A 55,687-nucleotide genomic window follows, 5' to 3' on the forward strand; every position below is an offset into this window, starting at 1 on the left:
GTGGATGGTAAAGCAGCGGCAAGCGGCAAGCCACAGGCTGCAAGTTAAAGCAGGCGGTCAGGTAAGGATGGAATAGTGATGCTACTTGCAGCTCTAACGCAGCTGCGCTTCAGCCAAGGTGCGGCAGTGCGGGATGTGCCCGGCGTTCCAGCGCGGAATCGCCCAAGTCAATACTTCGTCGGGCAGTGCGTCGTTCAGTTCGCTCGCGGTGGGTTGGCCGAGGGCACGCAGTGCTCGAAGCAAGAGCGGAGTGGCCTCGTGCGGTTGCAACGGTGGGGAGCGGTAACGCTTGCCCAGTTTATGACCGTCAGGCTGGATGATCAGCGGGACGTGCAGATAACGCGGTTGTGGTAGGCCGAGCAATTGCTGCACATACAGTTGGCGCGGTGTCGAATCGAGCAGGTCGGCACCGCGCACGATGTCGGTCACTCCCTGCCAGGCGTCATCGAGTACCACCGCCAACTGATAGGCGATAAGCCCGTCGCGACGACGGATGACGAAGTCACCAACGTCTTGGTCCAGGAGCTGACGGAACTCGCCTTGTACCCGGTCAATGAAGCTGTATTCCCGGTCCGGCACGCGCAAGCGAATGGCGGAGCCCTCTACGTCTCGCCCGGCGTCACGGCAAAACCCGGGATACGGTCCGGCGAAGGGTTGCAGTTGCTTGCGCGAGCAATCGCAGGCATAGGCGTCGCCAGCTTGCCAGAGACGTTCGATTATGGCGTTGTAGAGGTCCAGCCGCTCGCTCTGGCGCACCATCTTTCCATCCCATTCGAAGCCGTAGGCTTCCAGCGCTTGCAAGATGGCGTCTTGCGCACCGGGCATTTCGCGTGGCGGGTCGAGGTCTTCCATACGCAACAGCCAGCGGCCACCGACAGAGCGGGCATCGAGATAAGAGGCGAGCGCCGCGATCAGCGAGCCGAAATGCAGGTATCCGCTTGGGGTGGGCGCAAAGCGACCAACATAAGGCGGCGTATCGGAATTGGATGAGGGCATGGCGGGCCGGCTCGGGTGAACATCAGCGAGGCGGGATGCTGCGGGCGTGCGAGAGCTGAAATGAAGCGGGGCGCCGAAGCGCCCCGTTCGGGATCAGGAACCGATCTGCTTTTCCTTGATCTCCGCCAGCGTCTTGCAGTCGATGCACAGCGTGGCGGTGGGGCGGGCTTCAAGACGGCGGATGCCGATCTCGACGCCACAAGAGTCGCACCAGCCGTATTCGTTATCTTCGATCAGCTGCAGCGTCTCGTCGATCTTCTTGATCAGCTTGCGCTCACGATCACGGGCGCGCAGTTCCAGGCTGAATTCTTCTTCCTGGCTGGCGCGGTCGGCCGGATCGGGAAAGTTGGCCGCTTCGTCCTGCATGTGATGCACGGTACGATCGACTTCTTCCATCAGCTCCTGCTTCCACTTATTTAGGATGCCGGTGAAATGAGCGCGCATGTCGTCGCTCATGTATTCCTCACCCTTGGATTCCTTATAGGGCACGAAGGCGCGAATCAGTTGGTTGCTAGGTGTCGTTTTGGTAATGGGCATGGATGAACGCCTCTCGCTATGTCCATTGCGCAGGATAGTGAATCCCTCTGCCGGCCCGTGCCGGCCCTGCGGCTGCAAGCGGGCGAACTTACCAGATCGTATCGGGGTGCGCTACTCCCGAATATCACGGTGGCTGCGGTGTCAGAGAGACCTTCGGTAGAATTCACGTTTTGTACTCGTCAGGAAGGTCAGATGACCTCGTCATATAGCGCGCGTAGCCGTGCAATCGAACCCTTTCACGTCATGGCATTGTTGGCCCGTGCCAACGAGTTGCAGGCTTCAGGACGTGATGTCATCCACCTGGAAATCGGCGAGCCGGACTTCACCACCGCCGAGCCCATCGTCGCGGCTGGTCAGGCTGCTCTCGCTGCAGGCCATACCCGCTACACCGCCGCCCGAGGGCTGCCGCAGCTGCGCGAGGCGATTGCCGATTTCTACAAGCAGCGCTATCGACTGTCTATTGACCCCGAATGCGTGCTGATTACTCCCGGTGGATCTGGTGCGCTGCTGCTTGCCAGCAGTTTACTGGTCGATCCCGGTAAGCACTGGCTACTGGCTGATCCTGGCTATCCCTGTAACCGGCATTTCTTGCGTCTGATCGAAGGTGCCGCCCAGCTGGTGCCGGTTGGCCCCGATGTGCGCTATCAATTAACGGCCGATCTGGTCGAGCGTTATTGGGACAAAGACAGTGTGGGCGCCCTGGTTGCCTCGCCGGCCAATCCCACCGGCACCTTGCTGAACCGGGATGAGCTGGCGAGCCTATCCGCGGCGCTGAAGGGACGTGGCGGACATCTGGTGGTGGACGAGATCTATCACGGCCTGACCTACGGCACCGATGCCGCCAGCGTACTTGAGGTGGATGACGACGCCTTCGTGCTCAACAGTTTTTCCAAGTACTTCGGCATGACCGGCTGGCGCCTCGGCTGGTTGGTGGCTCCAGAAGAGGCGGTGCCGGAATTGGAAAAGCTGGCGCAGAACCTTTACATCAGCGCTCCGACCATGGCGCAGCACGCCGCATTGGCCTGCTTCGAGCCGGCCACGCTAGACATTCTCGAGGCGCGCCGTACCGAGTTCGCCCGGCGCCGCGATTTTCTGTTGCCGGCCTTGCGTGAGCTCGGTTTCGGCATCGCCGTGGAGCCCGAAGGTGCGTTCTATTTGTACGCCGATATCAGCGCTTTTGGCGGCGATGCTTATGCGTTCTGCCAGCACATGTTGGAAACCCAATTCGTGGCGATTACGCCGGGCCTGGATTTCGGTCGCTACCAAGCCGGGCATCATGTGCGCTTCGCCTATACGCAGGATCTACCCCGGCTGGAGCAGGCGGTCGAGCGCATCGCGCGTGGCCTGCAGAGCTGGAAAGGCTGATGCGCTTTACGATGCCCTTGGAGCGGGGCCGACTGGTCCGGCGTTACAAACGCTTTCTGGCCGATATCGTTACCGAGGCTGGTGAGCACCTGTGCATCCACTGCCCGAATACCGGCTCGATGCTCAACTGCATGGGCGAAGGCGCGCGGGTCTGGTTCCAGCGCAGCAGTGATCCGAAGCGCAAGCTGCCCGGTACCTGGGAGCTGGTCGAAACACCTCAGGGCCGCCTGGCCTGCGTCAACACGGCGAGGGCCAATCGACTCGTCGAAGAAGCGCTGCTGGCGGGTGTGATTGAAGAATTGGCGGGTTTCACCGCGCTCAAGCGGGAGGTGGCCTACGGCGTCGAGAACAGCCGGGTGGACTTCCGCCTGGATTATCCGCACGGCCCGGCATTCGTCGAGGTCAAGAGCGTGACGCTTGGCTTTGGTGATACCGCTGTGGCGGCGTTTCCCGACGCGGTGACCACTCGCGGAGCACGCCACCTGCGCGAACTGGCGGCCTTGGCGCGCGACGGTGTGCGAGCGGTGCAGCTGTATTGCGTGAATCTATCCGGGGTCGAGGCCGTGCGCCCGGCGAGCGAGATCGATCCGCTGTATGCCGCCGCATTGCGTGATGCAGTAGAGGCGGGCGTCGAGGTCCTGGCCTATGGTGTCGAGATTTCACCCGAAGAAATCCGCCTTACGCGACCGCTGCCGGTGATTGTTTGAGCGAGCAGGGGCTCATCAAGCCGCACGGAAACAGGTAGGAGCGAGCTTGCTCGCGATCAGGTGTGGCGGATGAATGGATGCCCTTCGGATCGCCAGCAGCTTGCTCCTACGAGGCCGTTCAGCCGCCGCTTGGCGTCACGCGCCAGATCACGTCACCAACGTCATCGGCAACCAGCAGCGCGCCGGTCTTGTCGACGGCGACGCCGACCGGGCGGCCCATGGCTTGCTCTTCCTCATTGAGGAAACCGGTCAGAACGTCTTGCGCATGGCCGTCCGGCTCGCCGTTTTTGAACGGTACGAAAATCACCTTATAGCCGCTTCGGGGTTTGCGGTTCCAAGAACCATGCTGGCCGATGAACGCACCGTTGCGGTAACGCTCCGGCAGCAGCGAGCCTTCGTAAAATGCCAATCCCAGCGAGGCGGTGTGGGCGCCGAGGGCGTAATCGGGGACCAGTGCTTTGGCAACCAGATCCGGTCGCTGCGGTTTGACGCGCTCGTCGACATGCTGGCCGTAATAGCTATAGGGCCAGCCGTAGAAGCCGCCGTCCTCGACCGAGGTCATGTAGTCCGGGACCAGATCGCTGCCGATCTCGTCGCGTTCGTTCACTGTTGTCCAGAGCGCGCCACTGTCGGGCTGCCAGGCCAGCCCGTTGGGGTTGCGCAAGCCCGAAGCGAACAGGCGCAACGTCTTCTTCTGCGGGTCGACTTCGAGGATCGCCGCGCGATTCTCCTCAGCCGCCATGCCGTTTTCGGCGACGTTGCTGTTCGAGCCGCTGGTGACATACAGGCGCGAGCCGTCCTGGCTGGCGATCACGTTCTTGGTCCAGTGATGATTGATCGGCCCGGCGGGCAGGTCGACGACCTTTTCACCCTGGCCCTCAATGCGAGTGGCGCCTTCCTCGTACGGGAAACGCACCAGCGCGTCGGTATTGGCGACATAGAGTTGGTCTCCGACCAGTGCCATGCCGAACGGCGAATTCAGCCCTTCGAGAAAGGCTGTACGCTTTTCCGGCGTGCCATCACCGTTCTTGTCGCGCAGCAGGGTAATGCGGTTGGCGCTTTCGCCGCCGGAGCCGGCGCGTGCCATTACCTTTTTCATGATCCAGCCGCGAATGCTCTTGCCGTCTTCGGGCTTGGGTGGCGCATCGCTTTCGGCGACCAAGACGTCGCCATTGGGCAGCACATAGAGCCAGCGTGGATGATCGAGATCGCGCGCGAACGCCTCGACATGCAAGCCGGGCGCCGCTTGAGGCGTTACTCCGTCAGGCCAATCGGTGGCTTCGGCGATATTGACGGTTGGAATCAGCGACTTGTCAGGTGCCGGAAGTATAGGGTCCGGCCCGTAACCAGCTTCCACTGGGACTTTGGCGGTAGCGCCGCACCCGGTAAGGCCGAGCACGAGGGACGACGCGGTAATCAGATAGGCGTAGCGGCTTGGCATGGGCGACTCCTGCTTATGTCTGAATAGGGCGCCGCGCTCGGATCAGGGGCCCTGTTCGCGGTCGCGGCCTTGTTTGTCGTCATCCTGCGCAGCCCTGGCGGCATGTTGTTCCAGTCGCGGCATCAGCAGAAATATCACCAGTGCGAAGCACGTCGTGAGCACCGCCGTGGCTTCGTGACCGAGCCCGGCAGCGACGCCGATGGCAGCGGTGAGCCAGATGCCGGCTGCTGTGGTCAGGCCTTTAACGTCCTGAATCGAGTTGCCCTTGAGTATGGTGCCAGCACCGAGGAATCCGATGCCGGTGATAATGCCTTGCATCACTCGCGACAGATCCTCGAGCGGCATGCCTCCTTCAAGCGGCACCAGCACGAACAGCGCGGCGCCCAGCGACACCAGCATGTGCGTTCGCAATCCCGCTGCCTTGCCCTTGTACTCACGCTCGTAGCCAAGCACGCCGCCGAGTGCCGCGGCTAATAGCAGCCGCACCGACACGCGAATCGCATGTTCGAGATCGGGAATGTCGGAAAATTCTGACGCGACGGTGCGGCCCAGTATCTCCCACCATTCCATGATTGCCTCCGGCTAGCGCCGCGATTGCGGCTGTCTGGCGTTCGAGTCATGACGCGCCAGGCGGTTCACTCGACAACCTCGAAGCGCAGCATGCCAATCATCTGTCCGGCCTCGGTCATGACCCTGACGCGCCATTTGCCTTGCGCGTCGTCGGGGAAGTTGCGCTTGTGAGTCCAAGCGCGATAACCCGCTTCGCGGCCGCCATTGATGTCCAGCGGAATGCGGTCGACGCGCCGGCCGTTGTGCATCCATTCATGGTAGATGCGTTCCTTCAGGCCGCGCGGTGCGTTGATCGCGGTGAAGGCATAGAGCCCATTGGTGCGCAGCTCTGCGCTGGTCAGCTGACGAAGGCGATTGCCAGGTTCGCGCGAGGCATCGTCCATGCTCATGGTCACCGCTACGTCGGTCAGCCACAGGGTCGCTGGTGGCACCCAGGTGCGTCCCATCCAGCCCGCCAGCCCGACGACTATTGCAAGCAGCGGAACCGCGATCAGGCTCTTCCAGTTCCATGTCCGGAGCAACCCGCTGAGACTCGGTAACGCTAGCACCACGGCGATACCCAGCGCCCACAGATAACTCTGCGGCGTCGATAGATGAAAGATGATCGGTAGCGCCGTCAGCAGTACGGCGAACAGGGTCAGCGCGTGGAAGGCCAGATAAATCCAGCGTCGCGGCGCCAACCATTTGTAGTACAGCGGGTCGACCAGCGAGATCAGCGCAGCGACGCCCAGCATCACCGTGAACACGGATTGGCCACTGTTCCAGGTGGTGGTGATGAAGAAGAACGGGATGATGAAGAACAGGCTTTCCTGATGCACCATCTGGGTGACGTAGCGCAACAGCGGTCGTGGCACTTTCCAGCCGAACCAGCGCTCCAGGCTGCGGCGCAGGCTATTTTCCAGCATCAGCCAGAGCCAACTGACCAGCATCACCGCGGCGATGACTTTGGCGAGGCCTGCTTGGCGCTCCACCAGTACGAAACTAGCGATACCCGAACAGAAGCCGAACAGGGCGACAGTGCCCGGGTAGCGGCGGATTAGGCGCGAGGTCAGATCGAAAAGGGCGGAAAGCCGGGATTTCAGCGGCATATCGAGGTCACGTTGAAGGTTCTCTCCGAAAAGGCGCCAGGCTGCACGCTGGTTGGCATTCGGTGTTTGCCAATTATGCGCTCGGCAGGCAAAGCGGTAGCGTGGTTACGACACGGCCGCAATGGCGTGATCGATGGCTGTGCGTATCTCGCCATAGGAACGCGCCGTTTCTGGCGTCAGGCGCACCAGCGGTAAGCCGATGGTCTGGCAAAGGTCATCGAGGAAGGCGTTGGCTTCGGTTGCCTGCTCCATCTCGATGGCGCAGAGCAGGTCCAGCGTCTGCCGGTCGCACAGGAGAAAATCGAAACGAGCCGCCGAGATCCGGTTGGATGCCTGGTACCAGGGCGCTCGCCGAGGTATCGCCGTGACCTCGACCACGTCAGCGACACGCACTTTGCTCAGGATCAAGTGGTCGTCACCCGCCGCCTGTTGCAACAATACAAACAGCTCCCGTTCGGCCGGTTGAAAGAACGGCCGCTTCAACTGATAGGGCATGCGCAGGGCGGGATGATTGAATTGCCGCTGCTTGATATAGAAGACCAGGGCGAAGCAGACGAAGGCCACGAACACCAATCCGAGAAAAGCCGTCATTTCACATCGTCCCGCTCGGCCGGTGGCAGAGCTCGGGTTGCGATAGTGTCGGGTCGGACACGCATGGGCAGCTCCAGATTTGAACGTTGACATTTGATTCGGTGGCGGAAGGGGAGTTCGCTTTCATACGAGGCGTAGTTATCCCATTTATCTGTGCGCCGTTCTGTGGATAAGCTTGGGATCAACCGTTGAGGGCCATGCGGTACCAAGGTTTGCATCGTTTGGTTAACGTTTGTTCAACCCTGTATCGCTTCGCTTGTGGGCATAACGACGATCTTGATGCAAGGTGTTATTCATTGATTTAAAAAAGGAATTCCCAGCGCTGGCGGCGCGCATAAACAGTTATCCACGATTGCTGTGGAGAGTCCTGTGGATAACGCTCGGCGAACTTTGGGCGAGTCCCATAGGTGTTGGGCTGCGGTCAGTTGTACGATTTTTGTCCACCTGATTGTTCGATAATGCTTCAGGCCGAAGGGTGGACGCCCCATCGGGTTTCCGTACTGGGTTGCCAATCGTTCAGCATTTGTAGCAGCGCTTGTGGTGACTCGCTGCGCTGAAGCATGCCGCGTTGCTGCGCCCGCACGAAGCCCTCATCCACGAGGTGGTCGAGGAACTGGCTAAGCTTGCTGTAAAACTGGTTTACGTCGAGTAGGCCGAGCGGTTTGCGGTGATAACCGAGTTGCCCCCAGGTCCAGACTTCAAACAGTTCCTCCAATGTGCCGAGGCCGCCCGGCAGCGCAATGAACGCATCGGAGAGTTCGGCCATACGCGCCTTGCGGGCGTGCATTCCATCGACCACTTCCAGCCGGGTCAGCCCTGGATGGCCGATTTCCTTGTCTTTCAGGCTCTGCGGAATAATGCCGATCACCTCGCCTCCAGCGGCCATGGTGGCGTCTGCAACGACCCCCATCAGGCCAACCGCTCCGCCGCCGTAAATCAGCCTGATGTCATTCGCCGCCAGGGTCTGGCCAAGCGCGATAGCTGCCTTTTGATAGGCGGGGTTGAGGCCAGTGCTGGCGCCGCAGAATACGCAGATCGATCGCAGGGACATCATCCACTCCGTCAGTTGAATGGTCGAAAGGTTACCTCCCGGCGCGGATGACGGCCAAGCGGATCGGATCAATATTCGAGGTCTTCGATGCAGGCATCGCCCGCGGCCAGGGCGTAATTGGCAAATGACATCTGGAACAAATCGAAGCTGGGCATTACGGCACTCCTGCGCTGACTCCTAGATATGCGACAGGTTATGCCTCCGCTTCGCCTGCGGCTCTTAGCTTGTAGGTATGGCAACGATAGCTTTCAGCGGAGATATGAAAATCATCCCCTATTATTGTGCATAGGTCTGTGGATAACCTCTTGACGCCTTGTCTGGAGCCGCGTCGACGCTGGCGCTTCGGTTAGTGTGCGTTTTTTGAGCAAAGCGAATTAAGGCCATAACTTATTGAAATTTCAGTTTAAAAATGGGGGGCCTAAAAATGACCAGTTCTGGCGACTGGTTTTAGTTATTCAGTAAAGCTGTGGAACGGTCTGTGTATAACATGGGGAAGCGGGACGTTAAGGCCCGCTGCGACTGCGTGTCAGGGCGCTGAACGAAAAATAATCACTCGAATCGCCATGACATTCTGCGCACTGCCGATCGCGCCGACCCAATCTGGACGGAGCGGGTCATCATCCCGCAGCGTTATGCCGGGGCATTCAGTCGCGGCCGTTTGATTGTGAGCCGGGTTGGCCTCGCCGACACTCGCTGCACCTTATAACAACATCCGCTGGAGGAATTCCAAATGAGTGAAGCCATCCGCTTCGAAGACAAGGTTGTGATCGTGACTGGCGCTGGTGGCGGTCTCGGCCGCGCCCATGCGCTACTGTTCGCCCGTCATGGCGCCAAGGTGGTGGTCAACGATCTCGGTGGTAGCGCTCAGGGCGAAGGCGCCAACAGCTCGGCTGCCGATCGCGTGGTGGAAGAAATCCGCGCAGCTGGCGGCACGGCCGTGGCCAACCACGACTCCGTTACCGATGGCGAGAAGATCGTGCAGCAGGCCTTGGACAGCTTCGGCCGCATCGATGTAGTGGTGAACAACGCCGGTATCCTGCGCGACAAGACCTTCCACAAAATGGACGACGCCGACTGGGATCTGGTCTACCGGGTGCATGTCGAAGGCGCCTACAAGGTCACCCGCGCCGCCTGGCCGCACATGCGTGAGCAGGCGTATGGTCGGGTGATTTTCACGGCTTCCACATCCGGCATTTACGGCAACTTCGGCCAATCGAACTACGGCATGGCCAAGCTTGGTCTCTATGGCCTGACCCGCACCCTGGCGCTGGAAGGCCGCAAGAACAACATCCTGGTCAACGCCATCGCACCTACCGGCGGTACCCGCATGACCGAAGGGCTGATTCCGCCGCAGGTCTTCGAGCAGCTCAAGCCCGAGTTGGTGAGCCCGCTGGTGGTGTTTCTGGCGAGCGAGCAATGTCAGGAAACCTCCGGCCTGTTCGAAGTGGGCGGCGGCTGGATGGGCAAGGTGCGATGGGAGCGCAGTCTGGGCGCTGGTTTCGATCCGAAGGCTGGCTTCGATGCAGAAGATGTTGCAGCCAACTGGCAGCAGATCTGCGATTTCGAGAACGCCGCCCATCCGGCTGACAACATCGAAGCGTTGAAGGAAATGATGGCCAACTTGCAGAAGCACGCGGGCTAAGGCGGCCAGCAGCAGGGCGCGGATAGCGCGCCCTCGGTTTCGCCCGGGGCGGGCGTCTCAGCCAGCCGCGGTGGTCATCGCGTTTGGCGATAGCAGCCAAAAGGCTTTTGCTCGGGCCTGGACAAGATCACGCACGTAATACAGCTGCCCTTCGAGCAGATGGATGCCGACGCGCCGCAGCTTGAGCCGCACCCGGGCGCTGCTGCCGCAGAGAATTAACGCGATGCCCTGCTTTTTGTAGTCCAGCAGAACGTTCTCCAGTGCCGCCAGCGCGGTCATGTCCAGCATTGGCACCGCGCTGATATCGACGATGACGATCTTCACGTCCGGATTGAAGCGTCGCAGCACGCCTAACGCCTTCTCCGCCGCGCCGAAGAACAGCGGGCCGCGAATCGTGTAGGCGGCGACATGCTCGGGTAGATCCGCGAGCAGATGACTCCGGCCATGACGCAGGCTGGTGGTGTCGGTGAGCTCGCTCATGCGCTTGATGAACAGCCCTGCGGCCAGCAGCAGGCCGACCCCGACCGCCAGCACCATGTCGAACAGCACCGTCAGCACCAGGCAGGTGAGCAGCACCAGCACATCGCTGCGCGGTGCGATGCGCAGTGTCTTGAGCACATGGGGCGCTTCGCTCATATTCCAGGCCACCATGAGCAATAGTGCCGCTAGGGCGGCCATCGGCAGGTAGCTAAACAAAGGCGCCAGCCACAGGATCGCTACCAGCACCACACCGGCATGAATGATCGCCGCCAGGGGCGAGAAGGCGCCGGCGCGCACGTTGGTGGCGCTGCGGGCAATGGCCGCGGTGGCGGTGATGCCGCCGAACAGAGGCGCCACCAGATTACCGATGCCTTGGCCCAGAAGCTCGGCGTTCGGATCATGCCTGCTGCCGGTCATGCCATCGGCGACCACGGCGCAGAGCAGCGATTCGATGGCGCCGAGCATGGCGATAGCGCAAGCAGGCGCCAGTAACTGGTGGAGCAGTTCGAAGCTCAACGTCAGCGGCTGTCCGTCGGGGCCGGGCAACAGCCACGGCCAGGCGAAGTCCGGAAGAAGGGGCGGAATGCCGGGATGGATCACGTCGTCGGCCGTATAGCTGAAGCGCTCTCCCAGCGTGGCCACCGCCAGGCCGGAAGATTCCAGCGCCATTCCAGCCAGCGCGCCGACGACGAGGGCTACCAGATGGCCTGGCACCTTAGGTACCAGGCGCGGCCAGACAATCAATACGACCAGGCATAGCGCGGCGACAAGGCCGTCACCTGGCTGCGCGCTGGGCAGCGCTTGAGCTAGCAGGCCCAGCTGCTCAACGTAATGTTGAGGTTGTTCGGTGAGGGTCAGTCCGAGCACATCCTTGAGCTGCAGCGTCGCGATGACAATGCCGATACCCGCGGTGAAGCCCAGGGTGACCGGGTAGGGGACGAAGGTGATCAGCTTGCCTGCGCGCAGCAGGCCCAGTGCAATCAGTATCAGCCCGGCGAGCATGGTACAGAGCAGCAGGCCGCCGAGGCCGAATTGCTGCGTGATCGGCAGCAGGATCACCACGAACGCAGCGGTCGGCCCGGACACGTTGAAGCGAGAGCCGCCGGTCAGAGCGATCAGCGGCGCGGCGATCAGCACGGTATACAGGCCATGCTGTGGCGCGACCCCCACCGCGATCGCCAGCGCCATGGCCAGCGGGATGGCGATAATTCCCACCGTCAGGCCCGCCGCAATGTCACCGCGCAGCTCACGGCCACCGTAGCCCGACTGCAGGGTTTCACGCCAGGCGGCAAACAACGGCGGACGCTTCATGCCAGACACTCCTTATGTGCAGACGGCCAGTATAAGCAAAGGCCCGGCAGTGCGGATGCCTGAGCGCAACATAGCGGGTAAATCGAGGATTTTCGTGTAAGACCTTGGTCGCAAGCGAGCCTGGTGCGTTGAGTGCGTTCGTCCTGCGGAGTAAACTGCCGCCCCCGTAAGGCTCGTCGACTGGAGTGGACATGCGTAAAGACAAGAAAAAGGTGGTCGGTGAAGAGATCTCCGACGAGTCGATCAAATTGTTTCTCGAGCCTGAGCCTATGGACGATACGCCGCCGGCATTACACAAGTTGATCAAGGCTTATCGCGGTTTGCGCGTCGATGATTTCGAGCGCTTTCTAGGTTTCTTTGTCGAAGCCGGGTACGACCTGAATGCGAAGGATGCCAAGGGGCAGGACTTCGTTGCGCTGATCGTCGATCAACGTCAGGCTGAGCCCTATATCGAGCTAATCCGGGCCGCTCGCGGCTAACGACTACATTCGCATCGGTGAATTGCTGCCGATGCAAGCGACACCGTTTGGACCGGCTGAGCGATTGGCAGCCACACTGGTTTTTCTCGCTGCACGTGTCCCGTAGAGCCCAGGCTTATCGCCCTGCTCCGGGAGCTTTGGAGCGAGAGGGAGGAAGGCCAAAAGCCGTTCTTCCGACAGCGGGCAGACACCATGGGGTGCCTGTCTTCGGGCACAAGCCCGAGCAGCGGTTTAGAAACCCTCCTCCGTTTCTAGTCGCCTGGCTGGTGGTTCTACACGATCGCGTACTGCGGTCGTGACAGTTTAATGCTGTGATTCTGGAGAACGCGTTAATGGCGCAACACGATAGCGAAGCCGTGGATATGGTGCTGGTGGGAGCCGGCATCATGAGTGCGACCCTGGCAGTCCTGCTCAAGGAACTCGATCCCAACATCAAGCTGGAGATCGTCGAACTGCAGGAGTCCGGAGCCGTTGAAAGCTCGAATCCCTGGAACAACGCTGGCACCGGCCACGCCGGGCTCTGTGAACTGAACTACACGCCGGACAACAAGAACGGCCCAATCGACATCAAGAAAGCCGTCACCATCAACACCCAGTTCGAAGTGTCCAAGCAGTTCTGGGCCTATCTGACCGGTCGCGAAGGCTTCGGCAGTCCCAAAGACTTCCTCAATGCCGTGCCGCACCTGAGCTTCGTTCGCGGCGAAAAGAACATCGATTTCCTTAAGCGCCGCTTCGAGGCGTTGAAGGCTCATCACGCCTTCGAAGACATGGTCTACAGCGAAGACCGCGCCACGATGGAAGAGTGGATGCCGCTGATGATGCCGGGCCGCCCCGCCGACGAGCCGATTGCCGCGACTCGCGCCATGAACGGCACCGACGTCAATTTCGGTGAGCTGACCCGACAGATGCTGGTGTACCTGGCGGCCAAGCCGGGCGTGAAGATGTCCTATTTCCAGAAGGTCACCGGCCTTGCGCGCAACGGCAAAGGCTGGCGCGTGGAAATCAAGAACACCCGTGATGGCAGTAGTCGTGAAATCGATGCCGGTTTCGTCTTCCTCGGTGCCGGCGGCGCGGCGTTGCCTCTGCTGCAAATGTCCGATATCGAGGAAGGCAAGGGCTACGGCGGCTTCCCGGTCAGTGGCCAGTGGCTGCGCTGTGACAATCCGGAAATCGTCAAGCAGCACCAGGCCAAGGTCTACAGCCTGGCGGCCGTAGGGGCTCCGCCGATGTCCGTGCCGCATCTGGACACGCGTGTAGTGGATGGCAAGAAGTCGCTGCTGTTCGGACCGTACGCAGGTTTCACCACCAAGTTTCTGAAGCACGGCTCGCCGCTCGATTTGCCGATGTCGATTCGTCCGGGCAATCTCAAGCCGATGCTGGCCGTGGCGCGCGACAACATGGATCTCACCCGCTACCTAATCAAGGAAGTGCGGCAATCCATGGCTGATCGTTTGGAAACCCTGCGCGGCTTCTATCCGGAGGCCAAGGCCGGAGATTGGCGCCTGGAAGTAGCAGGCCAGCGCGTGCAAATCATCAAGAAAGATCCGAAGAAAGGCGGCATTTTGCAGTTTGGTACCGAGCTGGTGTCAGCCAAGGACGGGTCGATTGCTGCGCTGTTGGGTGCCTCGCCAGGCGCGTCGGTGACCGTTTCGATCATGCTTGATCTGATCGAGCGCTGCTTCCCCGAGCAGGCGAAGAGTGCGGCTTGGAGCAGCAAGCTCAACGAGATTTTCCCGGCCCGCGAGAAGGTTCTGGAAACCGATGCTGCGGCCTACCGCGAAGTCGTCGCCGTGGTCGATAAGCGTCTGGGGCTGACTGAGTAGGTTCGGCTCGACGCGCGTTACCTGAAGCCGCGCTGCTCGTCATGAGTAGCGCGGCTTTTTTATGCGTCGAGAAGACCGATCAGAGAAATCAGACGGGTTCCTAGGGAAGGCGGCGCTCTATTGCGAGACCTGCGTGACAGGGCGATGAATGGAACGTTGCTGGCGTCGTACGGGTCTTTAGCGCATCACTGTCGAACGGTTGCGGTGCTGGTTATACTGCGCGCCATTCATCCCCTAACTGGAGAAAACAGCATGCTGCAACGCCTGTTGTTCAGTCTTGTCGCCGTGTCTGCACTGACTCTCGCGGGCTGTGCGCACAGCCCGCAACAGCTCGACCCGACCCCGAAGCTTAACGAAACCATCAACCCGGTCGGCCAGGGCCAGCCGGTAGTCGTGCGGGTGGTGGATGGTCGTTCGTCACCGACGCTCGGTACTCGTGGCGGTCTGTATCCGGAAACCAGTGCGGTCATCGTGCCGAAGGAAAAGATCATACCCAAGCTCCAGGCTCAGGCTGAAGCTGCAGTCCGTCTGCTTGGCTTCACGCCGTCTGCCAACGCCTATAACGCTCCACAGCTGACGTTGACGTTGGCCGAGTTGAAATATCAGTCGCCGAAAGAAGGCCTGTACGTGACCGAGGCGAACGTCGGCGCGACCTTCCGTATCGAGGTACAGAACGGCGGCCGTCGCTACACCGGACGCTACGGCGCCTCGCTGAATCAGCGCTTCGGCATGGCGCCGAACGAGCAGACCAACACAAAGCTGGTCAGCGAAGTGTTGAGCGATGCATTGACCCGCGTGTTTCGGGATCAGAGCATCAGTCAGGTGCTGACTCAGTAACGCTTCAGCGCAACGATCTTCCGGCCACGCGCTGGCACTGGGAACCCGCATCTCGATGCGGGTTCTTCGTTTCAGGGGCGGAGGCAGCGATTCGTCAGAGATGACAATAACGGGGCGCCATTAGATGGCCTTTCAAACCACCGATAAGCTCGTACGACGTAGGAAACAAAGCGCCCCGAACCAGTCGGGGCGCTTGTCGTTCATGCGGAACGTACGCAGGGATCAGCGCACGCCGGAGTTGCGCAGGGCGGCCGGGGTGTACTGGTTGGAGTTGGCCTTGTAGTTGTAGGTGTAGGGGTTCTTTTCCTCGTTCTTCATGCCCATCACCAGGTAACGACCGGAGACCAGGTCATATAGGGTTTCCATGGCGTAAAGCGGAACCTGATCATTGTAGATGTACTCGGCATGCGCCTCGGCGACGCGCCAGAGCATGTTGCGACCGTCGTAATGATCGATGACCGCGGCCTGCCAAGTGTCTTCGTCGATGAAAAAATGGCGCTTGGCGTAGATGTGGCGCTCACCGGTCTTCAAAGTCGCCTCGACTTCCCACACGCGGTGCAATTCGTAGCGGGTCAGATCCTGGTTGATGTGGCCGGGCTTGATGATGTCGTCGTACTTGAGCTTCGGCGAGTCCAGGCGGTAGGAGTTGTAGGGGATGTACATTTCCTTCTTGCCCACCAGCTTCCAGTCATAACGATCCGGGGCGCCGTTGAACATGTCCAGGTTGTCGGAGGTACGCAGGCCATCGGCTGCAGTGCCCGGACCATCGTAGGCGACCTGAGGTGCGCGGCGAACACGGCGCTGGCCGGCGTTGTAGATCCACGCCATGCGCGGCTCTTTCACCTGGTCCAGGGTTTCGTGCACCAGCAGGACGTTACCAGCCAGGCGCGACGGGTCTGTGACCTGTTGCTTGAAGTAGAAGAGGATGTTGCCGTGCTTCTCCGGGTCGTAGTCGGTCAGGGTATTGGTGTAAACCACTTCGTCGACGAACTTGACCAGGCTGTAGCTGCCGTTCACCTGCGGCGTGGCCTGTGCCACGACGCGGCGGGCCGAGCCACCGCGATAGCGGGTGATGTGGTTCCAGATCACTTCCAGACCGTCCTGGGGAATCGGGAAGGCTACCGCCGTATCGAAGTTCTCCAGTCCGTTGCCGCCGCGAACCAGCTTGGTCTGGGTCGCGTTCTTCTTCGCCGCGTCATAGATCTGCTGCGGTACGGCAGCGCTGCGGCGGGTTTCGAAGACCGGTAGGCGATAGGTCTCGGGATAACGCTTGAGCATGGCAATCTGGCCAGGGCTCAGGTTGTCCTTGTACTGCTCGAAGTTCTGCGCGGTGATGGTGAACTTGGGCTTGTCGTTCGGGTAAGGATCGCTGACGAAGCCATCAGCGCTGATGGCGGCCGCGTCGGTTGGCAGGCCTCCGGTCCAGGCGGGGATGGTGCCGGCGGCGTTGCCGGCTTTCTCGGCGCCGAGAGGTGTCAGGCTGTCACCTAGCTTGGCTGCTTCCGATTCGGACACCGCAGCCATGGCTCCATTTGCCAGAACGGCGGCCGCCAGCAAAGAGAGAGTGAGTGCCCCCGTTTTCAATATCTTCTTATTCATTGTTCTGTCCTGTTGATCCTGAGTAGCTGATTCCCTACGAGGTGCAACCGTAAGCGCGGCGCTCGAAGGTGGCGACTTCCACGGAAGAAGTAGCGGGCCGGTACAGGCCCGGTAATGGCGTCAAAGAGACGCAGCGATTACAAGTTGCCGTTTGCTCGACTCCGTGGCAGTCCCATCTGGTTGCTCAAGCCAGGCGCACGCTCTATTTCGGTTGTTCGAGGCGAGGTGAGGGTGAAGCTGCGAGGGACTATAAGTCAACGATCTAGGCACGGCCTATCTGCATAAATGGCGCAAATGCCCGGCAAATTGCCATCCCTTGGTTGCGTCTCGCTTGGTCGCATCTCGTTTGGTCGGAAGCCGGCTGAACCGGAGGCTGCGCTTCGGTAGACTTCGCCGTCGCACCCAGGATGCCCTGGGCTTATTTTTCGGCGTGCCGGGGAGGTTCGGTTGTCAATGCAATTCGACGTATCGGGTTTGGCCAGTCTGGCCTTGTTGCTCAATTCAATGGCGCTGCTGATCGCGGTCGGTGGCGCCTGGCTGCTATTGGCGACGCGCTGGCGCCAGCAGCTAGCGGTCAATTCCTCATGCCTGGCCGGGCACAGCGTGCAGGCGGTCGAGCAGACCAGAATGTTGGCGACCCAGCGCATTGACCGCTTCTTCTATTGCTTCGGTTTCAGCAGCCTGGGATTGGCCTGGCTGTTGTCCTCGCTCACCCGGTTGGTATGAGCCGCCAGCCAGGCATCATTTAGAGATTCAGGCCTGCCTTCAGCCGGTGCTGATTACGCACCGGTGTGGCGTATTGCTGGATCAAATAGGGCTGTTGCACGCTTGGACAGGCGGCCAGGCGCTTGCTCCATTCGGCCTCGGCGCGGGCAATTTCCTCAGAGCTGAATAGCTCGGCGAGGCTGGGGATCGACAGCTCCGGATCGCGGCCATCCCAAATTCGGTACGCCAGATAATTCACTGGAAACAGGCGGTAGTCGCACAGGATCTGCTGGTCGATCCTGGCGGCGAGCTGCTTGGCATCCTCTGGAACTTCGGTGATCGGTGTGCCGAAACTCACATGCACGCGACCTTTGTAACCGGTGATTCCAAGCGCGATGCTGGTGTCGTCTTCGCCGGGCGCTTTGGTGTAGGTGCCAGTCGTGGCGCGGATGTAAAGCTCGCGAGCCTTGGCTTGATCGCAGGGATCATACTCGTAGCTGATCGACACCGGCGTTGGGCGCAGCTCCGTCAGTACGCTGGCGAACGGCTCGTCCTTGCGGCTCATGTGTAGCATCTTCAGGATCGCAGAATCGGTGCGATCGTCACCGTCTTTGGCGCGGCCTTCAGCCTGGGCAATCCAGATCGACTCGCCATCGTTGCGGATCGAGTGGTTGATATAGGCGGAGAGCAGTTGGTAGGCGGCGAGTTTTTCGCGCCGGCCGGTGACCGAGCGGCGCACGATGAAGCTCTTGTTTAGCCGCATCAGGTCACTGACGAAGGGCCGTTGCAGCAGGTTGTCACCGATGGCGATGCGCGGCGTGCGCATCTTCGCCTGGAACACCGCGTAATTGACGAATGCAGGATCCATCACGATATCGCGATGGTTGGCCATGAACAGATAGGCGCAGCCGGGCTGAAGTTTTTCCAATCCGGAATAGGTGATGCCATCGGTGGCGCGCTCGATGGTGCGGTCTACGTACATCTCGATCCGCGCTTGAAGCGTGTCGATCGAATGGATGCTGGCGAACTCGCGGCGCAGTCGTTGCGCTATAAGTGGCTTAAGCATCCAGCCCATCGGGCCGGCCAGTCGCGGAAAGCGAAAGTGCACCAGGATGTCGAGGAACTCCCGGTCGGCGAACAGCCGCGCCATCACGGCAGGGACTTCGGCGTCGGCATAGGGTCGGATGGCTTCGAATTCGTCCATCATGCTCTCTGTAAGGGAAACGACTGAATGACCCCAACTGTCTTGAGGTCGAAACTGGACGGCGATTATAGCGGCAAGTCACGCAGGAGACGCTGATGCTCGAAACACAGGATTACCAATGCCCCTATTGCGGCGAAGTGGTGGAGGCGCTGCTTGATCTGAGTGGCGGCGATCAGCGCTACATCGAAGATTGCGCGGTCTGCTGCCGGCCGATCATTTTCGATCTGCGAACCGATGGCAGCGATTGGCAGCTCGATGTACTGCGGGAGGATGAATGATGCGACGTATTTACGAACCCCGCGATCTGCTCGAGGCTGAGATGCTCTGCGGAATGCTGGAAGCAGAGGGTATCGAGGTATTTCTTACCGGCCGGCATCTGATCGGTGCGCTAGGCGAGTTGCCGGTTGCGGGCCTGCTCGGGCTGATAGTGGCGGATGAGCAGACCGAGCGCGCGCGACAGCTGATCGCTGAGTACAATGGCGCCGAACCGATGCCTGGTGATGAACCCGAAAGCTATCCTGGCGAGCTTATCTGCTAGTCGCTGGCGGAAAATCGCCTGCAATCCACGCCGTTGTTTCGGTGCCCACGTTCCTCAGCCCAACGAGTCCTGTTCATGTGTGGCCGCTATGCCCTGTTCCGCTGGAGTCCGGCCTTTGCCGCGCTGCCGGGTTTTCCCGCTGATCAGCAGCCGCACTGGAGTCTGGCGCCGGGAGCATCGGTATTACTGTTACGTCAGCTAGACGACGAGCTGCAGCTCAGCAGTGTGCGCTGGGGTCTGACCCCAGCCTGGTTGACTGACTTTACCCGGACGCCAGCACAGGCGCGTGCGGAAACGCTGGCCGAGCAGCCAATGTTCCGCGACGCCTTCCGTCAGCGCCGTGGCGTGCTACCGGCCAACGGCTTTTATGAATGGCGCGGCACCGCGCGCAAACGGCCCTACTGGATGACAGCTGAGGATTCGCTGATGTATTTCGCGGCGATCTGGGAAGCCTACCCGGTACAGGGCCACACTTATTTCAGCGCGGCCGTGGTAACGCTGCCGGCGGCGAATCAGCGGCGGCCGCTGATGCTGGACCAGGCGGCTATGGCCGCCTGGCTCGATCCCCAAACTCCGCTCGAAGTACTTCAGACATTGCTTGTGGCGCGCCAGCCAGCGCTACGCGAGCGGCCGTTGGCGACTTTCGTCAACGACCCTAAGCTGGATGCACCAGAATGCCTGACGCCGGTTAACTAGCCGCCTGGCCCCAGACCTCGGGCGGGTTGATCAACGCCGCGGCCGTCCAGCCAGACACGTAAGCCCGGCGCTGGCCGGTTGCCCGGTAGGCGGGCTCGCTCTAGCATACGGCGCAGAATCCACGGGAGACGCGACATGCTCAAGCCGCATCCATTTACCCTTTTCCTTGCAGCCTCCGTGCTCGCCGGTTGCCAGGCGGTCAATACCACCAGTGGCGGTGCCGTCGGCGTCGACCGCAAGCAGTACATGTTCAGCATGCTGTCGACCGAGCAGGTCAACCAGATGTATGCGCAGTCTTATCAGCAAACTCTGAGCGAGGCCTCGCAAAAAGGTGTGCTTGAGAAAAGTAGTGCGATCACCAAACGCGTCAATGGCATTGCCCAGCGGCTGATTGCCGAAGTGCCGGCGTTCCGTCCGGACGCGGCGCAGTGGAACTGGGAAGTCAACGTCATCGACAGCCCGGAACTGAACGCCAACTGCGGCCCGGGCGGCAAGATCATTTTCTACACCGGGCTTATTGAAAAACTGAACCTGACCGACGACGAGATCGCTGCGGTGATGGGGCACGAAATCGCCCATGCGCTGCGCGAACATGGCCGCGAGGCGATGTCCAAGGCTTACGGCGTGCAAGTGGCGACGCAGATCGGCTCGGCATTCGGCGTCGGCGATGGCAGTCTGCAGTTGGCGAATATGGGCGTCGAATATCTGATGACACTGCCAAACAGCCGCAGTAATGAGAACGAGGCCGATCTGATCGGCCTGGAACTGGCGGCGCGGGCGGGTTACAACCCGAACGCGGCGGTCAGTCTGTGGAAGAAAATGGCGGCGGCGGGCGGTTCCGCACCGCCGGAATTCCTCAGCACGCATCCTTCGTCGAGCAGCCGCACGCAGGCCCTGCAGGAAAATATTCCGAAGGTGATGCCGCTATACCAGAAGAATCGTTGAAGCCTGCCGCTGCGCCGCCCGGTTCAGGTCGGTGGCAGCGTAATCGGGATAGGGCTGTCCATACCCAGCTGTTGCCGGGCGCTTTCCAGGTCGAACAGCGTATTGATTTCTTCGATGTCGCCGCCCGGGTTGAGTGTCCATATCGACATGGCGGCGACCGTGAGGATCTTGCCGCTCGGAGGATGTCCGAAAACCGTTTTCTCCAGGGTGCCGAACAGCGTGCTGGACGTAACGACGCGGTTGCCCTCGCTGAGACACTCGTCCACTACCACTTCCAGATCCGGCATCGCCTGACGGATTTCCCGCACGATCAGGCCGAAGCCAGCACTGTTGACCGGCTGTGCAATGAATGAACTTTTGTAGCTGAAATAGCGGCTCTGCAATTGTTCGGCCAGCGCCAGTCGGCCCTTGCTCCAGCTCAGGTCGATGTGCTGCTGAACCCGCCGTTTTCGTTCCTCCGGTGACATGCAGCCTGCTCCCCCTGAAATGCCGCCAGAACGCGGTGAATACCCACTCTAACAGCACCGGGAGCGCGGCAATTTGCGCTGCGTATCAGACTGGAAGCATGCCGCTCAAGGTCAGCGCCTGGTAGGCCGCATACAGGGCCAATGCTGCGAAGCAGATGGCTGCGATTCTTCGGATCAGCGTGAGCGGCATGCGATCAGCGGCGAAGTTGCCGGCCAGTACCACCGGTACGTTGGCGAGCAGCATGCCCAGCGTAGTGCCGACGATGACCAGGATGAAATCGGGATATTGCGCGGCCAGCATGACGGTCGCAACCTGAGTCTTATCGCCCATTTCCGCGAGGAAGAATGCGATCAGGGTCGCGACGAACGGGCCGAAACGGCGCCCGCGAGAAGCTTCGTCCTCTTCGAGTTTGTCTGGTACCAATGTCCACAATGCCACTGCGGCGAAGGAGGCAGCCAGAATCCAGCTGAGGATGGCGGGCGAGACCAGCGAAGATACCCAATTGCCGACCGCGCCGGCGGCCGCATGGTTGGCCAGGGTGGCGACGACGATACCCCAGATGATCGGCAGCGGTCGCCGATAGCGGGCCGCCAGCAGCAGAGCGAGAAGCTGGGTTTTGTCACCAATCTCAGCGAGCGCAACGATCAGGGTGGGGATGTAGAACGATTCCAACGGACTTCCTTGCAGGGGCGGGTCGACGAAATCACCATGACACGCATCGCCTGCCCGCCCCGGGTCAGGTGTACGTGTCATGGGTCTTGTCAAACCGGGCGTGGCTGCCGAGGCGGGCCGCGCGGGTCGCATGCGCCATGGTCTGTGGACCAAGTATGTTGACGCATGCCAGGCGAGCAGGGCGCTCACCGGAGACTACTCCCCCAGGACGGGCGCGAGTTTGCCCAAGCATGGCGCGTTGTGCAAGTCGGGCCTGTAGTCAATCAGGCGCGTCGCGCGCGGTAGATGCGAAAGCCGTCCGCATTGACGAGGGTTTCGCAGCGACCCAGGTGCGCCTCGATCAAAGGCGGATATTTGAGGAAGGCGTTGGCGACCAGGCGTAGCTCGCCGCCTGTTCGCAGATGGCTGGCGGCGCGCTGAAGGAGTGTCTCGCTGGCCTCGTAATGGGTATGCACGCCTTGATGGAACGGCGGATTACTGACGATCGCGGCGCAGTCTCCCGGCGCAGCATCGATGCCGTCGCCGGCAATGACCTCGGCATTCAGGCCGTTGGCCGCCAAGGTCATGCGGCTGCTTTCGACGGCAAACGCATCCACATCCAGCAGCACTACGTCGTTATGCGGATAACGCCTTTTCAACGACGCGCCGATGACGCCAGCGCCGCAGCCGAAATCCAGCAGCCTACCCGCCGGCAAATCATCTAGTTGGTCCAACAGCAGTGCGGTACCGCGATCAAGCCGGCCATGACTGAATACGCCCGGTAGGCTGACGATTTGCAACGGGCCGTCCGCCAGTTCCAGACTGAAGCGCTGCGCAAGGAGTTGCAGATCGGGAATAGGCGGGCTGCTCTCCACCTTGACCTGCCAGAGCTGGCAATGCCGGGCGCTGTCGAGCTTGCGTGGCTCGCCGAACGGCGCCAGTTGTTTGGCCGCTCGCTCGACGCCGGCGCGCTTTTCCCCGACCAGATACAGCAAGCGGCCTGGTAGCCTGGCCGCCAGTGCATTGAGCAGATAGTCGGTCAGCTCGCGGGATTTAGGTAGGAACAGCACAGCGGCATCGAAATCGGCCGCTGGCGCCTGTACGCCAAATGCGCAGCGTCCACTGAAGCGGGCTTGCATCGTCTTATATTCGCCGGCGTGCCAACTCCAGCCTGTAGCCCCGCGCAGCTGGCCGAGCAGGTCGTCGGCCGGCAAACCGGCAAGCAGCACGTCGCCGCTGAAGAGTTCGGCCTGGCGCAGCAATACTTCGCTTCGCGGATCCATCGATGCCTCCGGGCAAAGCGGGCGAGCTTAGCAGCCTGTCCCTGGCTGCAGAAGTCGCGTCAACCTACTTGGCGCTTCGGCGCGCCGGCGAAAAACGCCTCGGCGTTCTCGCTTAGCTGACCGACGATGCGCTGGCGAGCTTCGCGGCTGCCCCAAGCGCTATGCGGCGTCACGATCAGGCGCGGTACGTCTGCGGCCAGCAGCGGGTTGTCGGCGCTCGGTGGCTCGCTGATCAGCACATCGGTGGCGGCGCCGCCCAGATGGCCGTGGCGCAGGGTGTCCGCCAGTGCCTGCTCATCGATCAGGCCGCCGCGGGCGGTATTGATGATGAAGGCCGATGGCTTCATCAGCTGCAGTTCGCGCGCGCCGATAAGGTTGCGCGTTTGCTCGGTCAGCGGGCAATGCAGGGTCAGTGCGTCGATCTGCGGCAGCAACTCGTCGAGCTCCAGACGATCCGGACGCGGCGGGCGGCCCGGCAGATTGCCAGTCAGCACGCGCATTCCCAGTGCCTCGGCCAGCCGGGCTACGGCGCTACCCAGCTCGCCATGGCCGAGCACGCCGAGGGTCTTGCCGGCCAACTCGACGATGGGAAAGTCCAACAGGCAGAATTGGCCGCTTTCCTGCCAGCGCCCGCGGGCCACGGCGCCTTGGTAATCGGGTAGTCGCGTGGCAAGTGCCAGCAACAACATCAAGGTGTGTTGGGCGACGGTGGCGGTGCCGTAGGCCTGGCAGTTGCAAACGGCGATGCCGCGCTGCCTGGCGGCCGCGAGCTCAATGTTGTTGACCCCGGTCGCAGCGACCAGAATCAGCTTCAGCTCCGGGCAGGCGGCGAATACCGCATCGTTCAGCGCTATCTTGTTGATGATGGCGACCTGGGCACCTTGCAGCCGTTCGATGATCTGCGCATCGCTGGTCTGCGCGTGACAAATCAGTTTATCGAAGGCTGACTGCAGCGGAGCCAGATCCAGGTCCCCCTGATCGAGGGGAGAGAGGTCGAGGAATACAGCGCGGCGATTGCTCATGGACTTTACTCGTATGATCAGCGGCGGACGTCCCGCCCCGGAAGTATCGGAGTCGATTAGATGTACTGGATGGAGTTTCTCACCGTGGCACTGGTGCACCTGCTTGCCGTGGCCAGCCCCGGACCGGATTTCGCGGTGGTCGTGCGCGAAAGCGTGACCCGCGGTCAGCGGAGCGGCAGTTGGACGGCCATCGGTGTCGGCAGCGGAATTCTGCTGCACGTAGGTTATTCGTTGCTCGGGATTGGTCTGATCGTCTCGCAGTCGATCGTGCTGTTCAACCTCTTCAAATGGCTGGCGGCCGGTTATCTGTTCTATCTCGGCTTTCAGGCGCTGCGCGCAAAGCCTGTCGCGGTCGGTGACCTGGCTCCGCCCTGCCCGGAGGAGGCACGTTCCGCCAGGCGTGCTTTTACCGTCGGTTTCGTCACTAACGGTTTGAACCCCAAGGCTACTCTATTTTTTCTGTCGTTATTCACCGTGGTTATCGACCCCCATACCCCTCTCGCCGTTCAGGCTGGCTATGGGTTATATCTGGCGTTCGCCACTGGTCTGTGGTTCTGCCTGGTGGCTTGGCTGTTCAGCCGCGAGCGCGTGCGGGCCGGTTTCGCCCGCATGGGGCACTGGTTCGACCGGGTGACCGGCGCGGTGCTGATCGGCCTCGGTGTGCGCCTGGCGGCAAGCGAGATCGCTTAGTGAGTAGTTTGCAAAAACGACCTGTTAGCCCGCAGCTGTAGCTGCGCAGGCAGTTGCAACGTTCTGTTGCACAGCCAGGCTGCGGGCTGAACGGTTGCGATGCAGACTGTCGGAGCTGAAGTTGCTCGGTGGGTGCCGCCGCGACGGTCCGGCGCTTGCCCAGGTTTTAGAGCGCATCTCATAACATTAATAACAAGGAAGCCCCTATGCTGCAGACCCGCGTGATCAAACCCGCCACGAACGCCTACCAATACCCCCTGCTGATCAAAAGTCTGCTGCTGTCGGGCCAACGCTACGAGCGCACTCGCGAAATCGTCTACCGCGACCAGCTGCGTTTCGATTACCGCACTCTCAATCAGCGCATCGCGCGGTTGGCCAACGTACTGACGGCTGCTGGGGTCAAGGCCGGCGACACCGTGGCGGTGATGGACTGGGACAGCCACCGCTACCTCGAATGCATGTTCGCGATCCCCATGATCGGCGCGGTTGTGCATACCATCAACGTGCGCCTGTCTCCCGAGCAGATTCTCTACACCATGAATCATGCCGAGGATCGCTTCGTCCTCGTCAACAGCGAGTTCGCTCCCCTGTATCAGGCGATTGCCGGTCAGCTCACTACCGTCGACAAGACGTTGTTGATTACCGATGCGCAAGACAAAAGCTGCGAACTGCCCAACTGCGTCGGGGAATACGAAAGCCTGCTGGCGACCGCGGAGCCGCACTACGATTTCCCCGATTTCGATGAAGATTCGGTTGCCACTACCTTCTACACCACCGGTACGACAGGAGATCCCAAGGGCGTCTACTTCACCCATCGCCAGTTGGTTCTGCATACGCTTGCCGGGGCGATAACCGTCGGCAGCCGTGAAAACCCGCAGCTGATGGCCGCGGGCGATGTCTACATGCCAATCACACCTATGTTCCACGTACACGCTTGGGGCTTGCCGTACGTGGCGACAATGCTGGGACTCAAACAGGTCTATCCGGGACGTTACGACCCAGAGTTGCTGATCGAGCTGTGGCGCCGCGAGAAGGTGACCTTCTCGCATTGCGTACCGACCATCGTGCAAATGCTGCTCAACGCCCAGGCTGCGCGAGGCGTGAATTTCAACGGCTGGAAGATCACCATCGGCGGCAGTGCACTGACCCGCGGCCTCTACGAATCGGCCCGCGCCTGCGGCATGCAGCTAGTGGCCGCGTACGGCATGTCGGAAACCTGCCCGCTGATTTCCGGAGCCCATATCAACGACGAGCTGCGCCAGGCCAGTGAGGACGAGCAGACCAGCTATCGACTCAAGGCCGGTATCCCCGTGGTGCTTGTCGATGCCGCGATCCAGGCGCCGGATGGCAGCTTCCTGCCCGCCGATGGCGCATCCCAGGGCGAACTGGTACTGCGGGCGCCATGGCTGACCCAGGGCTACGCCGGCAATCCGGAAAAGAGCGAAGAACTGTGGGCTGGGGGTTGGCTGCATACCGGTGACGTCGCAACCATCGACGAGATGGGTAATATCGACATTCGTGATCGCATCAAGGATGTGATCAAGACCGGCGGCGAGTGGATTTCCTCCTTGGCACTGGAAGGCCTGATAAGCCGCCACGAGGCCGTGCGCGACGTGGCGGTGGTTGGTGTGCCGGACGAGCGTTGGGGCGAACGCCCGTTCGCCTTGCTGGTGCTGGGCGAGGGCAAACAGCTCGATGCACGGACCCTTCAGGGTTTCCTCGAACCTGCCGTGGAGCAGGGCCATATCAACAAGTGGGCGATCCCGCAGCAAATTGCGGTAGTCGCCGATATTCCCAAGACCAGCGTCGGTAAGCTGGACAAGAAACGCATTCGGGTAGACATCGCTCGCTGGATGGAAGAGGGCAGCAGCGCCATCTCGTCGATCTAGGCCACGCCATTATTCTGACCAGATCCCAGCATGCTGCGGACCTTGTCTTCGAGGGCTGTAATGCTGAAGGGTTTGGTCAGGACCTCGTAATCGTGCAAGACATTGCTGCGGTGCAGTACCGATCCGTCGGCATAGCCAGTGATGAATAGCACGCGCAGCGACGGACGTTTTTCTCGTGCCGCATCGGCGAGCTGGCGTCCGTTCATGCCGCCGGGCAGGCCAATGTCCGAGATCAACAGGTCCAGGTGCATATTACCGTCGAGGATTCGCAGTCCGTTGGGGCCGTCGGCGGCTTCGAGGGTCTTGAGTCCCATTTCCTGCAACACCTCAGACACCAGCGTGCGAACGTTGGGTTCGTCATCGACCACCAGAACGATCTGGCCTTCGACCGGGGCGGACACCAGGCTCGCCGCGGTCGGGGCATCCTCGCTAACAAGCGGGCCGTGGTGGCGCGGCAGGTAAATCCAGACGCTGGTACCTTCGCCCACGACGCTCTCAATACGCACGCCGCCGCCTGATTGTCTGGCGAAGCCATAGACCATGGATAACCCGAGCCCTGTGCCTTCACCCAGCGGTTTGGTGGTGAAGAATGGATCGAAGACGTAGCCTAGCTTTTCCGGTGGGATGCCGACGCCAGTATCGCTGACACCAAGTGCCACGTATTCGCCTGGCTGCAGGCCTAGCTCATGGGCGGCTGGCTCGCTCAGCAAGATATTTTCGCTGATCAGCGTCAGGCGGCCGCCGTCCGGCATGGCGTCGCGGGCGTTGATGGTCAGGTTGAGCAGCGCGTTTTCCAGCTGATTTGTGTCGCAGAGCGTAAGCCAGAGGTCGTCGGATAGCCGGCTCGAGTAATCCACCAGCGGGCCGGTAGTACGCTGCAGTAGCTCCATCATGCCCGCGACCAGGGCATTAATATCGGTGGGACTGGGATCCAATGTCTGTCGGCGCGAGAAGGCCAGCAGGCGATGGGTCAGAGCCGTTGCGCGGGTGGCCGAACTCAGTGCGCTGCCTACGTAGCGCTGCAGATCGTCGACTCGGCCTTGCTGCAGGCGCACCGAGAGCAACTCCAGCGAACCGATCACGCCGGCCAGCAGATTATTGAAATCATGCGCCAGGCCACCGGTGAGCTGACCTACTGCCTCCATCTTCTGCGATTGACGTAATGCCGCCTCGGTCTTGGCACGCGCCGCGACCTCGGCATTGACGCGTTGCTCGAGGGTTTCGTTGAGGCGATGCAACGCATGTTCGGTACGTTTGTGTTGGGTAATGTCGAGACAGGCACCAACCATGTAAGAAGGCTTGCCGCTGGCATCGGCGAAGGTCTGCCCCTTGTCGAAAATCCAGCGCTCGCTGCCGTCTGGCAGGATTACCCGAAACTGCATCTCGAAGTCGTCGCCGTAGTGTGCGCAGAGTTCGCATTGCTGGACGATACCTGCTCTGTCGTCGGGATGAACCTTCTCGAGAAAATCGCTGAGCCATCCCGAGGCCACGCCCTCCATTCCGACTAGTCGCTGCATGGGCAGGTCCATGTCCAAGCGGTTGTTGTGAAGATCCCAATAAAAGGTGCCTGTGCCGGAGGCCAGTAGCGCCGCGTTCAGGCGCTCGTCGCTCTCGCGCAAGCGCAGTGCCGCCGACTCCTGCTCCAGCAGGCTGTCTGTAACATCTTCGGCCTGATGAATGATGTGGCTGACCCGGCCCTGCTCATCGAATACCGGCGAGTTGATGACGTCCCAATAGCGAGTTTCGTAACCGCCGCCAGCTTCGTCCGGGCGACGCAGCGCGTAGCTCACATGCCTGAGTTGTTGCGGCTCGCCAGTGCGCACCACCTCCGCCAGCGATGTGCGTAACAGGCCGACACCCTGCGCGCCAGAACTGGAGGCGTCTCCGCCATCGAAAATTTTGAATAGCGGCTCTCCGATCACGTCTCCGCGATGCGTCATGGTAACTCGCAACCGCTGATCGCTTGCGGCGACCATGGTGTAATCGGCATCGTTCGCGACTACCAGAACGACGCTTGGCAGAGCGTCGAAAATGCGCTGCATATCCTGTATGTCGATGGCTCAGCTCTCCCCGGCCAGATGCAGGCCCGTGTGTTCTCTATAAGCTAGTAGTTGCCGATTTTCGAAAATAATTCCGATTCATTTCGAAGAGCCGATGCGGCCAACACGTCCAATCGCTGATTCCCAGTCCGCTGCCGGGCGGCTGCACCGTCTACGGTGGCCGTATTCAGAGAAAACAGCTGTCAGCTTGAAATCATGGTTATTCAGCAGCTTGTTCCGTTGCGACAGGTTCGTCGGTACGTTCCGGTTCGGTGCCCGGCTGGGTGTTAACCTAGCGGCGCATTTCAGCCTGTGGCGGGTCTCGTTCGGCAGGCTGACGTCTTGGAGATAAAGGAAGTAACCATGAAAAAGCTCAGTAACCTGACTGCACTTGCCGCCACTTTCGCTCTGTTGGCGGGCTGTACCAACAATCCCTATACCGGCGAGCGAGAGGCGGGCAACGCAGGGATCTATGGAGGCATCGGTGCGATCAGCGGCGCTGTAATCGGCGCCGCCACGTCCAGCAAGAAAGACCGTGCCAAAGGTGCCCTGATTGGTGCAGCGGTGGGTGGCGCAGCCGGTGGCGGCTACGGATACTACGTCGATACCCAGGAAGCCAAGCTGCGCCAGACGCTGCAGGGCACTGGCGTTCAGGTTCAGCGCGACGGTGATAACTTGACGCTGATCATGCCGGGCAATATCACGTTCGCGAGCAGCTCGGCAGATATTTCCAGCGGTTTCTATCCGACGCTGAATTCGCTGGTTCAGGTGTTCAAGGAGTTCAACAAGAACGGCATCGACATTATCGGCCATACCGATAGCACCGGCTCGCAACAACTCAATCAGGACCTGTCGAATCGCCGCGCGCGTAGCGTCGCCGCCTATCTGGAAGGCAACGGCGTTGCCGCTTCGCGAATCTCGTCCTATGGCGCCGGCTCAAGTCAGCCAATCGCCAGCAACGATACCGCGTCTGGAAAGGCACAAAACCGCCGTGTAGAAATCAACCTGCGGCCGCTCTAAAAGGCTCTTAAAACAGGCGAGGCCCACAATAGGCTCGCCTGTGCCATTTAAGTGGCGTCATATTTTTTTCTTTTGTTCGTCTACTATTGAACCTCTCAGCGATACGCGACTCTGAAGCTCGTGACAGCGAGCCATGTAGTGGCACTGAGGAGGTCGAATGGACGATCGTACCGCTCTCCATTCTCGCAAGCCTTGGCTGCCATTGGCGGTGACGTTGGCCTTGATGGTAGGGCTCGGAGGATGGGTCGGCTGGCAATGGCATGTTCAGGAAATGCGGATTCGTGCCGAGCAGGCGCAGCGATTCAACCTGGCTGTTAATGATGTCGAAAACACGCTACGTGAGCGCATGCGCGCCTATGAAATGGTTTTGCGTGGTCTCGCTGGCCTTTTCGTTGGCAGCGATACTGTCTCGCTGAACGATTGGAATCGTGCCTCGGACCAGCTTCAACTTCAGGATTTCTACCCGGGCATCCAGGCCCTCTCGCTGGCGCGTTACGCGCGCGACGAAAATCTTCAATCCGTTCTCGCCCGGATCCGCGGGGATGACCGTGCCGATTTCCGCATGTATCCACCCGGCAAGCGCGACGAATATCTGATCGCCGAATATATTCACCCGCTCGACTGGCGTAATCGTAGAGTGGTTGGCTTCGACATGTTCAGTGAGGAAACCCGCCGGGAAGCCATCATCGGCGCGCGTAACATCGGCACGCCAATGCTTACCGGGCCCTTGCGCCTCAAGCAGGAAACCGAGCAGAACGCTCAGGTCGGCATCCTGTTATTCCTGCCGCTGTACCGAACCGGCGCGCCGACCACAACGCTCGAAGAGCGGCAAAGCGCCTTCGTCGGTACCCTGCACGGCGCGTTCCGGCTGACCGATCTGATGGAGGGCGTGCTGGGTTCGCGCAGTAAGTTGTTCCAGCTGCAACTGTTCGATGCTGCCGCGCCGGACGAACCGCTGCTGGTGGGGCGTGCACCGGTTAGCAGCGATGCGGGCTTTCACCGCACCCGCAATATTTACATGTATGGCCGCAGCTGGCAGCTGGAAGTCGCCAGTACGCCAGAATACGAGGCCATTTTGCGTAGCTCTGGGCGGGCCTTCAGTCTGGCTGCGGCAATGACCGCGGCGGTGTTATTTGCGCTGATGATAGGCGGCTATCTGTACCTGCGCGAGCGAGCGCTGCGCAGTAGTCAGATTCTCGGGGCGCAGCTTCAAGAGCGCGAAGCACGGTTTCGCCATCTGATCGAGCAATTGCCAGTGGCGACCCTGCTATGCGACTCCCTGGGGCGTATAGAACTGGCGAACCAGAGTGCCGCGTCTCTACTTGGCAGCAGTGCCGATTTGCTTGCGGGCGAACGTCTGCGTCGCTATGTCCCGGGCGCACTGGATGTACCCTCGCACGAGCAGCGGCTCGAGGCCAACCTTCAGGAAAGCCAGGCGCTGCGCGAGGACGGTACGCCGATACCTGTTTCGTTGAGTCTGACCAGCTTCAGTCGGGACGACGGTATTCACCATCTGCTTAATCTGGTCGATCTGCAGCAGCGCAAGCGCGATGAGGAGCGTTTCCGTAATGTGGTCGAAGCATCGCCGAATGCCTTTTTGCTGTTCGACTACGACGGCACGATCATCATGGTCAATCGGCAGACCGAACTGTTGTTCGGTTATAGCCGGCAGGAGCTGCTGGGCCAGTCGGTCGATCTACTGATCCCCGAGTCGATGCGCAAGATCTACTTGGAAGTACGGCACCGTTTCGTTCAAGCGCCGGAAACACGCCGCCTGGGCGATAATCGCGAACTGTTCGGCCGCCACCGGGAGGGCCATCTGCTACCCGTTGAAGTTGGCCTATCGCCATTGCGCAGCGGCGAAGAGCAGTTGGTACAGGCGGTCGTGACCGATATCGGTCACCGCAAGGCGGCCGAACGACGCTTGCGCGATCAAGCCAACGAGCTGGTCATCGCCAACCGCTACAAATCCGAGTTTCTTGCAAACATGTCCCATGAGCTGCGTACGCCGCTCAATAGCATCCTGATCCTGAGCGATCAGCTCAGGCAGAACGCGGCCAGCAACCTCACCGAGAAGCAGGTCCGGCATGCCGACATCATTCATCGCGCCGGGCACGATCTGCTGCAGTTGATCAACGACGTGCTCGACCTGGCCAAGATCGAGGCTGGCCACATGCAGATCAAGCCGGAGCCGCTGGATCTGGCCGAGCTGTTGGTGGAGGTGACTGCCGGGCTACAGCCCATGGCCGAGCAGAAGGGGCTGACGCTGAGCACGCGGATTGACCCAGATGTACCGGTGTCTGTCATCAGCGACCGTGCACGCTTGCAGCAGATCCTGCGCAACCTGATTACCAACGCACTGAAGTTCACCGAGCAAGGCTCCGTGGACATCCGCGTCGCGTGCAAGCCGGCTGAGACTCCAACCGACGACGATGTGCTGCAAATTTTTGTCAGCGATACCGGCATCGGTATCGCTGAGGATCAGCACGAGCGTATCTTTCAAGCCTTCCAGCAGATCGACGGCTCGATCAGCCGGCAGTACGGCGGCACGGGACTTGGCCTTGCGATTGCGCGGCAACTGGCTGAAGTGCTCGGCGGCGGCATCATACTCAGAAGCGCGCCGGGCCAGGGCTCTTGTTTTACCGTCGAGTTGCCGCTGAAGCCGGCGGCGAATACGGAAATCAGGACGTTGCGACCATCCCAACGCCGTGGCCAGGGACGTGGTCTATTGATCGTCGAAGACGATGCCGATTTTGCCTCGGTGGTAGCTGAAGTCGGACAGTCCCATGGCTTTTCCAGCGTGATCTGCGGCACCGGTCAGGAGGGGCTGGATGCCCTCGAACGAGACCGTTTCGCTGCGGTAATCCTGGATATTCTGCTTCCGGATATCAGCGGCTGGCAGGTGCATCGGATGTTGCGGGCCGATTCACGGCACCAGGGCATGCCGGTATACGTCATTTCCTGCGTGCCACAGCCGCATGGCTGGTCGGACGACAGTTCGCGCTATCTGCTCAAGCCGGTGGCGCAGTCGGAGTTGGAGCGCCTGTTCATCGAGCTGGCGCGCGAGGAAGCCAATCCAACATGGTTGCTGCTAGTCGAGACCGATTCCGAGCGGCGCCGGCAACTGCGCGAGCATTTCGAAAGCCTTGGATATCGAGTCACCGATTGTCAGCGCAGCGAGGATGCGCGACTGGCCTATGCGGAGCATCCGTTTACCGTGCTGATCATCGATTTCGACCTTCCCGATGAAGATGGTCTGGACCTTCTCGAGGCGCTCGATCGCCTGCGTTCGCTAAAAGATGTACGCGTTGTATTGAACAGCCGTGAATCGCTCTCCGAGAAGAATCGGGAGCGGCTTCGGCGCTATTCGTCGGTTGCGTTGTCAAAAACAGAGGGACTGGAGCATATGGATGATGCGTTGAAACCCACCGCAGTCGAATCTGCGGCCCCGTACACAAACGAGGTGGACCACCCCATGCTGGGGCAGCGCGTGCTGCTGGTAGACCCCGATGTACGGGCCATTTATGCCATCAGCGCGATGCTCGACGAGCAGGGACTGCAGGTGGTTCCGGCCACAACCAGCACTGAGGCGCTCGAACGATTCGATGACGATGCCTTCGATCTGGCATTGGTGGACATGTCACTGCCGAATAATGACGGCGCTGCACTGATCCGCCAGCTGAGAAACGACTATGGTTGTCAGGTGCCGATCGTGGCGTTGGCAGCTGATGCCGATCCGGCCGTTCGCGATCAGAGTATCGCGGCTGGTGCCGACGATTTTTTGTTCAAGCCGATCGATGGTCCCAAATTGGTCGAGTTGTTGCGCCGCTGCCTTGGGCGTGCTGATGACCTTGGTCCATAAAGGAGAAAGCGTGTGACGCATCGTTCATGCCGGGCTGGCGTCCTTGCCGACGCCGCCGAAGTCGGAATCTACCGTGTGCTGAGCAGGGGAGCCGGTTAATGCTGCGGGTACAAGCCAAAGCACAGCCACGTACCCGCACGCTGCTGGTGGTCGATGATCGCGAGGCAAATCTGGTCGCGATGGAAGCCTTGCTGGGTGATGGCGACTGGCAGGTCCATACGGTGAATTCCGGTGAGGCAGCCCTGCAGGCGCTGCTCGATCTGGATGTGGAGCTCGTGTTGCTGGATGTACAGATGCCGGGAATGGATGGCTTCGAAGTCGCGCGACTGATGCGTGGCAGCCCGCATACCCGCTATACCCCGATCATCTTCGTCTCGGCCATCGCGCACACCCGCGATTCGGTGTTGCGTGGTTATGCCACGGGTGCGGTGGACTTCATTCTGAAGCCCTTCGATCCGCAGGTGCTCAAGCACAAGATCAATACACTGCTGAGCCACGAGCATAATCGTCGTGATCTGCAACTGCTCACCCAGCAGCTCGACAGTGCTCGGGCGTTCAATGCATCGGTACTGAACAATGCCGCCGAAGGCATTCTTGTGGTGGGCGAAGACGGCTACATCAATTTCGCCAACCCGGCGATCGCGCAGATGCTACATACCAGCGTCGATGCCCTGCAGGGCACCGCGCTGGTCGATCACCTGGCCTCTCCGCAGATGCCCGACGTCTGGCGCGACACCGATTTCTACAAGCATTGGCGCAGCGGCGATACCTATCGCCTGCACGAGGCGCAGCTGAACACCACCCGTGGTACCACGCTGCCAGTGGCCCTGTCGTCATCGCCGTTGCCTCGCCAGCAGCGCTCGATGGTCGTCATCGCGCTGGACATGTCGGTGGTGCGCAATCTCCACGTTCAGTTGGAAACCCAGGCGGTCACCGATTCGCTGACGGGTCTGTTGAATCGTCGAGGCTTCCATCAGGCGCTGGACTCGGCATTGGCTAGGGTCGACCGGAATGGCAAGCGCATGGCCATCCTCTATATCGATCTTGACGGCTTCAAGCGCATCAACGACTCGCTGGGGCATGATGCCGGCGACGAGATTCTCTGCCGCGTGGCTCGGGTGCTGGAAACCTGCATGCGCCCCTACGACATCATCGCGCGCATGGGTGGCGACGAGTTCACTGCGCTGCTGGACTCTCTCGATCATCCAGAGGATGCCGCCAAGGTGGCCGAGAAGCTCATTGAACTGATTTCGGTTCGGCACACCATCGACGGAACCGAGGTCACCCTTGGCGCCAGCATCGGCATTGCGCATTTCCCCGACAGCGGGCAAAGCGTGGAAGAGCTGCTGCGTTCGGCGGACATGGCCATGTACGAAGCCAAGCGCGCCGGGCGGCAGCAATACCGTTTCTTTTCCAAGGAAATGAACGGCCGTGCCCATGCGCGCCTGATGATGGAAGAAAACCTGCGCAGCACCATCGAGCGCAATGGTTTCGCCCTGGCTTATCAGCCGCAGGTGATCCTCGAGACGGGCGAATTGCGCGGCTTCGAGGCCTTGCTGCGTTGGGATTTTGCCGGCCGCGGCATGGTCGAGCCGAACGTCTTTATCCCATTACTGGAAGAAACCCGGCTTATCGATCGTGTCGGCGAATGGGCGCTGCGCGAAGGCTTGGCGCAATGCCGCGATTGGCGTGAGCGGTTCGGCGAAAAGCTGATCCTGAGCTTTAACGTCAGCCCGGTGCAGTTCGGCCGGGCCGGATTACTTGACGAATTGCGCCGCCTGCTCGACGAATATCAGCTCGACCCCCGTCAGTTGGAGCTGGAGGTCACCGAAGGCGCGCTGATGCAGAATCTTGAACAGAGCTGCGACAAGCTCCGGCAGTTGCGCGAATTGGGTGTGCGGGTAGCGGTGGATGACTTCGGCACCGGCTATTCGTCACTGGCCTATCTGCGACATTTCGATCTGGACACGCTGAAGATCGACCGGCTGTTCATCGCCAATATGCTCGATTCGCCGCGCGATGCCGCGGTGGTCAGTACCATCATCGATCTGGGGCGGAACCTCGAGCTCGAAGTCATCGCCGAGGGCGTCGAAACGCTGGCTCAGCGTGATTGGCTGATCACCCATGGTTGCCAGGTGATGCAGGGCTTCCTGGTGGCGCCAGGACTGACGGTCGACGATGCTCTCGCATTTCCCCGCGAAGTCGATTGGCTGCAGCTGGATCACCAAACGGCCGGATGATACCGGCCTGTACGGTCAGCTAGTGGCCTGTTCGGCTAGTTGGTTAACTCAAGTTCGGATGACTGAGGTTCTGAGACAAGGCGCTGCGACAAGTCATAGCTGGCTATGGCGAGGAGCAGCAACGCAGTATCAGAGCCTCAGGCGCCGAAGTTGACTAACTGAACTAGCCACACAGGTCACTAAGGCTGGCGGCTCGGCGGAAATTGGCGGTGCAGCGCCTCGAGCGTGTCGTCCTTGTCGCTCCATAGTTCGTTGACCCACTCCTGGAAACTCAGCCGATAGCGCTCGTCCTGATCGTAACTGCGATGCAGGAACTCGGCGGGAATCGGCAGCGAATCGATGCGCATCACCACTTGGCCGATCCGGCCGCAGAGCAGATCCCAGAAGCTCGGGTTGCCGTCCGGATAGTGAATGGTGACGTTGATCAGCGAGGTCAACTGTTCCCCCATAGCGTCAATTACGAAAGCGATGCCGCCGGCCCTGGGTTTTAGCAGGTAGCGATAGGGCGAGGCTTGCTCATCGTGCTTGTCCTGGGTGAAGCGTGTGCCCTCGAGGAAGTTGAATACCGAAACCGGATTAGTCCGGTAGCGCTCGCACGCCTTGCGGGTGGTGGCCAGATCTTCGCCACGCTTTTCCGGATACTTGGTCAGGTATTCCTTGGTGAAACGCTTCATGAAGGGAAACTCCAGCGCCCACCAGCACAGGCCGATCACCGGCACCCAGATCAGTTCCTGTTTGAGAAAAAATTTCAGAATAGGCATGCGCCGGTTCAACTGATATTGCAGCATCAGGATATCGGCCCAGCTTTGATGATTGCTGGTGACCAGATAGGAATGCTGCATATCGACCTTTTCCAGGCCCTGCACGTCCCATTGCGTGCGTCGCACCTGATCCATCCAGAAGCCGTTCACGGCCATCCATGACTCCGCGATCCAGTGCATGCCGAAGCGCAGCGCGCGCTGAACGCGAGGAATCGGCAGCGCCAGCTTGAGCAGCGAAAGGGCAAAGAGCGGCCAGCACCAGAACAGCGTGTTCAGCGCCAGGGTCAGGCCGGCGAGGGTGCCTCGCAGGGGAGCGGGAAGGAAGCTCAGCATAGGTCGTCTCGTCGATACGGCTGATTCGAGGCGCCAAGGGTAGCGATTGCGCGCCGAACTGCAACTGTCGCGAGTGCCGGCCTAGCGACGTTTTGTATCAAGCAGATAGCAACCGGTAGCAAAACGCAGGGGCGGACGAACGTAGGGTGGGCCGGGCGGCGCTCCGCTTCAGCCCACCGGGACTTTTCATGCACGTAGGGTAGGCCTCAGCCCACCAGAGCTTTTCAGACGAGTTGGTGGGCTGAAGCCCACCCTACGGGACGCCGCACGGCCCACCCTACGGTACGGGTCCCCATCGCTGGTACGCCCGCCAGCTTTTGTTTCAAGCTTCAGGCTTGCTCGCCAGCGCTATCGGCCTGTAGGGCGGTGAGGGCAATGGTGAAGACGATGTCGTCCACCAACGCACCGCGGGACAGGTCGTTCACCGGCTTGCGCAGGCCTTGCAGCATCGGACCGACGCTGATCACGTTGGCGCTGCGCTGAACCGCCTTGTAGGTGGTGTTGCCGGTGTTCAGGTCAGGGAAGATGAAAACAGTGGCCTGACCTGCAACCAGGCTGTTCGGCGCTTTTTGTTTGCCGACGCTGGCGACCGACGCGGCGTCATATTGCAGCGGGCCATCGATCGGCAAGTCGGGCGCGCGCTCTTGTGCGATGCGTGTGGCTTCGGCGACTTTTTCCACCTCGGCGCCGCTACCGGAGGTCCCGGTGGAATAGCTGATCATCGCCACTCTTGGCGTGACGCCAAGGGCGACGGCAGATTCAGCGCTCTGCAACGCGATCTCTGCCAGCTCGGTAGCGCTCGGGTTCGGATTGACCGCGCAATCGCCATAGACGAGTACCTGATCCGGCAGCAGCATGAAGAACACCGAAGAGACCAGGCTGTAGCCAGGCGCGGTCTTGATCAGCTGCAGGGCCGGGCGGATGGTGTTCGCGGTGGTATGCACCGCGCCGGAAACCAGGCCATCCACCTCATCCAGCGCCAGCATCATGGTGCCGAGCACCACGGTGTCCTTGAGCTGTTCACGCGCATCGTCCGGGGTCAGGCCTTTCGCCTTGCGCATTTCGCACATGGGTTCGACGTAGTGGTTGATGATCAGCTCGGGGTCGAGGATTTCCAGGCCAGCCGGCAGGTCGATGCCCTGCTCGCGCGCGACTGATTGGACCTCTTCCGGCTTGGCCAGCAGTACGCAACGGGCAATGCCGCGTTCCTGACAAATCGCCGCGGCGCGGATGGTGCGTGGCTCGTTGCCTTCGGGCAAAACGATGCGCTTGTTCGCTTGCTGGGCGCGCTTGACCAATTGATAGCGGAACGCCGGCGGTGACAGGCGCAACTCGCTGCGGGGCACGCTGAGGCGTGTGTGGAGCAGTTCGGGTTGCAGATGCTTGGCGATGAAGTCGGTCACCTGGCGCGCGCGCTCGATGTCGTCTACCGGGGTTTCCTTGTTCAGACCGAACAGGCTGGTCGCGGTATCGTAGGAACCGGTCTGCACGGTCATCACCGGTAGGCCGCCGTCGAGAGCCGCCTTACACAGCTCAAGGATACGTGGGTCCGGGGCGAAGTCGCTGCAAAGCAGCAAGCCGGCGAGCTCGACGCCATTGAGTGAGGCCAGGCTCGCCGCAAGGATGATGTCGTCGCGATCGCCGGGAGTGACGACCAGCACGCCCGGTTGCAGTAGCTGCACGGTGTTGGGGACGGCTCGGGCGCAAAGCACGATTTTGTTGACGCGGCGCTGCTCGGCGCCGCCGGCGTGAAGCACTTTGGCGTCCAACAGCTGGGCAATGTCGCGGGTACGCAGGGCGTTCAGCTCTTCAGCGAAGGGAATCGCGCCGAGCAGCTGGAAATCCTGGGAGCCAAGGAGTGGCAACTGCTCCTTGAGCCGCTCGACGAATGCTGGCACGCCATCGTCGCTTTTGATCTTATTGAGTACCACCCCAAGCACCTTCGGGTCCTTGGCACCACCGAACAGCTGCGCCTGGATCTCGATACGTTCGGCCATGCGTTTGAGGGTGTCGCCTCCTTGTGCGGAAATCAGTATGACTTCCGCGTCGAGGCTCTTGGCCAGATGGGTATTGATGCGCGAGGTGTGGTTGAACTCACGCGTCGGCACCATGCCTTCGACGATCACTACATCCTTGCCTGCCGCGACTTCCTGATAGCGGCTGATTACATCTTCGAGCAGCAGATCGAGTTCGCCATCGGCCAGTTGTCGCTCCACCTGTTCCAGCGGCAGCGGTTCGGGCGAGGAAATGCCCAGGGTGTTCTCCACCAGCACGCAGGAGCGTTCGCGGCCCTGATCGAGCGCGAACGGCTGGGCGATTGGCTTGAAGAAGCCGACCTTCAGCCCAGCGTGTTCAAGCGCGCTAATCAGGCCGAGGCTGATGGAATTGAGGCCGCCGCCGAAACCGCAGGGGGCAAGGAAGAGCGTATGCATAGGGATCTCCGGTCGAGAAGAGGGCGATGGCGTTGCTGAGCGCGAACCCGGCGCCTGAATGGGATTGCCGGATTCGCGCAACGCGCATGCGTGACTGCCTGTTGTTCAGGCGTCGAGGTCAGGCGTCGAGCAGCGCGAGCGTGTCCAGGGCGATCTGGCGTTCTTCGTTGGTGGGAACCACCAGTACGCGCGTACTGCCCGCGGCCTGAATCTCGCCACCGACGCCGCGGATGCAACGGGAGTTGGCGTCTTCGTCGAGTTTGAAGTTGAACAGCTTGAGGTGCTCCAAGGTACGGCTGCGTACGGCGACCGAGTTCTCGCCGATGCCGCCAGTGAAGATAAGACCGTCGAGCTTCGGCAGGGCGCAAGCCATGCTCGCCAGGGATTTGGCTAAGCGATAGCAGAACACTTCCAGCGCGAGGTTGGCGCCAGCGTGGCCCGCGACACGGGCGTCCTGGAGGGTGCGCAGATCGTTGGACAGCCCAGAAAGCCCCTTAAGACCGCTGTCGTGGTTGAGCATGCGATCAATCTGCTCGAGGCTCCAGCCCAGGGTTCGGTTCAAGTAGCTGTGCAGGTTGGGGTCGACGTCGCCGCTGCGCGTACCCATGACCAAGCCTTCCAGCGGTGTCAGGCCCATGCTGGTGTCGCGGCTTTCGCCATTGACGATGGCGCAGGTGGAGCAACCGTTGCCTAGATGTGCCGTCAGCCAGCAGCTGTCGTTCACCGGTAGGTTGGTCATTTCAGCCGCGCGCTTGCTGACATAGTTATGGCTGGTGCCGTGGAAGCCGTAGCGGCGAACGCTGTGTTCCCTATAGAGAAATTCCGGCACGGCGTAGCGGAACGCGTGCTCGGGCATGGTTTGGTGAAAGGCGGTATCGAATACGCTCACTTGCGGCAGATTGGGGAAAAGAGCGATGGCTGCATCGATGCCGATCAGGTTGGCCGGATTGTGCAAGGGGGCCAACTGAGCGCTATCGCGGATGGCCTGGAGCACCGCTTCGCCGATCAGGCTGGAGCCGGTGAAATGCTCGCCGCCATGGACCACGCGATGACCGATGCCGTCGAGCTTGCCGCCGGCTGCCTCCTGCGCGAGCGGCAACAGTTGCGCCAGTGCGGCGCGATGATCTGCACCGGGGATGTCCAGGCTCTGCTTGGCGTCTCCCAGCTGCCAGTGAAGCACTGCCTCAGGACTGCCGAGACGCTCGACCAGGCCCTGCAGGGGGAAGGTCGCTTGCGTTTCGTTGACCAGCGCGAACTTGATCGACGAGCTGCCGCAGTTAATCACCAGGATGTTTCGAGCCGACATCGGTGCTCCTTGGATGCTAATAATTGTTAAATACATCGCTAGATTGCAGGCGAGAATTCTTTCATAGCTCTCGATGGACCGATGTTCTCCAAAGGTTGTATGCGACACCATCCGAGGGAGCGGATACGGAGGGTTTGTCAAGACGGCGGATGGTCCCGTTTATCCGGGCTCGGTTCGCAATCGGCGCAGCTCGCGGTTAAACTTTGGCATCACATTCCCCAGCAAAGGTTTTGCCTCATGCAGATTGCCGCTAACAAGGCTGTGTCAATCGACTACACACTCACCAACGACGCCGGTGAGGTGATGGACAGCTCGGCCGGCGGCACACCGCTGGTCTACCTGCACGGTGCTGGCAACATCATTGCGGGTCTGGAAAAGGCGCTTGAAGGCAAGCAGGGCGGTGACGAAGTGAAGGTCGCTATCGAGCCGCAGGATGCTTACGGCGAGTACAGCCCGGAGCTGGTCGCAACGCTCAATCGCGCTATGTTCGAAGGCGTCGACGAGCTGGAAGTCGGCATGCAGTTCCATGCGTCCGGTCCGGACGGCGGCATGCAGATTGTCACCATTCGTGATGTTGAGGGTGACGATGTGATCGTCGACGGCAACCATCCGCTGGCCGGCCAGCGTCTGAACTTCGAAGTTAAAATTGTCGATGTGCGTGACGCTAGCGAAGAAGAAATTGCTCATGGCCACGTCCATGGCGAAGGTGGACATCACCATTGATCCTCTCGCTGCGAGGCGAGTGAGCAGCGACAAGGCCCAATCGAAAGATTGGGCGATGGAAGCGCTTCGGTATGCCGGAGCGCTTTTTTTACCCTCTGGAGAAGAGAGAATGAGCGCGTTCCACGAGTTGATTCTGCCCGGCCTTGCTGGCCAGGAGTTGCCCCTTGCGCCGCTGAAAAATCAGCTGACGCTGGTGGTCAATGTGGCTTCGGAATGCGGACTGACCCCACAGTACGCGGGGCTACAGGTGTTGCATCAACGCTATCAGGATCGTGGCTTTGGTGTGCTTGGAATCCCTTGCAACCAGTTCGCGGCCCAGGAGCCCGGCAGTGACGCAGAGATTCTGCAGTTCTGCAACGAAAACTACGGCATCAGCTTTCCGCTAAGCAGCAAGCTCGAGGTCAACGGCCCGCAACGTCATCCGCTGTACCGTCTGCTGGCAGGCGAAGGGGCGGATTTTCCAGGTGATATCAGCTGGAATTTCGAGAAATTTCTCGTCGATCAGGACGGCCGCGTATTAGCGCGTTTCTCACCAAGAACCGCCCCTGACGATCCGGCCCTGATCCAGGCTATCGAGAACGCACTCGCCTGACGACGTGCGTAATCCCCGTGCAGCGGCGCCCGCCGCTGCACCTGCGCAAGCCCCACGCTGGGCTATCTTTCCGCATTACCATCACCATTGCCCTGATCGTGGCACCGAAATAAGTGCTATTGATGGTGCTGTTCGCACGAGACGACCGGTCATATCCTCGGCTTATGAATAACCGAGCCCGAATCGACAAACGCGAACTGATCTTGGCCAAAGGTGCCCAGGTAATGACCCGTCGTGGCTATCACGGCACCGGTGTGCTGGAAATCGTCCAGGCGGCAGGGATTCCCAAGGGATCGTTCTACCACTACTTCGCCAGCAAAGAAGATTTTGCCCTGCAGGCGCTGGAATACCTTTATCAGCCTAGGCTGGAGCGCTATCAGGCCGCGCTGACCCATTCGCCGTTGAGCCCGCGTGAGCGAATCCTGGCTTATTACGCTCAACTGGTTGCTCATTTTGCTCGTCAGGAGTGCCCGGAATATCACTGCTTCATCGGCAGCTTGAGTTTCGAGATGGCTGAGTTATCGCAGCCGATCGGACAACAGGTCGAGACAATTCTGCGACGTTCCGTCGAGGTGCTGGCGGGCTGCATCGAACAGGCTCGTGAAGCCGGTGAGATCGATGCGAATACCGATTGCCAGGCGCTGGCTGAATTTATCGGCAATGCCTGGGAAGGCGCGCTGCTGCGTATGAAAGTGGGGCGCAGTGTCGCGCCGCTGGAAGTTTTTCTGACCCAGCTGGAGCGTCTACTGACGCTTCGTTGATTTTTTTGTGCGGGCGGTGAGACGACCGGTCGCTTTCGTTCTTGATCGAGTTAGCAAGGAGACAACAATGACCGCAGCCGTGAATGCCCTGTTTCAGCCCTTCCAGCTCGGCAGCCTGCAACTGCCGACGCGCGTGGTGATGGCGCCGATGACCCGTTCCTTCTCGCCAAACGGCGTACCGACCGCAGATGTGGTTGAGTATTACCGCCGCCGTGCCGCATCGGGGGTAGGGCTGATCATCACCGAGGGCACCACGGTGGGTCATCGGGCTTCCAACGGCTATCCACAAGTGCCGCGTTTCTACGGCGAAGATGCCCTGGCCGGGTGGAAGGCGGTCGTCGAGGCGGTGCATGCGGCAGGGGGCAAAATCGTTCCGCAGCTCTGGCATGTCGGCAATGTGCGTCGCAAAGGTACTGAGCCAGAGCCGGAAGTGCTGGGCTACGGGCCGATGGAGAAGCTCAAGGATGGGCATGCCGTTGTGCATGGCATGAGCAAGGAAGATATTCAGGACGTCATTGCGGCCTTCGCTCAGGCTGCGGCTGATGCCAAAGCCATCGGGATGGATGGCGTTGAAATCCATGGCGCTCATGGCTATCTGATCGATCAGTTTTTCTGGGAAGGCAGCAATCAGCGCACCGATGAGTATGGCGGCAATCTGGCAAATCGCTCGCGCTTCGCCATCGAACTGGTCGAAGCGGTACGTGCGGCGGTGGGTACGGATTTCCCGATCATCTTCCGCTTCTCGCAGTGGAAACAGCAGGATTACACGGCGCGCCTGGTAACCACGCCCGAAGCGCTTGGCGAATTTCTTGCGCCGTTGTCAGCAGCTGGCGTGGACATTTTCCATTGCTCGACACGCCGGTTCTGGGAACCTGAATTCGAAGGCTCGGACCTCAACCTGGCTGGCTGGACCCGCCAGTTGACCGGTAAGCCGACCATCACCGTCGGTAGCGTCGGCCTCGACGGCGAGTTTCTCCAGTTCATGGTCAAAACAGACAAGGTGGCGCAGCCGGCCAATATCGAAGGCCTACTGGAGCGCCTGAACAAGCAGGAGTTCGATCTGGTCGCAGTGGGCCGAGCCCTGATTTGCGACCCGGACTGGGCGCTGAAGGTTCGCGAAGGCCGCATGCAGGAGATCCTGCCGTTCAGTCGGGAGGCGCTGAAAACGCTGGCCTGAGTCGGTTATTTGTCTGCGCGGGTCGTTGCATCGTCGCGTGCCGCAACCCGTGCAATCAGTGCCGAATGTGCCGTCCCGGCGCTGATTGACTGCTACTCCGAAGCTCCGGGATAGCCGGACTGTTTGAGCAGAGTTGCCAGATGTACGGCGTTGCGTGCAAGCATCGCATTGGTCTTGGTGACCTTCTCGCTGGGGGCGTCCAGGTCTTTGTAGTCCGTTGAGCCCATAGCCTCGCCGACCCAATACGTACAGCCATTGGCAGGAATGGTGAAGCCCACGTCATTCAGCCCCTGGTACAGGTCGGCTATTACATGGTGGGCGCCGTCCTCATTGCCAACGACCGTGACACAGGCCACTCGGCCGTAGGAAACCATCCGCTGTTGGTCGTCGACTTCACCGAGAAAGGCATCGAGGCGCTCCAGTACACGCTGACAAACGCTCGCCGGATGGCCAAGCCAGATCGGAGTGCCAAGCAGCAAAATGTCAGCGGCTAGGATTTTCTCGCGAATCTTCGGCCAATCATCCCCAGGACCTTCGTCGGAGGTCACGCCCGGCTTGATGTTGAAATCCACGGCTCGTAACTGTTCGCAGGCCACTCCGAGCTTTTCCAATTCGCGCTCGGCCTGGCTCAGCAGCAGGCTACAAGATGATTCGTCTGGGGATGCTTTGAGTGTGCAGTTGATGGCTAGGGCGGAAAGCGTCATTGCAGATCTCCAAGTCTCAAGTGTTCAAATCTAGACACTCGCTTGGGCTGCAGTTCATCTTTTGACGACAGGCGTTAGCTGTCCCTTGCCTCCCTCGCGTACCCAGAACAGCGTCGCGCCGGCCACGGCTGCGGGCATGATCAGGAGGTTCAGGAACGGCACTAGCAACGCTGCGTAAGTCACCGCCCCAAAGCTCAGGCTCTTCCAGCGTCTTTGGCGCAGCCAGGCCATCATCTCCGCCCAGCTCATCTTGTTGTTGTCCGCCGGGTAATCAATGTATTGAACCGCCATCATCCAGACACCGAAGAGCAGCCACAGCGGAGGGGCGATGAGATTGAGCGCGGGAATGAACGAAAGGATCAACAGTGCCAGTGCGCGTGGCGCGAAGTACGCAAGTTTGCGTGCTTCACGCCCGATGGTACGTGGCAGCATGGCCAGCAGCTCAGCCCAGCTGAACGGCGGCGAGCTGTCCTCTCCACGCGCCACCGTTTCGACCTTCTCGGCGAGAAAGCCATTGAACGGGGCGGCAATAATGTTGGCGAGCATGGTGAACGTGAAAAACACCATCAGCACGACCATGACCACGAACAATGGCCAAAGGATGTATTCCAGAAACATCAGCCACTGGGGCAGGCTGGGCATGAAAGCGTCGACCCAACTGCCGAATTGGCGCAATGCCAGATAGATGAGGCCGCTAAACAAAAGCAGGTTAACCGTCAGCGGCAGGATAACGAACAGCCGCAGCCCTGGGCTCAAGATCAACTTCAGACCTTCGCGCAGGTATTGCGGGCCGGAAAGGGCTGTGATGGGCATGAGGTCGTACTCCGGATGAGATCGGTCCGGACCTTACCGGCTTTGCACCGACCGGAAAAGCTCGAAAGCGAAGCGATAGCGGCTGGCTATGCAGCCGATCAGATTTACCCAATGGTCGGCGTTGCGTCTGGCCGTCAGACTTTGCTTCGAAACGCCTCTTTGGTTTTCAGGGCCGTCCGCTTTCAAGCCTTCCCCAAGTGCCTGGCCGGCCCTTTTTTATTTCGCCTCTAACTCAATTGGCTTGCGCGTCAACGGCTGCTGATCGAAGCGCACGCCGGGCAATCCGGTTTCCATCAATGCGCGGATGTTGCGGTGATCGTTTCCGCTGGGCGTCGCCAATACCGACTGGTAATGCTCGCCGAAAGCCAGCAGCGCTTCCTCGGTGGTGAAACCCTCCAGCACTGCCATCCCGAGTGTCTTGCACGAGCCTTCATTCTCTCCGGCGGCATTTTCCACGGTGCCATTGAGAAAGCGGCTTGGCTGGTAATCATAGGCACTGGCGATATAGGCCAGCGTCTCGCTGAAGGCATGATTGCGGTTGCGCAGGCTGGCGCGGAAATCGCGAAGACCGGTCATGGCTTCTGGCCTTTGTCGAAGGCGGCTTGCTGCTCGGAGGTCGCTTCTTTCTGGTAGCGCTTCTTCCACTCGGCGTAGGGCATGCCATAAACCTCTTCGCGTGCCTGGTCGATGCTGACTTCGATGTCCAGATCGTCCGCGGCGGCTTTGTACCATTTCGACAGGCAATTACGGCAAAAGCCCGCCAAATTCATCAGATCGATGTTCTGCGCGTCCGGGCGGCTGCGCAGGTGCTGCACCAGGCGGCGAAAGGCGGCGGCTTCGAGTTCGGTGCGTTCTTGGTCATTCATCTCATGGGCCTCGGCGTTCAGACGTGGGCGGGATCATAACCTTGAGGGATTGACGGGGCCAGCCATTGGCGGGAACACCGATTACGCCAGCAGCGTTTCGATGGTCACCCCGCACACTCGGCTGGAAGCCCGCAACGGTAACCGCGCACTGGGGACCACTGTCGCTTGCGGCAGCGATTTACTGACGCAGCGGCTCAGTCTCGATGCGCGGCGAGGGTGATCGACACCGATTCGGCGAAGCGTAGGGCGTGCGGCTTGTCCACTTCGACCTCGGCATAGCGCACCTCCGGGTGCTGCATGATCAGATCGAGAATTTCCTGGGTAAGCCGCTCGAGGAGCGCGAAACGGTTGTCCTCTACGTGCTGAATGATCGTCTTGGTGATGGTGCGGTAGTTCAGCGCATGCTCAATGTCGTTGTCGCGCACGGCGTTGGCCGCCGGATAGAGCATCGTCAGGTTGATCAACACATCCTGCTTGTTGAGGATTTCCTCTTCCTTGATGCCGATGAAGGTGCGTAGTCGCAGGTCTTTGACGCGGATGCGCGCCATTGCGGGTTCCAGTCGGGGCATGGGGTTCCTTCGCGTATCAGATCAGGTGACGGCCACCGTTGACGGCCAATGTGGTGCCGGTGACATAGGGATTGTCGAGCAGGTAACGCAGGCTCTGGTAGATCACTTCGGCGCCGGGTTCGATGCCCAGCGCAGATTTCGCCAGCGCCCTTCGTCGATAAGTCTCGTCATCGCCGTCATTGAACTGTATCAGGGCCGGAGCGATACCGTTGACCTTGATGGCTGGTGCCAGGCTAGCCGCAAACGACAGGGTAAGGTTATCCAGACCGGCTTTACTAGCCGCATAGGCAATGTGCTTTTTGCTGCCGGTGCGGGTTACGTCGTCCCCGATGTGGATGATGTCGGCCGGGCCGCCGTATCGCAGCAGCTCGGCGCAGTGAAGATTGATTAAATAAGGCGCAAGCATGTGCACTTCGAACATTCGCTGGAACACATCCGCTTCCTCGCCTGGCGTCTCGACGTGCCAATCCGAGGCGTTGTGAACAACGGCGCGCAGCGAGTGGGTCTGTTGTTTCAGCGTGGTGATAAAGGCATAGATACCCGCTGCGCTGGAAAAGTCAGCCTGCAACGTCACGGCCCCGCGTTCACGTAGCCCGTCGAGGCTTGCCCGCGGTGTGCGGTAGCTGACGATCACTGATTGCCCGTCATCGAGCAGGCGCTCGGCGCAATGCAGGCCTATGCGCTGACTGGCACCGGTGATCAGAATCGGGGCCGTTGGCTGGGTCATGGTTTTCAATGAGTTTGGCGGTGGTTGGCGTGTCGACCAGCTTACACCAGCGCGCTCTGCGTTGTGCCATGGCTCGTGGAAGCCAAGGCGAGACGATTGTTAGGGCTGGTCGGCGCCGTCGGCAAGCATCTCGGTCGGGAGTTCCGGCTGCAGTTCCGGATGAAGGCGCTGATGCTGCTCATAAAGATAGGAGCGGATGCGTTCAGCATCCTTGTCCTGCGGATACTCGACTTCATATGCGGTCATCCCGCCCTCTGCATCGCGGATCCGATGCGCATCGATCTCGAGCGAATTCTCGCCCGGTAGAGCCAGGCGCAGATGAAGATGGTTGGGGGCCTTCTTCTTCGGTCCGGTATCCACCAGCAGGCCGTTGGGCGACAGCTCATGGACGCTCAGCGCGGTTTCGTCGCCATTGTCGTAGAGCAGCGGCAAGGGCTCGTCCAGATGCAGACGCCAGGCGCGAAGAACCGGCCCGCGCTCATAGATGGTCGGCGGTGCCAGTTGTAGCTGGATCGTGTGAAATTCATCTTCGTTCAACTGCACCGGGAAGGACATGCAGTAATCTTCGAGTTCCGCTTCGAGTGTCAGGTTGGCCTTGGCGGCCAGCTGTAACAGCAAGCCATTGGCGTGCTCACCGCCGTCTACGCGAAAGCCTGCACGCGTTTCGCCCGGCTCGGCCCGAGAGCTGCTGACTAGTTTGTTGATGTACGCCAGCTCGGCGCTGGTGAGTACGGTCTTTTTCGGCATTCTCGATGTCCCTCTCAAGGGGCAGGGCTGCCCGTGCCTTTTGTCGCTCCGGTGCGTTCCGATCGCGCCTCTGCCAGACCGCTTGCGACAGTGTTTTCGTCGGCGAGTTCCCTTCGGCGCCCCGGCCTTGCCGCAGGCCTCTGTTGCCAACTGGTTAAAGTGTAGATCTACGCAAGCGGGCCGGATGCGTCGAATACGGCATAATATTCGGCCTCAATTCGCAGCGGAGTCTTCCATGAAAATCGCCATCCTCTCCGGTACGGTCTACGGCACAGCCGAAGACGTCGCCCGCCATGCCGCCAGCATGTTGAAAGCGGCGGGCTTCGATACCTGGCATGACCCGCGCGCGCAGCTTCCACAGATCATCGAATTCGCTCCGCAGGCGCTGTTGGTGGTAACCGCAACGACCGGCATGGGCGAGTTGCCGGACAACTTCATCCCGCTTTATTCAGCCATTCGCGAACAATTTCCGGCCTGGCAGGGCTTGCCGGGCGGTGTCATCGCGCTGGGCGATGCCAGCTACGGCGATACGTTCTGTGGCGCTGGCGAACAGGTCAGAGAGCTGTATGCCGAACTCGGTGTGCGCGAGGTGCAAGAGATGCTGCGCCTGGATGCCAGCGAAACGGTCACGCCCGAAAGCGACGCCGAGCCTTGGCTGGAACGCTTCGCTGCAGCCCTGCGTGGCTGAGCAAATGTCTTCTGCGGTCATCAAGCTGGCTGGAAAGGCGACTTCCGGCCCGTTTCACGCTCGCTAGACTCAAGGCACCGGAAAACAACAAGAAGAGGTGCCGCGTGACCGCTCTGCATTCGATTCACTCGCTCAAGAACCAAGTCAGCGCCGCCGAATGGCAGACGCGCGTGGATCTGGCCGCCTGCTATCGGCTGGTCGCGCTGCATGGCTGGGACGATCTGATCTTTACTCACCTCTCGGCGAAGATTTCCGACGCGGACGAGTTTCTGATCAACCCTTACGGGCTGATGTTTCACGAGATCACGGCGTCCAGCCTGGTGAAGATCGATCTGGCCGGCAACAAGCTGATGGATTCACCCTACGACATCAACCCGGCCGGCTACACCATCCACAGCGCCGTGCATGAGGTCCGCCACGACGTGGCCTGCGTGATGCACACCCATACCGCGGCAGGCGTGGCGGTGTCGGCACAGAAGCAGGGGCTGTTGCCGATCAGCCAGCAATCGCTATTCGTACTCTCCAGCCTTTCCACCCACGGCTATGAGGGCGTGGCGCTCGATCATGAAGAAAAGGCCCGGTTGCAGGCCGATCTCGGCGAAACCGGCTTCATGCTGCTGCACAATCACGGCCTGATGACCTGCGGTGCGAGCATTGCCGATACCTTCCTGATGATGTTCATCTTCCAGCGCGCCTGTGAGGTGCAAGTGATGGCGCAGACCGGGGGTGCCGAGCTGATCCCGATTCCCGAACAGATTCTCGCCGGAGCCAAAGCCATGGCGGCAGGCGTCACGCGCAGCAAAGGTGGGATGGGTGGTGCGCTGGCCTGGCCCGCGCTGCTGCGCAAACTGGATCAGCAATGCCCCGGTTACGACGCCTGATGGCGGTCCGCCAGGCCAGTGCTGCTGCGCTGGGCGAAAGCCTGTAGTTGTGGGTAGAACTCGCGAAAGTCCTGCTGGAGCGGCACGTACAGCCGCTCCAGCTCAGCCACCCCGCCGGCCAGCCCTTCCGGGCGTGACAGCCGGCGACTCATGCCTGCGACTACCTGCTCCATGACCGCAAAAGCCCGGTAGCTGCCGAGCCAGTCCTGGGCCGCCATGCGTGGCGCGATCAAGGCCAGCTTGTCGGGTAGCGCAGCTTCGTCACGCAACACTTGATATACCCGCTCGGTGAACTGCTGCAGCGGCTCTTCAGCATAGTCGTGCCAGTGCGCGGCCAGGCAGTGGTCAAAAAACAAGTCGATCAATATCCCGGCGTAGCGCCGCCGCTCGCTGGGAAAACGCTGCTTGGCTTGCAGCACCAGTGGATGGCTATCGGTATAGGCGTCGATCTGCCGGTGCAGACGAATGCCGGCCTCGATGTCGGCGGGCCAGCGACCCTGTAAGGGGCCTTTGACAAAGTCGCCGTAGAGGCTGCCGAGCAGCTCGCCGGGCCGCGGGCCGCCGAGATGGAGATGTGCGAGATAATTCATTTGGTCAGTCTAGCAGTGCTTCCTTGCGTTCAGCTTGCATCAAGCCGCCGCGCACGCTGGCGCTGCGCTGCCATATATCGCTTCGGCAATAGCGCTGTGGCAAAGGCGGGCGAGTCGGTTGCGCTCCATGCCTCGGCTTTCGATTGGCTGCAATAGCTGAATCTCTACCACAGCGACATCCGTTGCCAACAATCTGAACAGGTGCGAAAGCAGATCGTCGTCGCCAATGAACGGTGCGATGGGATCGGCCTGGCCGTCACGCAGATAGCGGATCGCTACGGGCTGGATCGGCGTGCCTGTTTCGATTGCGCAAGCCAGCAACCTCGAGTGGAACGTGCGTAAAGCGGCGCCGTTCGTCGTGGTGCCTTCTGGAAAGATCAGCAGGTCGCGGCCCTGCTGCAGCTCTGCGACCAATTGCTGAGTCAGCGCGCCGCTGTCGCCGCTGCCACGCCGGATGAATTGCGTCCCCGCTTCGGCGGCGAGCCAGCCGAGCAGGGGCCATTTCCGCACTTCGGATTTCGCCAGAAAGCTCATCGGCCGCAGCATCCCGAGCAGCGGGATATCAGTCCAGGACAGGTGATTGGCGAGCCACAGCATTGGCTGATCGGGACGGTTGCCGGTCAGTCGAACCTCGTACGGCAGGGCGGCCGCCAGCCGCGCGAGGAACCAGCGGCATAGCCGCTGGCGAGATGCAGGTGACGGTCTGAGTCGGAGTAGCGCCTGCAGTTTCAGCGCGCTCGCAAATAGCAGACCGACAGCAATCACCGCACCCAGTCGGATGATCCTCAGATAAAACCGCAGCCTTTTCATCAAACCGCTGCCTTGAAGTGCCTTGCGTAACGCGGGCACAGATCGTCTCGCTTGAGCAGAATGAACACGTCGGCCACCTGAAAATCCGGGTCCCAGCAGGGCTCGCCGCAGACCTTCGCCCCAAGGCGCATGTAGGCTTTGAGCAACGCCGGCATTTCTGCGATGACGTTGTCTGGCAGCTCCAGCAATGGCAGCGGATTCTTCGGGCTGGCATGCAGTAATTCGGTGCACAAATAGCGCTCGCGCAGCCGTTGCATGATCGCTTGCGCCTGGATGCCGCCATCGCGCATGGATATGCTCGCGCAGCCCATCAGATAGCGATAAGCGCCTTGATTCAGCGCCTCGGCCAGCTCCCCCCAGAGCACGGCAATGGTCGCCCCGTTGCGGTAGGCCGGGTGGACGCAGGTACGACCGATTTCCAGGATTGGCGCGTCCAGCTCCGTCAGGCCTTGCAGGTTGAACTCGTTTTCGCTGTAGAAGCGTCCCAAACGATTTGCCGTCAGGTTGTCGAGCAAGCGCGTAGTGGCGACCAGCTCCCCGCTGTCGAGATCACGCACCCCTATATGGCTGCAGTGAGCGTCAAAGTCATCGCGGTCCAGTCCGGCTTCGGCGCCTTGCAGGTGAGCGCCGAATTCGCTGCTGAACACCCGGTACCGCAAGCTCTGGGCTTCGTGAAGCGCAACTGGTCCGTGCAGGCGCTCTGCCTGCAGGCGCCGCATAGTGCGAGGGAAAGCGATGGTGGTCATGCTCTGTCTCCTGGTCAGCCTTGGCAGTGGCAATGCATTCGGAGCGCGTGATTGTTATGGTTGGCGTTCCGTCAATCAGTGATGCCGGCTCAGGCTAGGCAGAGGCGGTGTCACCACTGTTACGGATCGGTGATGCTTGGATGACGGCTGATGCTTTCACCGTAACCGTTCAAATTTGCAGGAGATTGGTCGATGCCCTGGCAGGAGCTGCTTGGTCCGCTGCAACGCTTACCCCAGCCAACTGCGCTGGACGGCTGGTTCGCCGAGTTACAGTCGCGTGGCACGGACGGCACTGTTGAGCTGGCGATACTTGGCGGGCGCCTCGCAGCGACACCCGGGCTGGCTTTTCTCGCTGGCTACCAGGCCGCGCTGCGCCGGCTCTGGCCCGCTGCGCCCGGTGGCCTCGGCGCGCTGTGCGCTACCGAGAACCGCAAGCTGCGTCCGGCCGATATGCAGACCCGCCTGGACGAGCTGACATTGACTGGCAACAAGGATTTCGTCATCGCCGGCTCGGCCGCGGCGTGGCTGTTGGTACCGGCTCGCGACGAGGCTCCGGGTGATCGGCCTAGGCTGAGCCTCTGCGTGGTCGGCTGTGACGAGCGTGGCGTGCTCATCGAAGAAGGGCCACGGTTGCCGCTGGTACCGGATATTCCACACGGTCGTCTGCGCCTGGAGCGTGCACCTTGTCAACGCCTGGCTGGCGATGGCTGGGATGACTACGTTAAACCTTTCCGCACCTTCGAGGATTTGCACGTGTTGGTGGCGCTTGTCAGCTGGCTCCACGGCATCGGCCTGGAATGCGGTTGGCCGCAACGGCTGCAACTTCTGTTGTTGGGCATCCTGGCCGGTGCGGCTGAAGTGTCCCGGATGCCGCCAATGGAACCTTCCACGCACCTGTTGCTGGCTTCGCTCAATGCACAGTTCGAGGCCACGGCAACAGAGCTGGATGCTGCGCTGATGAGCGGGCCGGAACAATGGAGGCGCTTGTGGCAGCGTGACCGCGGCATATTGCAGCTGGCAAGCAGCGCGCAGGCCAAGCGGCTAGTCCATGCTGCCGCCGTCTTTGCTCTGACACCTGAAGGAGGAGCGCGCTCTGCTTGAGCGCAACGCAAAGGCGATCGACATGGGAACTCTGAGTCGCCGTACGGACCTATAACAAGCGTGTCGCAACGACACTGGCCGGTTCCTCTGCATTTGGTGACTTCCGCTGCCGGCGACACCCCTGAGTATTCACACGGACAAGGAATCCAATGTCTATCAGCTGTATCGATATCCTCGTGCAGAGCGCCGCTTCGCCCACTTGGAGGCGTCTATGGTGATGCTCGCCGGGGAGGTATTTCCCTGGCGAGACGGCAACCGCTTCCGGTTGCTGATCGACGGCCCTCAGTTTTTTCCGCACATTCTGCAGAGCATTGATGCGGCCGAGCGGCGGGTGGACGTCGAGCTCTATCTGGTGGAAGACGGTCTATGCGCCGATCGCCTGATCGATGCGCTGGTGGCTGCAGCTGGGCGTGGTGTGCGGGTGCGCTGTCTGTTCGATGGTTTCGGTTGCCTGAAGCTGGGGCAGAAGGCACGTCAACGATTGTCCGATGCGGGTGCTGATCTGCGTCAGTACAACCCGTTGAAGCTGCGGCTGAAGTTTCGCAATCTCCACCGCGACCACCGCAAGCTGATTCTGATCGACGACGCCTGCTGCTTCGTTGGCGGAGCGGGGGCGACCGACGAGTTCTGGAATCCTGATAAGCCGCAAGAGCATTGGCACGAGGCGATGGTGGAAATTACCGGCCCGTTGATGGAGGACTGGCGGCGCCTGTTCGACGCGCAATGGGCGTTGTGCTTGAAACGCCGCATTTGGCAGCTGCCATTACCGCAACGGCTGCCGAAGATCCCGGCCAACCCTCAGGCGGGAGAAGGGATGGGGCGGGTCGCTTATTCAGCGGCGCGTCAGCATCGTGACATTCTCCACAGCCTGTTGCGAAACCTGCAGCGAGCGGAGCGTCGGATTTGGCTGGCGACACCTTACTTTCTGCCCACTGGCCGCGTTCGGCGTGAGCTGATGCGCGCGGCGAGACGCGGTGTTGACGTGCAATTGTTGCTGACCAGCCGAAATACCGACCACCCATCAATTCGTTACGCGGGGCAACGTTACTACCCGCGATTGCTGCGTGCTGGCGTGCGAATTCACGAATATCAGCCACACTTCGTTCACCTGAAAATGGTGCTGGTCGATGACTGGGTAAGCGTCGGCTCGTGCAATTTCGATCATTGGAATCTGCGCTGGAACCTGGAAGCCAATCTCGAGGCGATCGACACGCAGTTCAGTGCCTCGGTGGCAGAGAGCTTCGAGCATGATTTTTCCCGTAGTCTCGAAATCGATCTGCAGCAATGGCACTCGCGTCCGCTCCGCCAGCGCATCTATCAGCGCATGTGGGGGCTGCTCGATCGGCTGACGATCAATATTTTCAACCGAAGCGGTTGATCGGCTCTCGCTGAGCTAGCCGCAAATGAATCACCTGACTGGAGAACGTTTCGATGGCTGCGAAGAAGATTCTGATGCTGGTTGGCGACTACGTCGAAGATTACGAAACCATGGTGCCCTTTCAGGCGCTGCAGATGGTTGGTCACGCGGTGCATGCCGTCTGCCCAGGTAAGAAAGCAGGCGATACGGTGCGTACCGCGATACATGATTTCGAGGGCGATCAGACCTATAGCGAGAAGCCTGGGCACAACTTTGCGCTGAACTTCGATTTCGACGCCGTGCGCGCCGAAAGCTATGACGCGCTAGTGGTGCCTGGTGGACGTTCGCCGGAATATTTGCGGCTGAACGACAAGGTGCTGAGTCTGGTGCGCGCCTTCAACGAAGCGCAGAAGCCCATCGCGGCCGTCTGCCATGGAGCGCAGCTGCTTGCCGCTGCCGATGTGCTCAAAGGGCGCGCCTGCAGCGCTTATCCGGCCTGCGCACCGGAGGTGAAGCTGGCGGGCGGCGAGTTCGTCGACATCCCGGTCGATCAGGCGCATACCCAGGGCAACCTGGTCACCGCCCCGGCGTGGCCGGCGCATTCCGCCTGGCTGGCGGTATTTCTGGAGCTGCTCGGTACGCGTATCACGCTGTAATATGCGGGCTGGACGAAGGCCTGGCACTCGCTGGGCCTTTTGTTATCTGCCGTCTTGGGCGGTGTTTCGGATTCAGAGGTCCGCTGTGCGAGAACCCACCAAAGACCCGCTCCATGGAATGACGCTCGAAGCCATACTTGTCGAGCTGCAGGCGCAGTACGGCTGGGACGGGCTGGCGCAGCGGGTCGATATTCGCTGCTTCAGGAGCGATCCCAGCATCAAGTCGAGCCTGACGTTTCTGCGCAAGACGCCTTGGGCACGGTCGAAAGTCGAGGCGCTGTTCGTTCAGTTGCGCCGTTCGACACGTCGAGAGTGAGCCGCAAAAAAAAAAGCCCGGATAATGCCGGGCTTTTTTGCTGTGCGTCGGTTACTGCACTTCTACCGCGAGGTTCTCTGCAATTTTCTTCTGCCAGATCGCCGGACCGGTGATGTGTACCGACTCGCCGTTGGTATCCACCGCGACGGTGACCGGCATGTCCTTCACTTCGAACTCGTAGATCGCTTCCATGCCCAGTTCGGCAAAGGCCAGCACCTTGGACTTCTTGATCGCCTGGGCGACTAGATAGGCGGCGCCGCCA

The 55,687-nt window shown here is 60.7% G+C and carries 55 protein-coding genes and 1 riboswitch (1 of these 56 running past the window's edge); of the genes, 26 read left to right on the forward strand and 29 right to left on the reverse strand.

Features of this window, described 5'->3' with window-relative positions:
• Positions 1-93 precede the first annotated feature (93 nt).
• Together gluQRS and dksA are read right to left on the reverse strand one after the other, a co-directional pair.
• Entirely contained in the window at positions 94-996 is a 903-nt protein-coding gene (gene gluQRS / locus NAV33_RS14360) for a tRNA glutamyl-Q(34) synthetase GluQRS (protein WP_255981180.1), read from the reverse strand.
• 93 nt (positions 997-1,089) lie between these two features.
• Positions 1,090-1,533, reverse strand: coding sequence for an RNA polymerase-binding protein DksA (dksA, locus tag NAV33_RS14365; RefSeq protein WP_025240617.1), 444 nt, complete (start codon positions 1,531-1,533; stop codon positions 1,090-1,092).
• Positions 1,534-1,725: 192 nt separating this feature from the next.
• On the opposite strand from dksA, the gene NAV33_RS14370 reads away from it, so the two are divergent.
• Both NAV33_RS14370 and sfsA read left to right on the forward strand, forming a co-directional pair.
• The gene (locus NAV33_RS14370) at positions 1,726-2,898 is read left to right on the forward strand and encodes a pyridoxal phosphate-dependent aminotransferase (protein WP_255981183.1); all 1,173 of its coding nucleotides are present in this window, start codon (positions 1,726-1,728) and stop codon (positions 2,896-2,898) included.
• The gene (gene sfsA / locus NAV33_RS14375; RefSeq protein WP_255981185.1) at positions 2,898-3,605 is read left to right on the forward strand and encodes a DNA/RNA nuclease SfsA; all 708 of its coding nucleotides are present in this window, start codon (positions 2,898-2,900) and stop codon (positions 3,603-3,605) included. The genes NAV33_RS14370 and sfsA overlap by 1 nt, the downstream gene beginning before the upstream one ends.
• Positions 3,606-3,723: 118 nt before the next feature.
• Here the strand turns inward: sfsA and NAV33_RS14380 are convergent, their stop codons facing one another.
• The 5 genes from NAV33_RS14380 to NAV33_RS14400 all read right to left on the reverse strand — a co-directional run bounded on the left by NAV33_RS14380 (position 3,724) and on the right by NAV33_RS14400 (position 8,346).
• Positions 3,724-5,046, reverse strand: a complete 1,323-nt coding sequence (locus tag NAV33_RS14380) for a PQQ-dependent sugar dehydrogenase (RefSeq protein ID WP_255981187.1) — start codon at positions 5,044-5,046, stop codon at positions 3,724-3,726.
• A 42-nt stretch (positions 5,047-5,088) separates the two neighbouring features.
• Positions 5,089-5,616: an MgtC/SapB family protein gene (locus NAV33_RS14385; RefSeq protein ID WP_255981189.1), complete on the reverse strand. Its 528-nt coding sequence runs from the start codon at positions 5,614-5,616 to the stop codon at positions 5,089-5,091.
• 65 nt (positions 5,617-5,681) lie between these two features.
• A complete protein-coding gene (locus NAV33_RS14390) occupies positions 5,682-6,704 on the reverse strand; it encodes a DUF5924 family protein (RefSeq protein ID WP_255981191.1) in 1,023 nt (340 codons plus the stop codon).
• Positions 6,705-6,809: 105 nt separating this feature from the next.
• Complete coding sequence (locus NAV33_RS14395) at positions 6,810-7,295, reverse strand: DUF2726 domain-containing protein (RefSeq protein ID WP_255981193.1); 486 nt, start codon at positions 7,293-7,295, stop codon at positions 6,810-6,812.
• Between the two features lie 463 nt (positions 7,296-7,758).
• Positions 7,759-8,346: a TIGR00730 family Rossman fold protein gene (locus NAV33_RS14400; RefSeq protein ID WP_255981195.1), complete on the reverse strand. Its 588-nt coding sequence runs from the start codon at positions 8,344-8,346 to the stop codon at positions 7,759-7,761.
• Between the two features lie 730 nt (positions 8,347-9,076).
• On the opposite strand from NAV33_RS14400, the gene NAV33_RS14405 reads away from it, so the two are divergent.
• On the forward strand, positions 9,077-9,988 hold the full coding sequence (locus tag NAV33_RS14405; protein ID WP_255981197.1) for an SDR family oxidoreductase: 912 nt from the start codon (positions 9,077-9,079) through the stop codon (positions 9,986-9,988).
• A gap of 57 nt (positions 9,989-10,045) precedes the next feature.
• Here NAV33_RS14405 and dauA read toward each other — a convergent pair whose 3' ends face one another.
• A complete protein-coding gene (gene dauA / locus NAV33_RS14410) occupies positions 10,046-11,779 on the reverse strand; it encodes a C4-dicarboxylic acid transporter DauA (RefSeq protein WP_255981199.1) in 1,734 nt (577 codons plus the stop codon).
• Positions 11,780-11,970: 191 nt separating this feature from the next.
• Between dauA and NAV33_RS14415 the strand changes: the two genes are divergently transcribed.
• From NAV33_RS14415 to NAV33_RS14425, 3 genes are all read left to right on the forward strand, one after another.
• Positions 11,971-12,258, forward strand: coding sequence for a PA4642 family protein (locus NAV33_RS14415; RefSeq protein WP_255981201.1), 288 nt, complete (start codon positions 11,971-11,973; stop codon positions 12,256-12,258).
• A 311-nt stretch (positions 12,259-12,569) separates the two neighbouring features.
• Entirely contained in the window at positions 12,570-14,081 is a 1,512-nt protein-coding gene (mqo, locus tag NAV33_RS14420) for a malate dehydrogenase (quinone) (RefSeq protein WP_336605398.1), read from the forward strand.
• 252 nt (positions 14,082-14,333) lie between these two features.
• Positions 14,334-14,918: a YajG family lipoprotein gene (locus tag NAV33_RS14425; protein WP_255981203.1), complete on the forward strand. Its 585-nt coding sequence runs from the start codon at positions 14,334-14,336 to the stop codon at positions 14,916-14,918.
• A 222-nt stretch (positions 14,919-15,140) separates the two neighbouring features.
• On the opposite strand, the gene NAV33_RS14430 is transcribed toward NAV33_RS14425, so the two are convergent.
• Positions 15,141-16,517 carry a DUF1329 domain-containing protein gene (locus tag NAV33_RS14430; RefSeq protein WP_255981206.1) on the reverse strand — a complete coding sequence of 459 codons (1,377 nt, stop codon included), beginning with the start codon at positions 16,515-16,517 and terminating at the stop codon, positions 15,141-15,143.
• A 453-nt stretch (positions 16,518-16,970) separates the two neighbouring features.
• Here NAV33_RS14430 and NAV33_RS14435 point away from each other — a divergent pair, with 453 nt between their 5' ends.
• On the forward strand, positions 16,971-17,243 hold the full coding sequence (locus NAV33_RS14435) for a hypothetical protein (protein WP_255981207.1): 273 nt from the start codon (positions 16,971-16,973) through the stop codon (positions 17,241-17,243).
• Between the two features lie 19 nt (positions 17,244-17,262).
• On the opposite strand, the gene NAV33_RS14440 is transcribed toward NAV33_RS14435, so the two are convergent.
• The gene (locus tag NAV33_RS14440; RefSeq protein WP_255981209.1) at positions 17,263-18,426 is read right to left on the reverse strand and encodes a 1-acyl-sn-glycerol-3-phosphate acyltransferase; all 1,164 of its coding nucleotides are present in this window, start codon (positions 18,424-18,426) and stop codon (positions 17,263-17,265) included.
• 95 nt (positions 18,427-18,521) lie between these two features.
• Between NAV33_RS14440 and NAV33_RS14445 the strand changes: the two genes are divergently transcribed.
• The 4 genes from NAV33_RS14445 (at position 18,522) to NAV33_RS14460 (ending at position 20,605) form a co-directional block, all read left to right on the forward strand.
• Positions 18,522-18,704: a CPXCG motif-containing cysteine-rich protein gene (locus tag NAV33_RS14445; protein WP_255981210.1), complete on the forward strand. Its 183-nt coding sequence runs from the start codon at positions 18,522-18,524 to the stop codon at positions 18,702-18,704.
• On the forward strand, positions 18,704-18,964 hold the full coding sequence (locus NAV33_RS14450; RefSeq protein ID WP_255981636.1) for a DUF2007 domain-containing protein: 261 nt from the start codon (positions 18,704-18,706) through the stop codon (positions 18,962-18,964). The genes NAV33_RS14445 and NAV33_RS14450 overlap by 1 nt, the downstream gene beginning before the upstream one ends.
• 75 nt (positions 18,965-19,039) lie before the next feature.
• Positions 19,040-19,660, forward strand: coding sequence for an SOS response-associated peptidase (locus NAV33_RS14455; protein WP_255981212.1), 621 nt, complete (start codon positions 19,040-19,042; stop codon positions 19,658-19,660).
• Between the two features lie 135 nt (positions 19,661-19,795).
• A complete protein-coding gene (locus tag NAV33_RS14460) occupies positions 19,796-20,605 on the forward strand; it encodes a M48 family metallopeptidase (protein WP_255981214.1) in 810 nt (269 codons plus the stop codon).
• 23 nt (positions 20,606-20,628) lie between these two features.
• On the opposite strand, the gene NAV33_RS14465 is transcribed toward NAV33_RS14460, so the two are convergent.
• From NAV33_RS14465 to NAV33_RS14480, 4 genes are all read right to left on the reverse strand, one after another.
• Positions 20,629-21,072: an ester cyclase gene (locus NAV33_RS14465; RefSeq protein WP_255981216.1), complete on the reverse strand. Its 444-nt coding sequence runs from the start codon at positions 21,070-21,072 to the stop codon at positions 20,629-20,631.
• An 85-nt stretch (positions 21,073-21,157) separates the two neighbouring features.
• Complete coding sequence (locus NAV33_RS14470; RefSeq protein WP_255981218.1) at positions 21,158-21,745, reverse strand: TMEM165/GDT1 family protein; 588 nt, start codon at positions 21,743-21,745, stop codon at positions 21,158-21,160.
• A gap of 116 nt (positions 21,746-21,861) precedes the next feature.
• Positions 21,862-21,961, reverse strand: a riboswitch (yybP-ykoY riboswitch).
• Between the two features lie 47 nt (positions 21,962-22,008).
• The gene (locus NAV33_RS14475; RefSeq protein ID WP_255981220.1) at positions 22,009-23,007 is read right to left on the reverse strand and encodes a class I SAM-dependent methyltransferase; all 999 of its coding nucleotides are present in this window, start codon (positions 23,005-23,007) and stop codon (positions 22,009-22,011) included.
• Positions 23,008-23,066: 59 nt separating this feature from the next.
• A complete protein-coding gene (locus tag NAV33_RS14480; RefSeq protein WP_255981221.1) occupies positions 23,067-24,029 on the reverse strand; it encodes a 2-hydroxyacid dehydrogenase in 963 nt (320 codons plus the stop codon).
• Between the two features lie 60 nt (positions 24,030-24,089).
• Here NAV33_RS14480 and NAV33_RS14485 point away from each other — a divergent pair, with 60 nt between their 5' ends.
• Together NAV33_RS14485 and NAV33_RS14490 are read left to right on the forward strand one after the other, a co-directional pair.
• The gene (locus tag NAV33_RS14485; protein ID WP_255981223.1) at positions 24,090-24,719 is read left to right on the forward strand and encodes a LysE family translocator; all 630 of its coding nucleotides are present in this window, start codon (positions 24,090-24,092) and stop codon (positions 24,717-24,719) included.
• Between the two features lie 206 nt (positions 24,720-24,925).
• Complete coding sequence (locus NAV33_RS14490; RefSeq protein WP_255981225.1) at positions 24,926-26,608, forward strand: fatty acid--CoA ligase; 1,683 nt, start codon at positions 24,926-24,928, stop codon at positions 26,606-26,608.
• On the opposite strand, the gene NAV33_RS14495 is transcribed toward NAV33_RS14490, so the two are convergent.
• Positions 26,605-28,650: an ATP-binding protein gene (locus tag NAV33_RS14495; protein WP_255981227.1), complete on the reverse strand. Its 2,046-nt coding sequence runs from the start codon at positions 28,648-28,650 to the stop codon at positions 26,605-26,607. The two genes, NAV33_RS14490 and NAV33_RS14495, sit on opposite strands and share 4 nt — an antisense overlap.
• A 360-nt stretch (positions 28,651-29,010) precedes the next feature.
• Between NAV33_RS14495 and NAV33_RS14500 the strand changes: the two genes are divergently transcribed.
• From NAV33_RS14500 to NAV33_RS14510, 3 genes are all read left to right on the forward strand, one after another.
• Positions 29,011-29,667, forward strand: a complete 657-nt coding sequence (locus NAV33_RS14500; RefSeq protein ID WP_255981229.1) for an OmpA family protein — start codon at positions 29,011-29,013, stop codon at positions 29,665-29,667.
• Between the two features lie 157 nt (positions 29,668-29,824).
• Complete coding sequence (locus tag NAV33_RS14505; RefSeq protein WP_255981231.1) at positions 29,825-33,529, forward strand: CHASE domain-containing protein; 3,705 nt, start codon at positions 29,825-29,827, stop codon at positions 33,527-33,529.
• A 98-nt stretch (positions 33,530-33,627) separates the two neighbouring features.
• Positions 33,628-35,769, forward strand: a complete 2,142-nt coding sequence (locus tag NAV33_RS14510) for a putative bifunctional diguanylate cyclase/phosphodiesterase (protein WP_255981233.1) — start codon at positions 33,628-33,630, stop codon at positions 35,767-35,769.
• A 179-nt stretch (positions 35,770-35,948) separates the two neighbouring features.
• Here the strand turns inward: NAV33_RS14510 and NAV33_RS14515 are convergent, their stop codons facing one another.
• From NAV33_RS14515 to NAV33_RS14525, 3 genes are all read right to left on the reverse strand, one after another.
• On the reverse strand, positions 35,949-36,863 hold the full coding sequence (locus NAV33_RS14515; protein WP_255981235.1) for an acyltransferase: 915 nt from the start codon (positions 36,861-36,863) through the stop codon (positions 35,949-35,951).
• Between the two features lie 329 nt (positions 36,864-37,192).
• A complete protein-coding gene (pta, locus tag NAV33_RS14520) occupies positions 37,193-39,295 on the reverse strand; it encodes a phosphate acetyltransferase (protein ID WP_255981237.1) in 2,103 nt (700 codons plus the stop codon).
• A 118-nt stretch (positions 39,296-39,413) separates the two neighbouring features.
• Positions 39,414-40,601 (reverse strand): acetate kinase, encoded by a 1,188-nt coding sequence (locus NAV33_RS14525; RefSeq protein ID WP_255981239.1) that lies wholly within the window; start codon positions 40,599-40,601, stop codon positions 39,414-39,416.
• A gap of 237 nt (positions 40,602-40,838) precedes the next feature.
• Here NAV33_RS14525 and NAV33_RS14530 point away from each other — a divergent pair, with 237 nt between their 5' ends.
• The 4 genes from NAV33_RS14530 to NAV33_RS14545 all read left to right on the forward strand — a co-directional run bounded on the left by NAV33_RS14530 (position 40,839) and on the right by NAV33_RS14545 (position 43,854).
• Entirely contained in the window at positions 40,839-41,324 is a 486-nt protein-coding gene (locus NAV33_RS14530) for an FKBP-type peptidyl-prolyl cis-trans isomerase (protein ID WP_255981241.1), read from the forward strand.
• A 109-nt stretch (positions 41,325-41,433) separates the two neighbouring features.
• Complete coding sequence (locus NAV33_RS14535; protein WP_255981243.1) at positions 41,434-41,916, forward strand: glutathione peroxidase; 483 nt, start codon at positions 41,434-41,436, stop codon at positions 41,914-41,916.
• Positions 41,917-42,080: 164 nt separating this feature from the next.
• On the forward strand, positions 42,081-42,677 hold the full coding sequence (locus tag NAV33_RS14540; protein WP_255981245.1) for a TetR/AcrR family transcriptional regulator: 597 nt from the start codon (positions 42,081-42,083) through the stop codon (positions 42,675-42,677).
• A gap of 67 nt (positions 42,678-42,744) precedes the next feature.
• Positions 42,745-43,854: an NADH:flavin oxidoreductase gene (locus NAV33_RS14545; RefSeq protein WP_255981247.1), complete on the forward strand. Its 1,110-nt coding sequence runs from the start codon at positions 42,745-42,747 to the stop codon at positions 43,852-43,854.
• A gap of 92 nt (positions 43,855-43,946) precedes the next feature.
• On the opposite strand, the gene NAV33_RS14550 is transcribed toward NAV33_RS14545, so the two are convergent.
• The 7 genes from NAV33_RS14550 to NAV33_RS14580 all read right to left on the reverse strand — a co-directional run bounded on the left by NAV33_RS14550 (position 43,947) and on the right by NAV33_RS14580 (position 48,280).
• A complete protein-coding gene (locus NAV33_RS14550; RefSeq protein WP_255981249.1) occupies positions 43,947-44,558 on the reverse strand; it encodes a flavodoxin family protein in 612 nt (203 codons plus the stop codon).
• Positions 44,559-44,612: 54 nt separating this feature from the next.
• Entirely contained in the window at positions 44,613-45,371 is a 759-nt protein-coding gene (gene cysZ / locus NAV33_RS14555; RefSeq protein WP_255981251.1) for a sulfate transporter CysZ, read from the reverse strand.
• A 216-nt stretch (positions 45,372-45,587) separates the two neighbouring features.
• Positions 45,588-45,947: a HopJ type III effector protein gene (locus NAV33_RS14560; protein WP_255981253.1), complete on the reverse strand. Its 360-nt coding sequence runs from the start codon at positions 45,945-45,947 to the stop codon at positions 45,588-45,590.
• A complete protein-coding gene (locus tag NAV33_RS14565) occupies positions 45,944-46,237 on the reverse strand; it encodes a DUF1244 domain-containing protein (RefSeq protein ID WP_255981255.1) in 294 nt (97 codons plus the stop codon). The genes NAV33_RS14560 and NAV33_RS14565 overlap by 4 nt, the downstream gene beginning before the upstream one ends.
• 194 nt (positions 46,238-46,431) lie before the next feature.
• Positions 46,432-46,806: a dihydroneopterin triphosphate 2'-epimerase gene (gene folX, locus NAV33_RS14570; RefSeq protein WP_255981257.1), complete on the reverse strand. Its 375-nt coding sequence runs from the start codon at positions 46,804-46,806 to the stop codon at positions 46,432-46,434.
• Positions 46,807-46,822: 16 nt separating this feature from the next.
• Positions 46,823-47,533 (reverse strand): dihydromonapterin reductase, encoded by a 711-nt coding sequence (folM, locus tag NAV33_RS14575; protein WP_255981259.1) that lies wholly within the window; start codon positions 47,531-47,533, stop codon positions 46,823-46,825.
• Between the two features lie 99 nt (positions 47,534-47,632).
• Positions 47,633-48,280 carry a PilZ domain-containing protein gene (locus NAV33_RS14580; RefSeq protein WP_255981261.1) on the reverse strand — a complete coding sequence of 216 codons (648 nt, stop codon included), beginning with the start codon at positions 48,278-48,280 and terminating at the stop codon, positions 47,633-47,635.
• Positions 48,281-48,515: 235 nt separating this feature from the next.
• Between NAV33_RS14580 and NAV33_RS14585 the strand changes: the two genes are divergently transcribed.
• Both NAV33_RS14585 and NAV33_RS14590 read left to right on the forward strand, forming a co-directional pair.
• Positions 48,516-48,968 carry a flavodoxin gene (locus NAV33_RS14585; RefSeq protein ID WP_255981263.1) on the forward strand — a complete coding sequence of 151 codons (453 nt, stop codon included), beginning with the start codon at positions 48,516-48,518 and terminating at the stop codon, positions 48,966-48,968.
• Positions 48,969-49,072: 104 nt separating this feature from the next.
• Positions 49,073-49,849 carry a class II aldolase/adducin family protein gene (locus NAV33_RS14590; protein ID WP_255981265.1) on the forward strand — a complete coding sequence of 259 codons (777 nt, stop codon included), beginning with the start codon at positions 49,073-49,075 and terminating at the stop codon, positions 49,847-49,849.
• Here NAV33_RS14590 and NAV33_RS14595 read toward each other — a convergent pair.
• From NAV33_RS14595 to olsB, 3 genes are read right to left on the reverse strand one after another with little or no spacing between them, the layout of a single operon-like run.
• Positions 49,837-50,439 carry an ACP phosphodiesterase gene (locus NAV33_RS14595; RefSeq protein WP_255981267.1) on the reverse strand — a complete coding sequence of 201 codons (603 nt, stop codon included), beginning with the start codon at positions 50,437-50,439 and terminating at the stop codon, positions 49,837-49,839. The genes NAV33_RS14590 and NAV33_RS14595 overlap by 13 nt on opposite strands.
• Before the next feature lie 39 nt (positions 50,440-50,478).
• Positions 50,479-51,249 (reverse strand): lysophospholipid acyltransferase family protein, encoded by a 771-nt coding sequence (locus NAV33_RS14600; RefSeq protein WP_255981269.1) that lies wholly within the window; start codon positions 51,247-51,249, stop codon positions 50,479-50,481.
• The gene (gene olsB / locus NAV33_RS14605; protein ID WP_255981271.1) at positions 51,249-51,995 is read right to left on the reverse strand and encodes an L-ornithine N(alpha)-acyltransferase; all 747 of its coding nucleotides are present in this window, start codon (positions 51,993-51,995) and stop codon (positions 51,249-51,251) included. Before olsB ends, NAV33_RS14600 begins: the two co-directional genes overlap by 1 nt.
• A 192-nt stretch (positions 51,996-52,187) precedes the next feature.
• Here olsB and NAV33_RS14610 point away from each other — a divergent pair, with 192 nt between their 5' ends.
• From NAV33_RS14610 to NAV33_RS14625, 4 genes are all read left to right on the forward strand, one after another.
• Positions 52,188-53,096 (forward strand): acyl-CoA dehydrogenase, encoded by a 909-nt coding sequence (locus NAV33_RS14610; RefSeq protein ID WP_255981273.1) that lies wholly within the window; start codon positions 52,188-52,190, stop codon positions 53,094-53,096.
• A 217-nt stretch (positions 53,097-53,313) separates the two neighbouring features.
• The gene (locus tag NAV33_RS14615) at positions 53,314-54,474 is read left to right on the forward strand and encodes a phospholipase D-like domain-containing protein (protein WP_255981638.1); all 1,161 of its coding nucleotides are present in this window, start codon (positions 53,314-53,316) and stop codon (positions 54,472-54,474) included.
• Positions 54,475-54,527: 53 nt separating this feature from the next.
• Positions 54,528-55,109: a DJ-1/PfpI family protein gene (locus NAV33_RS14620; protein ID WP_255981275.1), complete on the forward strand. Its 582-nt coding sequence runs from the start codon at positions 54,528-54,530 to the stop codon at positions 55,107-55,109.
• 85 nt (positions 55,110-55,194) lie between these two features.
• On the forward strand, positions 55,195-55,425 hold the full coding sequence (locus tag NAV33_RS14625; RefSeq protein ID WP_255981277.1) for a VF530 family DNA-binding protein: 231 nt from the start codon (positions 55,195-55,197) through the stop codon (positions 55,423-55,425).
• Positions 55,426-55,476: 51 nt separating this feature from the next.
• Here NAV33_RS14625 and NAV33_RS14630 read toward each other — a convergent pair whose 3' ends face one another.
• Positions 55,477-55,687: the 3' portion of a fumarate hydratase gene (locus NAV33_RS14630; protein ID WP_255981279.1), read on the reverse strand. It continues 1,313 nt past the right edge of the window; the window shows 211 of its 1,524 coding nt (coding positions 1,314-1,524); the start codon falls outside the window, past its right edge — the gene reads right to left on this strand; its stop codon occupies positions 55,477-55,479.

This window comes from Stutzerimonas stutzeri (genome assembly GCF_024448715.1).
Lineage (GTDB): Bacteria > Pseudomonadota > Gammaproteobacteria > Pseudomonadales > Pseudomonadaceae > Stutzerimonas > Stutzerimonas stutzeri_AR.

Coding starts and splice junctions, on each gene's coding strand:
- NAV33_RS14505 (WP_255981231.1), top strand. CDS start 29,825: ATGGACGATCGTACCGCTCTCCATTCTCGCAAGCCTTGGCTGCCATTG.
- NAV33_RS14430 (WP_255981206.1), bottom strand. CDS start 16,517: ATGAATAAGAAGATATTGAAAACGGGGGCACTCACTCTCTCTTTGCTG.
- dauA (WP_255981199.1), bottom strand. CDS start 11,779: ATGAAGCGTCCGCCGTTGTTTGCCGCCTGGCGTGAAACCCTGCAGTCG.
- NAV33_RS14475 (WP_255981220.1), bottom strand. CDS start 23,007: ATGGATCCGCGAAGCGAAGTATTGCTGCGCCAGGCCGAACTCTTCAGC.
- NAV33_RS14370 (WP_255981183.1), top strand. CDS start 1,726: ATGACCTCGTCATATAGCGCGCGTAGCCGTGCAATCGAACCCTTTCAC.
- NAV33_RS14610 (WP_255981273.1), top strand. CDS start 52,188: ATGCCCTGGCAGGAGCTGCTTGGTCCGCTGCAACGCTTACCCCAGCCA.
- NAV33_RS14395 (WP_255981193.1), bottom strand. CDS start 7,295: ATGACGGCTTTTCTCGGATTGGTGTTCGTGGCCTTCGTCTGCTTCGCC.
- NAV33_RS14580 (WP_255981261.1), bottom strand. CDS start 48,280: ATGCCGAAAAAGACCGTACTCACCAGCGCCGAGCTGGCGTACATCAAC.
- NAV33_RS14455 (WP_255981212.1), top strand. CDS start 19,040: ATGTGTGGCCGCTATGCCCTGTTCCGCTGGAGTCCGGCCTTTGCCGCG.
- NAV33_RS14615 (WP_255981638.1), top strand. CDS start 53,314: ATGCTCGCCGGGGAGGTATTTCCCTGGCGAGACGGCAACCGCTTCCGG.
- NAV33_RS14385 (WP_255981189.1), bottom strand. CDS start 5,616: ATGGAATGGTGGGAGATACTGGGCCGCACCGTCGCGTCAGAATTTTCC.
- NAV33_RS14415 (WP_255981201.1), top strand. CDS start 11,971: ATGCGTAAAGACAAGAAAAAGGTGGTCGGTGAAGAGATCTCCGACGAG.
- NAV33_RS14440 (WP_255981209.1), bottom strand. CDS start 18,426: ATGGACGAATTCGAAGCCATCCGACCCTATGCCGACGCCGAAGTCCCT.
- NAV33_RS14540 (WP_255981245.1), top strand. CDS start 42,081: ATGAATAACCGAGCCCGAATCGACAAACGCGAACTGATCTTGGCCAAA.
- NAV33_RS14400 (WP_255981195.1), bottom strand. CDS start 8,346: ATGTCCCTGCGATCGATCTGCGTATTCTGCGGCGCCAGCACTGGCCTC.
- cysZ (WP_255981251.1), bottom strand. CDS start 45,371: ATGCCCATCACAGCCCTTTCCGGCCCGCAATACCTGCGCGAAGGTCTG.
- NAV33_RS14530 (WP_255981241.1), top strand. CDS start 40,839: ATGCAGATTGCCGCTAACAAGGCTGTGTCAATCGACTACACACTCACC.
- NAV33_RS14445 (WP_255981210.1), top strand. CDS start 18,522: ATGCTCGAAACACAGGATTACCAATGCCCCTATTGCGGCGAAGTGGTG.
- NAV33_RS14595 (WP_255981267.1), bottom strand. CDS start 50,439: ATGAATTATCTCGCACATCTCCATCTCGGCGGCCCGCGGCCCGGCGAG.
- NAV33_RS14485 (WP_255981223.1), top strand. CDS start 24,090: ATGTACTGGATGGAGTTTCTCACCGTGGCACTGGTGCACCTGCTTGCC.
- NAV33_RS14460 (WP_255981214.1), top strand. CDS start 19,796: ATGCTCAAGCCGCATCCATTTACCCTTTTCCTTGCAGCCTCCGTGCTC.
- NAV33_RS14510 (WP_255981233.1), top strand. CDS start 33,628: ATGCTGCGGGTACAAGCCAAAGCACAGCCACGTACCCGCACGCTGCTG.
- NAV33_RS14380 (WP_255981187.1), bottom strand. CDS start 5,046: ATGCCAAGCCGCTACGCCTATCTGATTACCGCGTCGTCCCTCGTGCTC.
- sfsA (WP_255981185.1), top strand. CDS start 2,898: ATGCGCTTTACGATGCCCTTGGAGCGGGGCCGACTGGTCCGGCGTTAC.
- NAV33_RS14495 (WP_255981227.1), bottom strand. CDS start 28,650: ATGCAGCGCATTTTCGACGCTCTGCCAAGCGTCGTTCTGGTAGTCGCG.
- NAV33_RS14560 (WP_255981253.1), bottom strand. CDS start 45,947: ATGACCGGTCTTCGCGATTTCCGCGCCAGCCTGCGCAACCGCAATCAT.
- NAV33_RS14405 (WP_255981197.1), top strand. CDS start 9,077: ATGAGTGAAGCCATCCGCTTCGAAGACAAGGTTGTGATCGTGACTGGC.
- NAV33_RS14465 (WP_255981216.1), bottom strand. CDS start 21,072: ATGTCACCGGAGGAACGAAAACGGCGGGTTCAGCAGCACATCGACCTG.
- NAV33_RS14490 (WP_255981225.1), top strand. CDS start 24,926: ATGCTGCAGACCCGCGTGATCAAACCCGCCACGAACGCCTACCAATAC.
- NAV33_RS14525 (WP_255981239.1), bottom strand. CDS start 40,601: ATGTCGGCTCGAAACATCCTGGTGATTAACTGCGGCAGCTCGTCGATC.
- NAV33_RS14545 (WP_255981247.1), top strand. CDS start 42,745: ATGACCGCAGCCGTGAATGCCCTGTTTCAGCCCTTCCAGCTCGGCAGC.
- NAV33_RS14435 (WP_255981207.1), top strand. CDS start 16,971: ATGCAATTCGACGTATCGGGTTTGGCCAGTCTGGCCTTGTTGCTCAAT.
- dksA (WP_025240617.1), bottom strand. CDS start 1,533: ATGCCCATTACCAAAACGACACCTAGCAACCAACTGATTCGCGCCTTC.
- pta (WP_255981237.1), bottom strand. CDS start 39,295: ATGCATACGCTCTTCCTTGCCCCCTGCGGTTTCGGCGGCGGCCTCAAT.
- NAV33_RS14535 (WP_255981243.1), top strand. CDS start 41,434: ATGAGCGCGTTCCACGAGTTGATTCTGCCCGGCCTTGCTGGCCAGGAG.
- folX (WP_255981257.1), bottom strand. CDS start 46,806: ATGCCCCGACTGGAACCCGCAATGGCGCGCATCCGCGTCAAAGACCTG.
- NAV33_RS14425 (WP_255981203.1), top strand. CDS start 14,334: ATGCTGCAACGCCTGTTGTTCAGTCTTGTCGCCGTGTCTGCACTGACT.
- gluQRS (WP_255981180.1), bottom strand. CDS start 996: ATGCCCTCATCCAATTCCGATACGCCGCCTTATGTTGGTCGCTTTGCG.
- NAV33_RS14500 (WP_255981229.1), top strand. CDS start 29,011: ATGAAAAAGCTCAGTAACCTGACTGCACTTGCCGCCACTTTCGCTCTG.
- NAV33_RS14600 (WP_255981269.1), bottom strand. CDS start 51,249: ATGAAAAGGCTGCGGTTTTATCTGAGGATCATCCGACTGGGTGCGGTG.
- NAV33_RS14565 (WP_255981255.1), bottom strand. CDS start 46,237: ATGAATGACCAAGAACGCACCGAACTCGAAGCCGCCGCCTTTCGCCGC.
- NAV33_RS14480 (WP_255981221.1), bottom strand. CDS start 24,029: ATGAGCAATCGCCGCGCTGTATTCCTCGACCTCTCTCCCCTCGATCAG.
- NAV33_RS14585 (WP_255981263.1), top strand. CDS start 48,516: ATGAAAATCGCCATCCTCTCCGGTACGGTCTACGGCACAGCCGAAGAC.
- folM (WP_255981259.1), bottom strand. CDS start 47,533: ATGACCCAGCCAACGGCCCCGATTCTGATCACCGGTGCCAGTCAGCGC.
- NAV33_RS14620 (WP_255981275.1), top strand. CDS start 54,528: ATGGCTGCGAAGAAGATTCTGATGCTGGTTGGCGACTACGTCGAAGAT.
- olsB (WP_255981271.1), bottom strand. CDS start 51,995: ATGACCACCATCGCTTTCCCTCGCACTATGCGGCGCCTGCAGGCAGAG.
- NAV33_RS14450 (WP_255981636.1), top strand. CDS start 18,704: ATGCGACGTATTTACGAACCCCGCGATCTGCTCGAGGCTGAGATGCTC.
- NAV33_RS14390 (WP_255981191.1), bottom strand. CDS start 6,704: ATGCCGCTGAAATCCCGGCTTTCCGCCCTTTTCGATCTGACCTCGCGC.
- NAV33_RS14515 (WP_255981235.1), bottom strand. CDS start 36,863: ATGCTGAGCTTCCTTCCCGCTCCCCTGCGAGGCACCCTCGCCGGCCTG.
- NAV33_RS14550 (WP_255981249.1), bottom strand. CDS start 44,558: ATGACGCTTTCCGCCCTAGCCATCAACTGCACACTCAAAGCATCCCCA.